Below are 56,127 nucleotides of genomic sequence, written 5' to 3' on the forward strand. Positions count from 1 at the left end.
GTTTCACCATCAGGTTCATCTCGTAGGCGACCATGCCCATGTCCGCGTCCTCGGCGGCGAGCAGCGCGAGGCACGCCCCGCGCCCGGCCGCGGTGACGAAGAGGAAGGCGTGGTCCATCTCCACCATGGTCTGGCGCACGTTACCGCCCCCGAAGTGGCGGCCGGTACCCCTGGCCAGGCTCTGGAAGGCCGAGGCCACCGCGGACAGGTGCTCGGCGTCCTCTTCGGACAGATTGCCCGAACGGCCGATCAGCAGCCCGTCCGCCGAGAGCACCACGGCACGGTCGGCGCCCGCCACCCGCTTGACCAGGTCGTCGAGCAACCAGTCGAGTTCACTGACTCCGGCGTTGACCATTAGGTTCGTTCTCCATACCTGTCGTGCCTGCCCAAGTCCTGCTCCCTGGCGCGGCGGGTGCCCTGCTGGAAGGCGGCCAGCCGGTTGCGGGCCTGTTCGGCCCCGTCGGCTGGTTCCTCCCACTCCTGCTCATCGATTTGCGCAGGTCCGTCGTTTCTCAGCTGCGGCACCAGGTTCTGCTGCCGTCGCCGCTGGGGCAGCGGCGGGCGCCCCGGCGGGGCCGCGGCCGCGGGCCCGGCGGCACCGGGACGGCGCGGCTGCTGCGGGCGCGCGTCCCCGGTCGGCCGGGACTCCGGCGCGCGGGACTCCAGGGGCCGCGACTCGGCCGGCCGGGCTTCCGCCGGACGGCGGACCTCCGGCGGCCGGTTGCCGTTCTCCGGCGGCGGCTCGGGCGGGAGCAGCTGGTGCCGCGGGCGGAACAGGTCTTCGCGCTCGCGCGGCGGGGGTTCGGGCAGTCTGCCGTTGGCCTGGGACTCGGTCGGCCACGGCGGGGTCGCCTCGGGCGCCGGGCGCTCGGGCGGCTGGGGCAGTTTGGGCATGGGCGGCAGCGAGGTCGAGGACGGCGTGCTGCCCAGCAGCGGCTGCTCCGGGCGGCGCAGCGGCCGCCGCTCCTGCTGCCGGGGCACGTCGACGTCGTCTTCATCGGGTTCCGGCTCGTCGAGCGTGCCGAGCAGCTCCGACCGGACCAGCACGATCGCCCTGGTGCCCCCGTATGCGGACTCGCGCAGGGTGACCGCGATGCCGTGGCGCACGGCCAGCCGTGCCACCACGAACAGGCCGAGCCGCGGTTCGTCGGACAGCGCCATGATGCCGAAGTCCGGCGGATCGGTGAGCATCTCGTTCAGCTCGGCCAGGTGGTCGGGCTCGATGCCGAGGCCCTGGTCCTCGACCTCGATGACCACGCCGCGGCCGACCACGTTGCCGCGGATCTCCACCCGGGACTCGGGCGGGGAGAAGGAGGTGGCGTTGTCGATCAGCTCGGCGAGCAGGTGCACCAGGTCGCCGACCACCGGCCCGTTGATCGCCACCTGGGGCAGCTTCGCCACGCCGACCCTGGTGAAGTCCTCGGTCTCGGCGGAGGCACCGCGGACCACCGCGGCCAGGCTGACCGGCTTGCGCCACTGCCTGCCCGGCTGACCGCCACCGAGGATGATCAGGTTCTCCGCGTTGCGGCGGGCGCGGGTGGACAGGTGGTCGAGCTGGAACAGCGTGTCCAGCTGGTCCGGGTCCTCCTGCTTGCGCTCGGCCTGGTCCAGCACCTTGAGCTGGCGGTGCACGATGACCTGGCTGCGGTGGGCGATGTTGAGGAAGACGGTTTTGGTGCCCTCACGGGTTTTCGCCTCGTCGATGGCGGCCGCGATGGCGGTCTGCTGGGCCCGGTTGAACGCCGCGGCGACCTGGCCGATCTCGTCCGAGCCGTGGTCGAGGAAGCGCACGTCCTGGTCGAGGTCGACGTCCTCGCCCGCCCGCACCCGGTCCACCAGTTCCGGCAGCCTGGTGTCGGCCATGTCGAGGGTTTCCTCGCGCAGCAGGGCGAGCCTGCCGATGAGCCGGTTCGACAGGCGCAGGGCGAAGAGGAACACCGCGATGGCGACCAGCAGCGCGACGGCGGCCGCGATGATCGAGGTGACCAGCGTGTCGTCGGCGTCGTCGATGGCCAGCGTGGTGGCCTGCCCGCTCTGCTGGATGAACAGGCCCATCAGCGCGCTGCCGACGTCGCGGGCGGCGGTGCGCCACTCCTCCTCCGGCACCGGCAGCACGGTCTGGTTGCCGCGCAGGAAGGCGTTCTCCACCGTGGTCACGGTGTTCCAGGCGGGGCTGGCCAGCAACTGGTCGTACTTCGCCTTGACGTCGGCGGGCATCCGGGTCACCGCGCCGGTCAGTTCGGCGCGGTAGGCGCCGATCTCGCCGATGTAGGTGCGGAAGTCGGCTTCGGTGAGACCGCCGCCGGCCACCCCGGCCGCAGCGAGCGCGTCGCCGCGCTGCATCCGGTCGGCGCTGGAGAACAGCGGCACGGCGATGACCCGGAGGAAGGCGATCTGGGCGTTCGGCGCGTCCTGGGCGAGGCCGTTGAGGCCGTCGGTGAACAGGTCGATGATCCCGTTGTAGTACCCGTAGGCCTCGCTCAGCTGCGGCTGGCCGTTGTCGATCTGCTGGCGGAACTGCGGCAGCTGGCCGAGCTGGGTGGCCGCGCCGACGATGTTCTTCTGCACGTCCGGGGCCGCGTCGCCGGACATGGCCTGCAGGCGGGAGAGGACCTCCTGCGCGGCCGCGTCGACCTTGGTGCGCTGCGGGCCGAGCGCCGCGCGCTCCGAACCGGGACTGGCCAGTTCCTTCAGGCTGAGCCTGCGCTCCTCCTGGAAGTTCGCGAAGAACAGCACCGCGGGGCGCTCGATGTCGCGGACCTGGTTCGCCTTGTCACGGACCTGGACCGCGTCGAAGACCAGGTAGCCGGAGAGCGCGACGCCGACGGCGAGCAGGGCGATGCTCGGGACGAGGGCGATGGCGAGTACGCGTGAGCGGATCGACGAGCTTCGCCGAGTGGGGTGCTTCTTCACCGCGGTCCGTTTTCCTTCCGGCTTCTTCCTTGATATGAGTCGATCCCGGGTCCCCACACCCGGGCTCAGCTAGCCGGATCAGCTCGTCCGAACTGTCCCCGGGCCGCTTGGCGGCAAAGACATTAGGCAGCGGGGCCAGCGGGAGTCAAATCCGCTACTCCGTACAGACCAACCGGTCGGTTGATCTTTGACCGCCGAAAGATCCAAGCGGAAATAGGCCAACCTGAGTCAACGGACAGCCCCTTTCGGCCGGTCCTCCCTCGCGTCGCGCAGCCTGCCGACTACCGGGCGCGACGCCCTGGTCACGGCATATTACCGTCGGGTAGCATACCGCACGCCGACGGGTCGGCGCACGGGCCGGTGACCGGTGCGCGGGAGGCGCGGAATTCGCGCACCCGCTATTTTGTGTGCATCCGGCAAGATCGTCAATGAAGTTGCGGTGAGAATCGTCACCAGAACTTTTCACGGTGATATCCGTAACGCGCGCGCGGACTAATTGGAGACCGCTCCCGAATAGTCGCCGGAGCACCGCCCGATGTTTCCGATCGGACGGTGGAACCGGCTGCGCCGTTCCGCGCAGCGCGCCACTGGGCCCGGGGAGCCGGTTCCCGACCATCGTCGTGAAAACGCCCCGGTCTTGAACGAAGTTCAACCCCGACCCGGTCCATCATCCGGGAGTCCTTGCCCGGCCTCCGGGCGCGCACCAGACTCAGCCGCAGCTTCACCAGATATCCCATCCCTGCCAACGATCCCGCGGCTGAACGGGAGATTTTGTCGTGCCTGCAAAGCATTCGGGCCTGCTGCGCTGGATCAGCCCGGTGGCCCTGCTGGTGCTGTGGCAGCTCGCCAGCAGTTCGGGCCTGCTGCCACCGGAGAAACTGAGTTCCCCGCTGACCGTGCTGGAGGCGGGGGTCGAGGTGGCCGGCACCGGTGAGCTGGGCGAAGCCTTCGCCGTCTCGGTCACCAGGGTGCTGATCGGGTTCGCCATCGGCGCCTCGATCGGCGTGGTGCTCGGCATCGTCGCCGGCCTGTCGCGGTGGGGAAACCTGCTGGTCGACCCGCCGGTGCAGATGCTGCGCACGCTCCCCTTCCTCGGGCTGATCCCGTTGTTCATCCTGTGGTTCGGCATCGGCGAGACGCCGAAGATCGTGCTGGTGGCGCTCGGCGTCGCGTTCCCGCTCTACCTGAACGTCCACTCCGGAATTCGCACGGTGGACGACCAGCTCGTCGAGGCGACCACCGCACTCGGGTACACCAGGGCGGAACGGCTGTGGCACGTGGTGCTGCCGTCCGCGGTGCCGCAGACCCTGGTCGGGCTGCGGCAGTCGCTCGGCATCGCCTGGCTCTCGCTGATCGTCGGCGAGCAGGTCAACGCGGACGCCGGGCTGGGCTACCTGATCAACAACGCGCGCGAGTTCCTGCGCACCGACGTGATCGTGGTCGGGCTGATCGTCTACGCCGCACTCGGGCTGGCCACCGACGCGCTGGTCCGGCTGCTGGAAGGAAGGGCGCTGCGATGGCGCGGGATCTGATCGTCGAGGTGCGCGGGCTGAGCCGGGAGTTCGGCCAGCGCACCGTCCTCAATGGACTGGAACTGGGGATCGAGCGGGGTGAGTTCGTCGCCCTGCTGGGCCGCAGCGGCTCCGGCAAGTCGACCCTGCTGCGCGTACTGGCCGGTTTGGACACCGCGATCGGCGGTTCGGCGACCGTGCGCGGCACGGTTTCGGTGGCGTTCCAGCAACCGCGGCTGCTGCCGTGGCGGCGGGTGTGGCGCAACGTCGTGCTCGGCCTGCCCGGTCACGGCACCGATCGCGAGCTCGCCCTGCGCGCGCTGCGCGAGGTCCGGCTGGAGGAGCACGCGGACGACTGGCCGCGCACGCTCTCGGGCGGTGAGGCGCAACGGCTTTCGCTCACCCGCGCGCTGGTCCGCGAGCCGGACCTGCTGCTGCTCGACGAACCGTTCGGCGCGCTCGACGCGCTGACCAGGCTGGCCATGCACCGGCTGGTCGAGGACCTCTGGCAGCGCCACCACCCGGCGGTGCTGCTGGTGACCCACGACGTGGACGAGGCACTGCTGCTGGCCGACCGCGTGCTGGTGCTCGACGACGGCCGCATCAGTGCCGAGCACGTGCTGACCCACCCCAGACCGCGGCAGCTCGCCGACCACCTCGAGACCCGCACACGGGTGCTGGCCGATCTAGGAGTGACCGAACATGCGCAAGCCCACTAGGACTCTCGTCGCCTTCGCCGCGGTGGCGGCGCTGGCGGGCTGCGGCGGGCAGGCGGAGTCCACCACCGCGGCGGTACCGGCGCCGGTCAGCCCGGCCGAACTGGCGAACGTCACGCTCAAGGTCGGTGACCAGAAGGGTGGCGTGAAGTCCCTGCTCACCGCGGCCGGACTGCTGGGCGACCTGCCGTACAAGATCGAGTTCTCCACCTTCACCTCCGGGCCGCCGCTGCTGGAAGCGGCTTCGGCGGGCGCCATCGACATCGGCCGGGTCGGCAACACGCCGCCGATCTTCGCCGCCGCGGCCGACGCGAAGATCTCCGTGGTCGCCGCCGCGCAGGCCCCGGTCTTCGACGACGCGCTGCTGGTGCCGCCGGACTCGCCGGTCCAGGACCTCGCCGGGCTGAAGGGCAAGACCATCGGCGTGGCCAAGGGCAGTTCCGCACACGGCCAGGTGCTCTACAACCTCCGTGCCGCCGGTTTGTCCACAAAGGACGTCAAGCTGTCGTACCTGCAGCCGGCCGACGCCTTCGCCGCGTTCAACCAGAAGGCCATCGACGCCTGGGCCGTCTGGGATCCCTACACCTCGCAGGCGCAGCAGGAGTCGAACGCGCGCGTGCTGGCCGACGGGGTGGGCAAGACCAACGGGTACGTGTTCCAGGTGGCCGGCCGGGACGCGCTCGCCGACCCCGGCAAGAACTCCGCCCTGCGCGAGTACGTCGCCAGGGTGGCCAAGGCGCAGAAGTGGGCCGACACGCACCGCCCCGAATGGGCGGCCGCGTGGGCCGCGGAAACCGGGCTCAAGCCGGAGGTCACCAACGCCGCCACCGCCCGGGGCGTGGAACTGCCGGTCGCGCTGGACGACCAGGTGCTCAAGTCCCAGCAGGACCTGGCGAACGCCTTCTCCGAGGAGAAGCTCATCCCCGGCGCGATCGACTTCGCCGCCTTCGCCGACCAGCGCTACTCGGAAGACCTGCGATCAGCAAGGGAGAAGTGACAGATGAGCGTGCGCCTGCACTGGTTCCTGCCCACCACCGGTGACGGCCGGACCATCGTGGAACGCTTCCACGCCAACCGATCCCTCGGCCCGAGCGCGCAGCGACAGCCGAGCATCGACTACCTCGCGCAGGTCGCGCGGGCCGCCGAGCACCTCGGCTTCGAAGGGGTGCTGACGCCGACCGGCACCTGGTGCGAGGACGCGTGGCTGAGCACGGCGGCGTTGATCCGGGAGACCCAGCGCCTGAAGTTCCTGGTCGCCTTCCGGCCCGGCGTCATCTCCCCCACGCTCGCCGCGCAGATGGCCTCGACCTACCAACGGCTCTCCGACGGGCGTCTGCTGCTCAACGTGGTCACCGGCGGCGACGCGATCGAACAGCGCCGGTTCGGCGACTGGCACGACCACGACGCCCGGTACGCCAGGACCGACGAGTTCCTGTCCATCGTGCGCGGGGTGTGGAGCGGGAAGCCGTTCGACTTCGACGGCGAGCACCTGAAGGTGGAGGGCGCGACCCTGCTCGCCCCACCGGATCCGGTGCCGTCGGTGTACTTCGGCGGTTCCTCGCCTGCCGCGCTGCCCGTCGCCGCCAAGCACGCCGACGTCTACCTCACCTGGGGCGAACCACCGGACCAGGTCGCCGAGAAGATCGGCAAGGTGCGTGAACTCGCCGCGCGCCTCGGCCGGACCCCGCGCTTCGGCATCCGGCTGCACACGATTTCCCGCGACACCTCGGCCGAAGCCTGGGGTGAGGCGCGGAAGCTGCTCGACGCGCTCGACCCGCAGCAGGTGGCCAAGGCGCAGGAACAGCTCGCCGCCAGCGAATCGGTCGGGCAGCGGCGGATGGTGGCGCTGCACGGCGGAAAGCTCGACGCGGGCGTGCGCGGGTTGGAAATTCACCCCAACCTGTGGGCCGGGGTCGGCCTGGTCCGCGGTGGCGCGGGCACCGCTTTGGTGGGCAGCCACAGCGAAGTCGCCGACCTGATCGAGGAGTACCACGCGCTCGGCGTGGACGAGTTCGTGCTCTCCGGTTACCCGCACCTGGAGGAGGCGTACTGGTTCGGCGAGGGCGTGCGCCCCGAACTCCGGCGCCGCGGCCTGCTCGACGGGGAGCCCGAAACCGCCCTGCCCGACCGGTTCGTGGCCGCCTTGTGACCATCGGGGCGGTGTCCGTTTTCACGCTGCGCTATTAGCCTGCACCAATCGCAGGAGACGAGCGGAGGTCAGTGATGACGGACGGGGTCGAGTGCCCGCATCCGGCGGGCGGCACGGTGCGCACCCTCGGTGAGGCCTTCCAGCGGACGGCGCGCCTGCGCCCCGGTGCGGTGGCCCTCCGCGTACCCGGTGGGAAGCAGGACATCACCTGGCGCGAGTACGAGAAGCGCGTGCGCGCGCTGGCCGCCGGACTCGCCGCGCACGGTGTCACCCGCGGTGCCACGGTCGGCATGATGCTGAGCAACCGGCCGGAAGCGCACCTGGTCGACACCGCCGCCCTGCACCTCGGCGCGACGCCGTTCTCCATCTACAACACCAGTTCCCCCGAGCAGATCGCCTACCTGTTCGGCAACGCGGGCAACCGGGTGGTGATCACCGAACAGCAGTTCCTGGACCGGATCACCGCCGCCGGCGCGAAACTGGACCACCTGGTGGTGGTCGACGGGGAAGCCGAGGGCGCGATCACCCTGGCGCAGCTGGAATCCGCGGGCGCCGAGGACTTCGACCTCGAAGCCGCGTGGCAGGCCGTGGAGCCGGGTGACGTGGCCACGCTCATCTACACCTCGGGCACCACCGGGCCGCCGAAGGGCGTGAAGATCACGCACGCCAACGTGATGGCCGAGGCCCGCGCGCTGCTGCCGCACCTCGAACCCGGCCTGGACGACCGGATCACCTCGTACCTGCCCAGCGCGCACGTGGCCGACCGGATGTCCGCGCACTACCTCAACCTGGTGCGCGGGGTGCAGATCACCTGCGTCGACGACCCGAGGGCGATCGCCGCCGCGCTGCCGGACGCGCTGCCGACCATCTGGGTCGCGGTCCCGCGCGTGTGGCAGAAGATCCGCGGTGGCATCGAGACCAAGCTCGCCGCGGAACCCAAGGCGGTCAAGCGGAACCTGGCGAACTGGGCGATCGGCGTCGGCCGCCGGGTCGCGGTCGCCAAGGCCTCGGGCCGCGAGCCCTCCCCCGCCGACAAGATCCAGCACGCGATCGCCGACAAGATCGTGCTCAGCAAGCTGCGGCACGCGCTCGGCCTGAACGAACTGCGGTGGGCGGTCTCCGGCGCGGCCGCGATCCCGGCGGAGACGCTGGAGTACTTCCTCGGCCTCGGCCTGCCGGTGTACGAGGTGTGGGGCATGTCCGAGACCACCGCCGCGGCCACCACGAACGCCCCGGACGCGTTCAAGATCGGCTCGGTCGGCAAGGCGATGGAGGGCGTGGAGCTGAAGCTCGCCGAGGACGGCGAACTGCTCTGCCGCGGCGCGCTGATCACCCCCGGGTACCACGGGCAGCCGGACAAGACCGCCGAGGCGATCGACGCCGACGGCTGGCTGCACACCGGCGACATCGCCACCATCGACGCGGACGGCTTCGTCACCATCGTCGACCGCAAGAAGGAACTGATCATCAACGAGGCGGGCAAGAACATGTCGCCGACCAACATCGAGAACGCGCTCAAGGCGGCCTCGCCGCTGGTCGCGCAGGCGGTGGCGATCGGGGACGCGAAGGCCTACGTGACCGCGCTCGTGGTGCTCGACCCGGAGATGGTGGCGGCCCGCGCGAGCGAGTTCGGGCTGTCCGACCCGTCGCTCGGGGTGGCCGCGCAGAACGAGGGCGTGCGCGCGGCGGTCGCCGAGGCGGTCCGCGCGGGCAACGAGAAGCTGAACCGGGCCGAGCAGGTCAAGCGGTTCCGGATCGTGCCGTCGGCCTGGGACCCGGGCGGCGACGAGCTGACCCCGAAGATGTCCTTGCGCCGCAAGCCGATCGCGGACAAGTACCGGACCGAGATCGACGGGCTGTACGAGGCCTCGCCCGGACCGCAGGTGGTCGATCTGGGGTGACTCGGGCGGCCGGGCGCGTAGGCTGCCCCCGATGGCAGCTCCGACCTCCTCCCCGGCCGAACGCGCCCGGCGGCCGAAGAACCGGAAGGCGCAGATCGCGCTGGCCGCCGCCGAACTGTTCTGCCGTCGCGGGTACCACAGCGTCGGGGTGGACGAGATCGCCGACGCGGTCGGCATCACCGGTCCCGCGATCTACCGGCACTTCCGCACCAAGCAGGCGATACTGGCGCACGCGGTGGCCGAGCTGTCCGACGGGCTGGCCACCGCGGCGGCCCCGGCCGAGGACGCGGGCACGCCGGCCGACCGGCTCGACTCCGCGCTGCGGAACCTGGCCGCGTTCGCGGTCGAACGCCGCTCGGTCACCAGGCTGTACCAGTGGGAGGACCGGCACCTCCCCGACGACGAGCGGCGGGCGGCGAACGCGCGCACCCGGGTGGCCGTGCGCTCGATCCGCGCGCTGCTGCTCGACGTGCGCCCGGAACTGGACCGGGATTCGGCGACGCTGCTGACCCTGGCCACCTTCAGCGTGCTCGGCAGCCTGAGCACGCATCGCCTCAGCCTGCCGAAGGGACGGACGGAGGCGCTCGTCCGCGAGCTGGCCGCGACCGTGCTGGCGCTGCCCGAACCACCCGCCCCGCAGCCACCGGCCGACCGCCCGCGCGAGGAGATGCTGCGACTGGTCTCGCGGCGCGAGCGGCTGCTGGCCGAGGCCGTGCACCTGTTCCACCTGCGGGGGTTCCAGGCGGTCAGCATGGAGGAGATCGGCACCAGGGCCGGGATCAACGCCTCCAGCCTGTACCGCCACTTCGACGGCAAGGGCGACCTGCTCGCGGCGATCTACCACCGCGCCACCGAACGGCTCTCCGACGCGGCCACCACCGCGCTGACCGGCGCGCGCGACCCCGGTGAGGCGCTGGAACGGCTGATCCCGACCTACGTGCGCATCGCCTTCGACCAGGCCGGGCTGGTCTCCGTCTACCTCTCCGAGAACGACAACCTCCCACCCGGCGACCGGGAAACGCTGCGGGCGGCGCAGCGGCGGCACGTCGACGAGTGGGTGCGGCTGGTCGGCTCGTCCCGTGGCGACGAACCGGCCCCGGAGACCCGGCTGCGGGTCTACGCGGCGCTCAACGTGGTCACCGACCTCGCCCGCGCCCGGCTGACCAGTCCCGCCTTCGGTGAGGAACTGGTCGCCGCACTGCTGACAAGTTAACCGTCATTCGCCGCGTGACCGGCGTCCCAGCCAGCGGACCGACCAAACGGTATGTCTGGCCGGTTGGTGGAATCCTGACCAGCTACAACGTCTGGCGCAGCCGGTCTTCCACATTTGTTAACAAGCATTTACAGTGGCCCGAAACCCGACCAGGGAGGCCAACGTTGACCACGTCCTCGTCCGTTGTGCACGAAGCCGAAGGCCAGACCATTCCGAAGCTGCTCGCCCGCAACGCCACCGAGCACGGCGACCGCCCGGCGCTGACTTCGCTCGACGACGCGGACCTGCCGACCCTCACCTGGGCCGCGCTGCGCGACGAGATCGCCGCGGTGGCCCGCGGCCTCGGTGAGCTCGGGCTCGGCACCGGCGACCGGATGCTGATCATGGCGGCGAACCGGCCGGAGCACCTGGTCGCCGACCTCGCCGCCACGCACCTGGCCGCGATCCCCTGCACCGCCTACTCGACGCTGAGCCCGGAGCAGATCGAGTTCGTCGCCACGCACAGCGCGGCCGGCGTGGTGGTGCTCGGCGGCGCGACCGAGATCGAGCGCTGGAGCACGGTTTTCGACGACCTGCCCGCGCTGCGGCACGTGGTGGTGATGGACGCCGACGCGGTGCCCTCGGACGACAAGCGGTTCGTCAGCCTCGCCGAGGTGCGCACGCGGGGTGCAGAGCTGCACGCCGCCGACCCGTCCGTGTTCGAGCAGACGTGGCAGCGGATCTCGCCGGACGACCCGCTCTCGATGATCTACACCTCGGGCACCACCGGTGAGCCGAAGGGCGTGGTGCTGTCGCACCGCAACGCCATCCACGAGGCCTACGCCGTGCACCACCTGCACGACACCCCGATGCACGTGGACACGGTCGGCTACCTGCCGCTGGCGCACATCGCCGAGCGCGAGCTGTCCCTCTACATGCCGATCACCTACGCCGGGCACGTGCACACGCTGGCCGATCCGAGCGGCATCGTGGCCGCGCTCGGGCGGGTCCGCCCGCAAGGCTTCTTCGGCGTGCCGCGGGTGTGGGAGAAGATGGTCGCCGGGCTGCGGAACATGCTCGCCGCCGCGCCAGAGGAGAACCGCAAGGCGCTCACCGCGGCCAACGAACTCCTGCAGGAGGGCTACAAGCTCCGCAGCGCGGGCAAGGAGGTCCCGGCCGAACTCGCCGAGCGGATCGCGCAGACCGACGAGGCGGTGCTCGCCCCGGTGCGCAAGATGCTCGGCCTGGACCGGCTCCTGCTCGCCTCCAGCGGCGCCGCCGCGCTGCCGGTGGAGGTCCTCTACTTCATCGCCGGGCTCGGGGTGGAGATCGAGGAGGTGTGGGGCCTGTCGGAGACCACCGGCGCGGCCACCTCGAACACCGCGAGCGGGTTCCGGGCGGGCAGCGTCGGCCGTCCGGTCGCCGACGTGGAGGTCAAGGTCGGTGAGGACGGCGAACTGCTGGTCCGCGGGCCGATCGTGTTCCTCGGGTACCTGCAGCCGGACGGTTCGATCAAGTCCGCCGTGGACGAGGAGGGCTGGCTGGCCACCGGGGACATCGGCACCGTCGACGAGGACGGCTACGTGTTCATCACCGACCGCAAGAAGGAACTGATCATCACCTCCGGCGGCAAGAACATCGCGCCGACCCGGATCGAGGGGCTGCTCAAGGAGCACCCGCTGATCGGGCAGGCGGCGGCCATCGGCGACTCGAAGCCGTTCATCTCCGCGCTGATCGTGCTCGACGACGAGATCGCGCCCGGCTGGGCCGCGGCGAACGGCATCGAGCTGAAGGACGCCGCCGATCCCGCCGAACTGGCCGCTCATCCCGGCATCCGCGCCGAGATCGACCGGGCGGTCGAGTCGGCGAACAACCGCCTGGCGCGCGTCGAGCAGATCAAGAAGTACCACCTGCTGCCGAAGGCGTGGACCCCGGAAACCGGCGAGCTGACCCCGACGCTCAAGCTCAAGCGCCGGGTGATCAACGAGCGCTACGGCCCGGCCATCGCCGACCTGTACGCCGGTGCGCCCGCCCCGACGGCCTGACCCGAGTGCGGTGAATGTGGCTTTCACGGCGATTTCGGCCGTGAAAGCCACATTCACGGCATGGGGGCGCTTCCTCAGGCCGTGCGCGCCGGGCTCTCGGTCCACTTCCGCAGCTTCGGCGGGACGCGCTTCTCCAGGCCGTAGGGCTCCAGGTGCGCGCTGAACACCTCGTCGAAGGCGCGTTCCACGCTCTCGGTGTCCCACACCGGGCGCTCCAGGATGGGCGCCTTCAGGTGCGGCTGGCCGACGATGTGCAGCTGCGGGCCGTTGCAGCGGATCATCTGGCCGGTGATTCCCGCCGAGTTCTCCCCGAGCAGGAACAGCACCAGCGGCGCGATGCGCGAGGGCGTGCGGTCCGGCGGGCAGTTGCGCAGGGAGCGCTCCGACTTCCAGACCATCCGCGTGTGCGCGAGCGGGCAGACCGCGTTCACCCGGATGCCGACCTCCTCCAGGTCCAGCGCCCAGGAGTAGGTCAGCGAGGCGACCGCGCCCTTGCTCGCCGCGTACACGCCGAGCTTCCGCTGGCCGAGCGAGGCGCCGGAGGAGATGTTCACGATGGAGCCGCCGCCGCCCTGGGCGACCATGGCCTCGGTCGCGGCCATGCCGGTGTACATCACGCCGAGCACGTTGACCTCGACCAGCTCGCGCACCTGCGCCGGGTCCTCCTCCCACGGCAGCGCCTCGTAGTTGAGCCCGGCGTTGCTGACCAGGCCGTCGATCCGGCCGAACTCGGTCACGCACCGGTCGATGATGGCTCTGGCCTGCGCCGGGTCGGCCACGCTGTGCCCGCTGGCCACCGCCCGGCCGCCGTGCGCGCGGATGCCCGCCGCGGTCCGCTCCGCGAGGTCGGCGTCCACGTCGTTGACCACCACCGCGGCCCCGGCCTGCGCGGCGTGCACGGCGAAGGCCTCGCCCAGCCCCCGGCCGCCCCCGGTGATCACGACCGCCTTGTTCTCGAGCAACCCGTTCATCGCCCTGGACCTCCTGTGCGTCCCCTGGCCGGGCGCGCGCGGATATGGTCACCCGCTGCGACCGGCCCTCACGTCCAGTGTTGGCCACGAAGGGTCATCAGCGCGCGGCTTCGGAGACGAACGGCTGCCTGCCTGCGCCGAACGAGTGAGCCTGATCGGCGCAACGATGTCGCCGCACGGGTCACTCGGTCACTCCGAACGGCGCCACCCTCGGTAACGGGCCGAACACGTTCGCAGGCTTACTACTGAGGTGGGGTTCTCGCTACGCAGTGGTGAACGTCATACTGAACGTTGCCGGACGTGTCGTCCGGGTGAAGGCACTGTCAGAGCCTTCGGACCCGCAGGACACAATGCACTGCCTGAGCAAGTTCACCCGATCGGGGGGAAGAAGACTGACGGTGAAGACGAACGCTCCTCCTCGGATGCGGGCGGTACTCCGGAACGGCGAGTTCCGCACGCTCTGGCTGGCCGAGGCCCAGTCCGTGGCGGGCGATCAGCTGACCACCGTCGCCTTGGCGATCACCGTCTACGCACGCACCGGCTCACCGCTGTGGGCGGCGCTCGCCTACGCGATGACCTACCTGCCCGCACTGGCCGGCGGGCTGGGCCTGGCTCAGCTGGCCGACCGCTACCCGCGCCGCACCGTGCTGTGGAGCTGCGCCGCCGCCCAGGCGGTGGTGGTCGGGGTGATGGCGATCCCGGGCACCCCGCTGATCGCGCTGGTCGCGCTGGTCGTGGTCGCGCGCCTGTTCGGCGCGCCGGCCAACGCCGCGCAGAACGCGCTGACCAGGGAGGTGTTCACCTCCGACGAGCTGTACCTGCGCAGCCAGGACATCCGCGGCATCACCACGAACCTGGCCATGTTGCTGGGGCTGATCGGGGCCGGGGCGCTGGTCACCACGATCGGGGTGAGCTGGACGCTGGCCATCGACGCGGCCACCTTCGCGATCAGCGCGGTGGCGATCCGGCTGCGGGTGATCCGCCGGGACGCCGCGGGCAACGGCGACGACCCGTGGTTCGGCGCCATCCGCTGGGTCTCCGGGCAGCGGCGGCTGCGGGTGCTGCTGGGCCTGTCCTGGCTGGTCGGCTTCGCGATGATCCCGGAGGGGCTCGCGGCACCGCTGGCCGAGGAGATCGGGGCACCGCCGGAGGCGGTGGGCTGGCTGCTCGCCGCGGACCCGCTCGGCTTCATCCTCGGGGTCTTCCTGCTGTCCAACTACGTGCGGGCGGAGGTCCGCCGCCGGATCATCGGCGTGCTGGCCATCGTGCCGAACGCCATCCTGCTGGTCTTCGCCGTCGATCCGACCCTGGTGCTGGCGCTCACCGCGCTCGCGCTGGCCGGGGTCGCCGGGGCCTACATAGTCACCGTCGGGGCCACCTTCATCACCTGGGTGCCCAACGAGCTCAGGGGCGGCGCCGGTGGGCTCTACCGCACCGGTCTGCGGGTGACCCAGGGCATCGGTGCCGCGCTCGGCGGCGCGCTCGCGCAGCTGGCCGGTTCGGCCACCGCGGCGATCGCGATCGGCGGCGCGCTGGGGGTGGTGCTGGGGATACCGCTGGCCGTGTCATGGGCTCGCGCCCGGCGTGGTGGCGACACGGCCGACCCGTCCGACCCGGACGTCCCGGGCTGACATGAACTGCGGTAACGACGACGCCGGTGGCGCCGACAAGATAAGCACCAGGCCGTCCAGTGACTCCACTGGCGGCGAGGCAACGCTCGGGAACTCAGTAGTCACGTCCAGCCACCTGAAACACCTCCTCCGCGCAAACAACCACGGCGAATCGACAACGGAATCCACGTCAGTAGTCACGACCGGTCACGTCGAACACCTCCCAGCACATGCGCCAGCGCAAAACCATTACATTCAGAGATCAGTAGTCACGACCCGCCACTGGGAACACCTCCTCGCGGAACAAAACCACACACACCCGCATCGTTCCATTGTCGGTCAAGAAGACGCTGGCAGCATCTTCGCTCATGCACGCCCCGTTGCGACAGTCACAACACCTGGGCTCGCATCCCGACCTGCCGTGCGCTTCCGGTGCCGTGAGATGGTACCGGTCGTGAAGGTCGATCCGGTGCCCACTCGCGTACCGGAAAGGTTACCCAGGTGCTCGGGCCCGGGTGGACGGGAGGTGCGCCGATGGCACTGAAGCCCGGGGACCACCCGCCGCCGGCGGCCGGTGAATCCGCTCCGGCGGCCGGGGCGGACAGCTCCCCGCCCACCGCGGAACCGGTCGGCGCGAGCCGTCCGGACACGCCCGAAACCGCAACCGGGAAGAATGCACCGAGTGCGAAAAGACACCCCTTCGACCCACGCGCATGGGGTATCTGGCAGCGCCCGAAAAGGGTAATCGCCTATCTCCTGACAATGGAGACGATCGCCGCGACCGGGCTGGTGTACGCATTTTCCGTCTCCGATTCACCGAACGGTCTCGACTGGATCAGGTTCGCCATTCTGGTGGCGGGTGCGACCATTCACATCCAATTGACCCAGCGGCAGGAAGAACGTCGCCGCAGTCGCACGAAAACGGTACTGATCGACCTCACCGCGGTGTGGATCTTTCCGGCCGTGCTGGTCATTCCGGTACCGCTGATCGTCGCATTGGTGGTGATTATCCGGGGGCAGCGCTGGTTCACCGCCCGCCGCCCGGCGCACAACTTCGTCTTCTCCACCATCTCGCACAGCCTGGCCGCGGCGATGGCCCACCTGGCCTTCGCCGACCTCGGCCCGCAGGACTGGACCTCGCTGACCATCGGCGGCTCGCTGCGGGAGTTCGCGCTGGTGGTGCTCACCGCGGCGATCTACGAGGCGATCCAGATCATCTACGTCGGCGGGGTGATCGCGGTCAGCTCCACCTCGCGGCCGAACGCCACCACGATCCTCGGCAGCAAGGCGGACAACCTGCTGGAGGCGGTGACCACCGGACTCGGCGCGATGACCGCGATCCTGCTGGTCACCATGCCGCCGACGGTGGCGATCATGGCGGTGGTCACCGTGGTCTTCAACCGCCTCGCCGAGCTGGACCAGCTCCAGGACGACGTGCGCACCGACCCGAAGACCGGCCTGCTGAACATGCGCGGCTGGTCGGAATCCGCCGAGCGCGCGCTGTCCAGGACCAGCCGCGCCGAGGACAGCCTCGCCCTGCTGATGATCGACCTGGACCACTTCAAGTGGATCAACGACACGTTCGGCCACCCGGCCGGGGACGACGTGCTCCGCGCGGTGGCCGAGGCACTCGACCAGGTGACGCGACCGTCCGATGTGGTCGGCCGGTTCGGCGGTGAGGAGTTCCTCGTGCTGCTGCCGGAAATCGACCACACCGCGGCGAAGCTGGCCGCCGAGCGGGTGCTGCACACGATCGCCGCGCTGAGCATCGACAGCACCGACAAGCGCGGCGACCCGACCACCATCTCCGGCCGCACCACCTCGATCGGGGTAGCCCTCTACCCCCGGCACGGGGACTCGCTGGAGTCGCTCCTGCAGGCCGCCGACTCGGCGGTCTACGACGCCAAGGAGGGCGGCCGGAACCAGGTCCGCTTCGCCGACGGGAGCACCTCGCGACCCCGGGAGAGCTAGGCGGGCCGCGGGCCGCGGCCCGGTGCGCCAGGTCATAGGTCCGAACCAATTACACTGTTACCGACAATCGTCGGCAGCGAATACGCGGTGGTCAGGGCATTCTCGCGGCGGCGGTTCCGCAGAGTGGTAAGAATCTCCTTTACCCGGGTTGATGCCAATGCACTATTGGGGCGTTCTCCGCAGCCGGGACAAAGCCGCCGCCAGCTCCCGCTCCCCTTCTTCGGCCATCGCGCGCTCGGTCGCGTACTCACGAAGGAGGTCGTGGAACTGGAACCGGCCCGGCACCGGTTCCGCGACCAAATTCGCGGTTACCAGCCGGACCAGCACCCGGCCCCCACCGGGGTCACCCAACAGGGTCTCGGCGACCTCCGCCGGGAAATCGGTTCCCGGCACCAGGCTCAACAGGCGAAACAAACGCCGGGCCCGCGGATCGAGCCGGGCGTAGCACAGTTCGAACGCCGCCCGCACCAGGTCCGCCGGGCCCGACCGCAGCCTGCCGTGGGCGTGGACGGCGGCGTTGTAGGCAGCCACCCCGGACCCGGGCGCGGCGCCGAGGTTCGCCGCGGCGAGGCGGAGGGCCAACGGCAGGCGACCACACAGCGTCACCAATTCGCCCACTGCCGCCGGTTCAGATGTCACCCGTTCGCCACCAAGAATTCCGGCCAGCAGGAGCCGCGCGTCGGCGTCGGCGAGCGGTTCGAGGGTGAACCGGCGGGCGCCGTCGAGCGCGACGAGCGGCTCGCGACTGGTGATCAGCGTCGGGCAGGCCGGGTTGCCGGGCAGCAGCGGGCGCACCTGGTCGGCGTCCGCCGCGTTGTCCAGCACCACGAGCACGGCACGGGTGGCCAGGCGGGCGCGGTACCGGCTCGCCGCCGCCTCGACGTCACCGGGCACACCGTCCGCCGGCACGCCGAGCGCGCGCAGGAACCGGGCGAGCACGTCCAGCGGCTGGACCCCGGGCCGGAGGTGCGCGTACAGCTGACCGTCGGGGAACCGGGCGCGGACCCGGTGGGCCCACCGCACGGCCAGCGCGGTCTTGCCGACGCCGGCGCGGCCGTCGACCACGGTGATCGGCGCGGGCTGGTCGAGCCGCGCCAGTTCGGCGGTCCGGCCGACGAACCCGGCCACGTCCGCGGGCAGCTGCGCGGGCACCGGCTCGCTCGTGCCGAGTTCGCCCCGCACCACCCGCAGGTGCGCGGCCCGCAACTCGGCACCGGGACCGACGCCGAGTTCGTCGGCCAGCCGCTGCCGGACCTCGGCGAACAACGCGAGCGCCACGGCCTGCTGCCCGGACGCGGCCAGCGCCAGCATCAACCGCGCGGAAAGCCCTTCGTGCCAGGGTTCCGCCTCCGCCAGCAACTGGAGGTGCTCGACCGCGTCGGCGGCCTCGCCCGCGGCGAGCGCGGTGTCGGCGTAGTCGAGCGCGGTCACCAGCCGCCGCCTCGCCACGGCCACCGCCAACGGGTGCGACCGCAGGTTCGCCGGCAGCCCGGCCAGCACCGGCCCCCGCCACTCCCGCAGGGCCTGCGCGAACAAATCCAGTGCGGGCAACGGTTCCGAGAACCGGATCGCCCGCGCCCGGCGGGCCAGCCCGTCGAACCGGTCCACGTCCAGATCCGCCACATCGAGCCGGTAACCGCCGTAACTGGAGTGCAGCGCCGGGGCGAACGGCCCGCCGCGCTCGGGTTCCAGCGCCTTCCGCAGGCCGGAAACGTAGGTGTGCACCAGGTTCAGGCAGCTGGCCGGCGGCCGGTCGCCCCAGAGCGCGTCGATGATCTCCGCCCGGTCGACCACCTCGCCCGCCCGCAGGGCCAGCAGGGCGAACAGGCAGCGCTGCTTGGCCGGGCCCAGGTCCAGCGAGGTGCCGTCCCTGGCCACGGTGAGCGGGCCGAGCAGTTGCACCGAGAGCTGGTCGGACGGCAGCCGGAACTCACCGCCCGCCCAGGCCGCGGCCACCGCGCCGGGCAGGTCCAGCGCGTCGGCCAGGCGGCGCAGCGAATCCCGGCGCGGCCGTTCGACGCGGTTCTGCTCGAGGTACCGGATCGCGCGCAGGCTGATCCCCGACCGCTCCGCCAGATCGCGCTGGGTCAGCCTCGCCCGGCTCCGGTGCGCGCGCAGGACCGCGCCGAACCCGCCCTCAACCCGCTCCACGGTGGCTCCCCCGCCCCGTTCGGTGACTCAGTGTTCGCGATTTTGGCCCAGCGGGCACCGCGCCCACCGGCCTCGCGGTCCAGACCACCCGAACGGACGCGCGGCTGTCCTTATCCTGCACGCTCCTGCAGTTTTGCCGTCGCCAAAGGGAAATCGGCCGCGGCACCGACCCGGGCGGCGGCCTGTGCCCTGGTCCGGCAGTCGAGCTTCCGCAGGATGCCGGAGACGTGGTACTTGACCGTGCGCAGGGTCAGCGCGGTCTCGCGGGCGATCTCCGCGTTCGACATGCCCTTCGCCAGGTACCGCACCACCTCCCGTTCGCGGCGGGTCAGGCGCGGGAACACCTCGGCGAGTTCCCGGCCGGGCGCGGTGAGCCGGTCGAGCACCCGGCGGGTCAACGGCGCGCCGAGGTAGGCGCCGGCCCCGGCCACCGCGCACACCGCGTCACCGATTTCGCTCGTCGGGCTGGACCGCGGCACCGCCCCGCGCGCTCCCGCGCGGATGGCGGCCACCACCACGTCGTCCTGCCCGTCCCCGGCGAGCAGCAGCGGGCGCGGGCGGTGGTCGGCGGCCGGATCGGTGAGCAGCCTGCTCACCTCGGCGACCTCCAGTTCGGCGATGGTGAGGTCGAGCACCACCACGTCGGCCCGCCAGCCGCGGGCGCGGTGGACCAGCTGGTGCACGTCGTCGGCGGGCGCGGCCAGCACCAGCCCGGGGCGGGCGGACAGCTCGACCACGATGTCGGCCCGCAGATCTCCGTCACGGACGCAGAGCAACACTCGCGAGACGGCGGGCGATGGCAGTTGAACAGGGCAATTCACGGATTTCCCCCTCGATTTCGGACGTCCGAGGCTAGTCGTGGCCGGGTCGAGTACGGCTGGAGCCGAAGTTCCGCCACTAACACTGTTCACAAGGCCCTGACCTGGCAAAACGGTCGCTCGAACGAGTGCAAAGGGGACAGTGGCTGCCCGAAGGGGCAACTAAGGGTTCCCTTCGAACCGCGGCGAGCCCGGCCGAACCGCCGGTAACCTGCACGGAAGACGTCCGGGGGTTATCCGGATGTGCCCGCCGAGACCGGACTGAGACCCTGGAGTCCATGACCGCAGCCGCCGACATCCGGCCGGACGCGCCTCGGCGCGTCCGGCTTTCTCTGTCGACCTCGGCCTGGCTCCTGCTCGTGACGCTGATCGTCGTCGGGTTCGGTTTTGTCGCCTCGAGGTCGGCCCCGGTGCCCGATCAGGGACCGCCCCAGGGTGGTGTCGCCGACGCGCAGCGCGCGGTGGAGGCGCTCGTCTCCCCCGGCGCGGAGCCCACCGCGCTCGCCCTGCTCCCGGCCGACCTGAACCAGGTGCTCGGGGTGACCGCCGCGGCCGAACCGGCCCGCGACGGCACGGTCCGCGCGGTCCACGTCGGCGGCGGCTGCTCGGCGCCGTGGGGTGAGGACAGCACCCGCTGGGACTTCGGCGTCGCCTGCATGTCCCACGACCTCGGTTACGACCTGCTGCGCTACGCCGAGAACCAGGGCCACCCGCTGGACCCGAAGTGGCGCGAGGCGCTCGACGCCCGGCTCTCCGCCGACATGCAGGCCACCTGCGACCTCAACCCGATGGACTCGGCGGGCACCTGCAAGGCGGTCGCCTCGCTGTACACCGCCGGCCTGGTGGTCAACTCATGGCACCAGCGCTGGGGACCGCCCACCGGCGAACCGATCGGGCCGATGCTCGCCGGGGTGGCGGTGATCGGCTGCCTGCTGGTGTTCCGGCTGCGCGGCTGGCTGCGGGCCCGGCGTGCGGTGCCGAAGGCCACCGGTGCCACCGCACTGCCCGCGGCCATCCCGCCGGTGTTGCCGTGCGGCCGGTGGATGGTGCTCGCGGTGGCCGCGATCGCCGGGCTGGTGCTCGGCGAGTCGGCGACCGCGCTGGGGCACTGGGCCGGGGTGCCGGACGGCTGGCTGTGGCCGCTGACCTGGCTGACCCAGCTGGCCCCGGTGTTCTTCTTCGCCGGCGGGCACGCCAACGCGGCGGGCTGGCGGGCCTGTGTGGACAACGGCGGCGGGTACCGCCAGTACCTCGCGCACCGGGCGAGCTGGCTGCTGCGCCCGGCGCTGATCTTCGTGCTGGTCGCGTTCGCCGTGCCGACCGCGCTGGAACTGCTGCACATCCCGGCGGGCACCACCGCGGTGGTCACCCGGATCGCCCTGCACCCGCTGTGGTTGCTCGGGTTCTACCTGCTCACCGTGGTGCTGACCCCGGCCATGTCGGCACTGCAGCGCCGCCTGCGCTCGGGCTGGCCGGTGGTGGTCGCGCTGGCCGCGGCGGTGGTCACCGCGGAGCTGATCGGCTCGCCGATCGCCCGCTACGCCGGCGGGTTCGCGCTGGCGCTGCTGGCCCAGCAGGTCGCCTTCGTGCACGCCGCGGGCGGGACGCCCAAGCGGCTGCCGCTGGTCGCCGGTGCGGCCGGTGGTCTCGGCGCGCTGGTGCTGACCACCACGACCGGCGGGGTGGCCCCGATGCTGCTCAACGTCTCGGCCGCACCGCCCGCGCTGGCCGCCCCGACGCTGCCGGTGCTCCTGCTCGGTGTCGCGCAGCTGTGCCTGCTCGGCCTGCTCGGCACGCCGCTGGCCCGGCTCGCCGCCCGGGAGGACGTGGCCAGGGCGGCCGCACAGGCGCTGCGGGCGCCGATGAGCCTCTACCTCGGTTTCCTCGCCACGATGTTGCTGCTGGTCACCGTGGTCTACCTGCCGGTGAACGTGATCGACGCGTGGGCCTGGCTGACGCACCCGCGCACGGTCGCCGCGCTCGGCCTGCTGGCCGGGCCCGCCGTACTGGTGTTCTGGTGGTTCGAGCGCCGGGCGCACAACCACTCGCCGCACCCGCCCGTGGCGCCGGTCGCCGACGGCGGGCTGGGCAGGCTGCTCGGCCGGTCCGCCGTGGTGCTCGGCCTCGGCTTCGCGGTGATGGGGTTGTTCGGCTTCGCGCTGACCCAGTTCGGCGGCCAGTTCGGGCTGGTACCCGACCCGATCCAGAACCTGGTCCACCTGTTGCTGGGCGTGTTCCTGCTGCACACGCAGCGCATCGGCACCAGCGACGCGCCGGCCACCTGGGTGCTCACCGCGCTCGCCTGCGTGCCGCCGCTGCTGTCCGCGACCGCCGGGCCGGTGATCGACCGGCTGGGGGTCGCCCTGCACGGGGTGGTCGCCGTACTCGCCGTGATCGCCGTCATCGGCACGCTCCTGACCAGGCTGTTCGCCCCGCCGGAGGTGGCAAGAGCCACGTCCTGAGGGAGCTGTGGCGCGCTTTCCGAACCGGTGTGCCAGGCTGAGATCTCCTGCGCACAACCGTGCGCGGGTTCCGTACGTCCTACTGAGTAAGGCAAGCGAACCGAGGAGCTGTCCGAGTTGGACCACCCGCCACGAGATGACCGAGGGGCGCGTCGCCCCGCCCGGCCATGGCAGGACGAGTCCCCGGCCCGCCCCAGACCCGCTTCCACCCCGCCGCGCAACCGCGACCTCCCGCCCCGGCGCCCGCCGGCCGGCGGGTCGCGCCCGCCGGTGCGCCGCCCGGAGGCCCGTCGCCCGGTTCCCCCGCCACCGCCGCCGAAGCGGTCCCGGCGCGGGGTGAAGATCGCGCTGGCCCTGGTCTCGCTGCTGGTGATGAGCCTGACCGGGTACGCCTGGGCCGCGATGCAGGGCCTGGTCAACGGCCTGACCACGACCGACGTGATCGCCGCCGACGCGGGCGGCGACAAGCCGGCCGACGGTGCGCGCGACATCCTGCTGGTCGGCATGGACAGCCGGACCGACGCCCAGGGCAACCCGCTGCCGAAGGAGGTACTGGCGCAGCTGCGTGCCGGGGCCGCCGACGGCGAGCTGAACACCGACACGCTGATCTTCGTGCACATCCCGAACGACGGCAGCAAGGCGGTGGCCATCTCGCTGCCCCGCGACTCCTACGTGGACATCCCCGGCGGCTACGGCAAGCACAAGATCAACTCGGCCTACGCCCGCGCCAAGACCGACTCCCGCCGCAAGCTGGAGGGCGAGGGCGTCACCGATCCGCAGCAGCTCGAACTCCGCAGCAACCAGGAGGGCGCGAAGACCCTGGTCGCCACGGTGGAGAAGCTGACCGGGTCGAAGATCGACAACTACGCCTCGATCAACCTGCTCGGCTTCCACGACGTGACCACCGCCATCGGCGGCGTCGACGTCTGCCTGAACGACGCGGTCAAGGACGAGTTCTCCGGCGCGAACTTCCAGAAGGGCCCGCAGTCGGTCTCCGGCGCGGACGCGCTGGCCTTCGTCCGCCAGCGGCACGGCCTGCCGCGCGGCGACCTCGACCGGGTGGTCCGCCAGCAGGTGTTCATGGCCGGGCTGGCCCGCAAGGTGCTCTCCGCGGGCACGCTGGCCGACCCGGTGAAGCTGAACGACCTGGCCGGCGCGCTGCAGAAGTCGGTGGTGCTGAACCAGGGCTGGGACATCGTCGGCTTCGCCCAGCAGATGCGCGGGCTGACCGGCGGGCAGCTGGAGTTCCGCACCATCCCGGTGGTCAACATGGACTACACGACGCCGAACGACGGTTCGGCCATCCAGGTCGACCCCGCCGAGGTGAAGAAGTTCGTGCAGGGCCTGGCCGGTCCGCCCGCGCCCGCGGCGCCGGGGCCGAACGCGGACAACGCGAAGACCACGGTCGACGTGCGCAACGCCTCCGGGGTGACCGGGCTGGCGGCCAAGGTGTCCGAGGCGCTCACCGGCAAGGGCTTCACCGCGGGCGAGACCTCGAACTCCTCCTCGCGCAAGACCAGCGTGGTCCGCTACGGCGCCGGTGGCCAGGCCGCCGGGCAGGCGGTGGCCGACGCGCTGGGCGGGCAGCTCAGCGCCGAGGAGGACCCGACGGTGACGGCCGGTCACGTGACGGTGTTCATCGGGAGCGACTACTCGGGTGCCGGGACGACCTCCCAGGCCGCGGGCTCGACCCCGGCCCGGGGGTTCACCGCTCCGCAACCGCAGCAACCGCCTGCGCAACCGGACGGTTCCGCAGAGCAGCCGATCACCGCCGATGGCGTCACTTGCGTGAACTGACGCTAGTCCATTCGGAGTAGTGCCCTCCGCCGTTCAGGCGGACCAACGTATCGGGTCGAAAACACCCACCCGAAATCACGTAAGAGATGGCTTCCTGCCGACTTACATAACCGTGAACACAGCTCGCATTCCAACGGGGGCGTCGGCGCCGGAGTGCGGACAGACGCGCGGTCGAGGCAGGGGACGCGGAGTGAGGATCGACGGAGACATCTATCAGCGAGTCCTCGGGGAGGAGCTTCGCAAGCTCCGTCGACGGCGTGGCTGGACGCGCAAGGAGCTGAACCAGCACCTGCAGAGCGACATCTCGCTGCAGACGCTGGCCACCTACGAACTCGGCACCCGGCAGTGCTCGGTGGTCCGGCTGGTCGAGCTCTGCCTGGCGATGGACGAACTACCGCAGGACCTGCTCGCGCGCGTGCACCGCCGGGTGTTCACCGACGAGCCCGGGCGGGTGCGGCTGGACCTGCGCCAGGTGGTCGCCGACTCGCAGCCGGAACTGCTGCCGCTGCGCCGGTGGGCCGAAGGCAGGCTGAACCACGGGAACTCGGCCCGGGAGATCCAGCTCGACGAGGCGGCGATCAAGCAACTGGCCGCCCTGTGCGGCCTGGGTCCGGCCGACCTGGTGGGCCGCCTGCGCACCCTGTCCGCCCCGCCCACCAGCTGACCTGCCCCTGGTGTCACGAATGTGGCTTTCGTGGCGCAGAACGTCTCGAAAGCCACATTCGTGACACTCGCGCGAGCCGCGCGTCCCCTGATCGTGCGCACCTCCGGCACCGCCCCCGTCGGAGGCAGCGCGCCGAGCGTCCCGGGCCGTCCTCCCTCGGCCCGGGGCGCCACCCCGGCCCGTGCTGTGAATGTGGCTTTCACTGCGGATTCCGCAGTGAAAGCCACATTCACAGCGCCTACCCCCGCGACCGGCCGACCAGTTGGAAGTCCGCCGGGTCCACCCGCCGCGTCCGCAGCCAGTAGCGCCAGGTGAACCCCGGCCAGATGGTCCGGTTCACCCCCTGCGCGTCCAGGTACCAGCTCTGGCACCCGCCCTGCGTCCAGATCCCGCGCTCCAGCTGCCCCTGGATCTCGGTGTTGAACCGCTCCTGCACCACCTGCCGCGGCTCGATCGCGCCCGAGCGCGTCCGTTCGACCAGCCGGATCGCGTCGCTGATGTACTCCGTCTGCGACTCGATCATGAACACCACCGAGTTGTGCCCCAGCCCGGTGTTCGGCCCGAGCAGGAAGAACAGGTTCGGGTACCCGGCCACGGTGATCCCGAGGTGCGTCCGCATGCCCTCGGCGGCCCACTCCTTGTTCAGCGCCCGGCCGCCGACCCCGGTGATCTCCAGGTCGTCGAAGGCGTCGGTGACGTGGAACCCGGTGCCGTAGATGATCGCGTCGACCTCGCGCTCGACCCCGGCCCCGTCCACCACGCTGTGCGCCCTGACCTCGGCGATGCCGTCGGTGACCACCTCGACGTCGTCGCGGGCGAGCGCCGGGTAGTAGTCGTTGGAGATGAGCACGCGCTTGCAGCCGAGCGTGTAGTCCGGGGTGACCTTCCGCCGCAGTTCCGGGTCCTTGATCACCTTGTTGATCTGCGCCTTCGCCAGCCGCTGCGCGAGCTTCATCAGCCACGGGCGGCCGTTGAACCCGACCGCGCGCACCTCGAGCATCCAGTAGAGCAGGTTCCGGTAGAGCCGCTGCGCGCCGGGAACCCGCGCGAACAGCCGCTTCGACCAGTCCGGCATCTCGTGGTCCGGCTTGGGCATGATCCACGGCGGCGTGCGCTGGAACAGGTGGACCGCCTCGGTCTCCTCGGCGATCTTCGGCACGAACTGCACCGCGCTGGCCCCGGTGCCGACCACCGCCACCCGCTTGCCGCGCAGGTCGTAGTCGTGGTCCCAGGTCGCCGAGTGGAAGGCGCGGCCCTCGAACTTCTCGATGCCGGGCAGTTCCGGGATCTGCGGGAGGTGCAGCGCGCCGACGCCGGCCACCAGGAACCGCGCGACGAACTCGTCACCGGCCTTCGTGGTGACGTGCCAGCGCTGCTCGTCCTCGTCCCAGCGCGCGCCGGTCATCTCCTGGCCGAAGCGGACGTAGGAGTAGAGGTCGTACTTGCGGGCGAACCCGCGCAGGTAGTCCCAGATCTCCGGCTGCGGCGAGAAGGCCCGCGACCACGACGGGTTCTGCTCGAACGAGAACGAGTACATGTGCGACTGGATGTCGCAGGCGCAGCCCGGGTAGGTGTTGTCGCGCCAGGTGCCGCCGACCTCGTCCGCCTTCTCCAGGATCACGAAGTCGGTGCGGCCCTGCTTGCGGAGCTTCGCGGCCATCCCGAGGCCCGAGAAGCCGGTCCCGATGATCAGCACACCGGTTTCGTCGCGCTGGTTCATGCCCTGTCCTCCACGCCGTTTTACTGTTACCCGGAGTCCATCTTACTTGGAGTAGGTTACCGGCGGTAGATGGTCGGTAGAGTGGGCGCATGACAACCGAGCAGGCCCCGCGGCGCAAGCGCATGCCCCGCGCCGAGCGCGAGCGCCAGATGGTGGAGGTGGCCGAGGCGGTCTTCGCCGAACGCGGGTACGTGGCCGCGTCGATGGACGACATCGCCGAACGGGTCGGCGTCTCGAAGCCGATGCTCTACGAGTACTTCAACTCGAAGGAAGGCCTGCTGCTGGCGTGCATCGGGCAGGCGCGGGCCGAACTGCGCGTGGCCACCGAAGAGGCGGTCTCGCTGGCCGAGGACGCCGAGGACGCGCTGCGCCGCGGCCTGCTCGCCTTCTTCGTGTTCATCCGCGAGCGGCGGCAGTCGTGGTCGCTGCTGCGGCACGAGATGACGCTGATCGGCACCCCGGCGGCGGACGGCATCGAGGCCACCCGGCGGCAGCAGACCGATCTGATCGCCGCGCTGATGGCCGGTTACTTCAGTGCCGCCTCACCCCTGCAGGTGGAGGCTTCCGCCGAATTCGTCGTGGGTGCCTGCGAACGGCTGGCGATCTGGTGCGAACGCCACGACGAAATCACCCCAGAGATGGCCACCGGGTACGCGATGGACCTGTTGTGGGGCGGATTACACGAACGCACTATCACCTGAGCCATCAACCAACTACCCAAAGTAGCTTTTTCCCGGTTAGCTGTGACACAGCGTCGCTCGTGCGGTATCGATAGAACCGCCGACGGATCTACAATGCCTCGGCACCAGCTTTCCCCGACCAGGGTGTCAGCTGCACGAGAGGGGTGGGGCGGATGGCGGCGACCATCACGGCGACGTACACGCCGGAAGACGACGACTGGACGGTGACCGTCACCGGTCCGGAGGAGACGCTGACCGGCAAGGCGCCCGGCATCATCGCCGCGCGCGACCGGGCGGACCAACTGGTGGAGAAGCTCGCCGGTGGCGCGAAGGCCACCGTGGTGCACCTGCTCAACGGCAGTGCGCTGGAGTTCACGCACGCGTACATGAGCGCCCGCCTGACCCGGCCGGAGGAGGCCGAGGCGCCGGCCGAAGAAGAGCAGCCGGAAGACTCGTCGAAGACGGAGCTGCAGGAAGCGATCGACGACGCCGACGGGGGTGGCGTGTTCACCGAACTCGGTGAGGCCATCGCCCCGCAGCGGCAGGAGACCAGCGACCCCGTCGAAGCGAAGCCGCCGGTCGCCAGCGCGTGAGCTAGCGGATCAGCTTCCGCAGCAGCAGGGCGTGAGCTAGCGGATCAGCTTCCGCAGCAGCAGCGCGTGAGCTAGCGGATCAGCTTCCGCAGCAGCAGGGCGCCGATCAGCACCCCGGCGCCGATCAGCGGGTACTTGATCTTGGGCTCGCTCAGCTTGGCGAGCACGCTCGTCTTCGCGGTGTCCGCGAGCCGCTTGGGGTTGGCCTTGACGCTGAGCTCGTCCAGCGTGGACGCGAGCGCGTCGCGGGCCTTCTCGATCTCACGCTCAATGGTGTCCGGGTCGCGCGCCACGGGTCCTCCTCGCCAGGCAGCCTGTCGCAGGCCCCAACGTTAGATCACCGGGCATCCGCCCGCCGATCCGACCCACCGGGCGCGGCGCTAGGCTGCACCCGCGAGCGGGGCCCGTAGCCCAATTGGCAGAGGCACACGGTTTAGGTCCGTGCCAGTGTGAGTTCGAGTCTCACCGGGCCCACTCGATCCCCCGCACCCGCCCGGCCCCTCAGGCCGCCGCGCCTCGCAGCGACGCGAGGGCCCGGGACCAAGCGACCACCTCGTCGAGCAGTTCACGGTTTTCTTCAGCACCGCGGGCACCGAGTGGTTGTACTCCGGCGTGACAAAGACGAACTTCTACGGCGACGGCCACAGCGAGCGCGTGGTCGGCGAACTGCTCACCGGGCGCCGCGACCGGTTCGTGCCCGCCACCGAGTTCAGCGTCGGCTTCCCCAGCGACTTCATCGCCGGGGTGGAGGCCGACGTGTTCGGAGCGGGCCGCGTCGCCTGACCGCCCCGGAACTCGGTTCCGGGGCGGTCAGGCGGGGATCAGCGAGCGGAGCGGTGGAACTCGGCCAGCTTCTCCAGCTCCGGGATGATGCCCGCCGGGGTCGGCCGGGCCAGCCACGCGTCGTGCATGGACTTGGCCGCGGCGGCGTAGGACGGGTCCTCCAGCACCGCGACCAGCGCGGCGCGGATCTCCTCGGCGGACTGGGTGATGCGGTTGATCTGCACGCCCGCACCGGTTTCCTTGACCAGCCGCGCGGTGAGCCACGCGTCGACGCTGCGCTCGGTGACGGTGACCGAGATCGAATCGCCCTCGCCGCTGAAGACCATCCGCTGCGGTTCCTCGGTGTCGGCGATGACGTGCGGGATGCCGGCCGCGAGGGTGGCCACGAACGAGCCGCTGCCGCCGTGGTGGATGGCCGCGACGCAGGTCGGCAGCAGGCTGGTCAACGGCACGTAGTCGACCACGCGCAGGTTCTCCGGCACCGGCGGCGCGCCGACCAGCTGGTTGTCGTTGAACGTGCCGATGACCTCGATGTCCAGGCCCTTGATCGCCTCGAAGATCTTGGGGATGAGGTCGACGCCCTCGTGGTACGCCCGGGTCGAGACCCCGACGGTCAGCGCCACGCGCGGCCGCTCGGTGGGCTCGTGCAGCCACTCCGGCAGCACCGCGCCGCCGTTGTAGGGGACCCAGCGGACGGGCACGGTGGAGATGTTCTTCGACAGGCGCATCGACGTGGACGGGATCGCGTCGACGGTGAAGTGCCCGAGCAGCACGGAATCGTCGACCTCGACGCCGTGCCGGTCACCCAGCGCGCGCAGCGAGATCGCCAGCGGGTTCTCCGGCGTGTCGTGCCCTTCGGCCCGCCGCTCGGCGAACTTCTCGATCGCCCAGCCGCCGTAGTCCGGGCCGTTGAGCACGCGGCCCGACGCCGCGCCCGCGGCCTTGGCGACGATCCCGCCGCACGGGAACCAGGACTCCCACAGCACCAGGTCCGGCTTCCACTGCTTCGCGAAGGCGATCAGGTTGTCGACGTCCTCACGGGGCTCCGGCGGCAGGTAGTACCGGGCCGAGAACAGGAAGAACTGGTAGTAGGCGTCCCAGTTGTCCCGCTCGTCGCCGGTCAGGTCGAGCTTGGCCGCCAGCTCCTCCATCTCCTCCGGGCTGGGCAGCAGGCCGTACTTCGCCCAGTTCTGCAGCGAATGCGGCTCCGGCTCGCCGGTCTTGATGGTGGGCAGGCCCGAGGCGACGATCTGCTCCTCGGCGCCGGGCGGGCAGGCCACGACGACCTCGTGCCCCTCGGCCTGCAGCGCCTGCGCGTGCGGGGTGAGGTGGTTCAGGTGGGTGACGTGCGGGAAGCCGGTCACGAGGACTCGCATCGAAATATCTCCTCAACGTTGGTGGGCGTCGTTTTTCTGGACGTCGTTTCGGCCGACGCTGCCGGGCGTCCTCGGCCTACTTGCGGACGCCGACGAAGATGCCGGGGCTGGTCGCCCGGCCGTCGCCCAACCGCAGGGCGGGCACGAACTCGACGGTGCAGCCGGCCCGTTCGAAGGCCGACTCGTACTCCTCGCGGGTGAACAGGCCGACCGACAGGACGGAGGAGAACTTCCGGATGCCGTCGGAGTCGGCCACGATCGCCTCGAAGGCGATGCGGCTGCGCCCGTCCTGCACGGTGGAGTGGCTGACGCGAGCCACCACGCGACCGTCCTCTTCGGCCAGGTGGCTGCCGATGTAGCCGTCGATGAACAGCTCGGGGAACCACCACGGCTCGACGATCACCACCCCGCCCGGCACGGTGTGCGCGGCCATCCTGGCGACCGTGGCCGCCACCTCCTCGGCGGAGCCGACCTCGCCGATCGCGTTGCCGAGGCAGGTGACCGCGTCGAAGGTGCGGCCGAGGTCGAAGTTCACCATGTTGCCGAGGTGGACGGCGGACTGCGAGAGCCGGGTGGTCGCGACGTCGCGCATGGCCGGCGTGAGCTCGACGCCCTCCACGTGGTCGAACCTCTTCGCGAACGCGGCCAGGTGGGCACCGGTGCCGCAGGCGACGTCCAGCACGCTCTTGGCCTCGGGGAAGCGGGACAGGATCAGCTGGGCGTGCTTCTCGGTCTCGGCGTCGAAGTCCTTGCCGCGGCTGTTGAAGACGAGTTCGTACAGTTCGGCGTGCTCTGGGTCGTAGTCCATCCCTGCTCCTCCTCCAGACCGGAGCCGCACCCCGGCTTGCCGTCAGGTCGGCTGTGCCAGCGTCACGCCGCTGGGCGGGCCGCCGCATCTCCTGGCTTGCGCCCGTCGCGACGGCGCGTGGTCAGCCCGCGCAGGTGCGCAGGACAAAGGAAGGCCGCCGCCGCCCGTTGTGCCAGCATCGATCGGTGGACAGGGGTGACCCGCGCGTGAAGGGGTGCACGAATGATCAACATGTTTCAGCCACAGGTCGGCGCCGAGGAACTGGCCGCCGTCGCGGAGGTGTTCGACAGCCAGTGGCTGGGGTACGGCCCGCAGACCAAGGCGTTCGAGCAGGAGTTCGCCGACCACCTCGGCGTGCCGGCGGAGACGGTGCTGTTCATCAACTCCGCCACCGCCGGCCTGCACCTGGCGATGGAGCTGCTGAACATCGGTCCCGGTGACGAGGTCGTCTTCCCGTCGGTGAGCTTCCCCGCCAACGGCCACTGCGTCGCCGCCGCCGGCGCCACCCCGGTCTTCTGCGACGTCCGCCCGCGCACCCTCAACCCGACCGTCGACGACGTGCGGGCGGTGCTGACCCCGCGCACGAAGGCGGTCATGCTGCTGCACTACGGCGGACAGCCCGGCGACATCGTCGAAATCGCGCAGCTGTGCCAGGAACGCGGCATCCCGTTCATCGAGGACGCCGCCTGCGCCGTCGGGTCGAGCATCGACGGCCGGGCCTGCGGGACCTTCGCCGACATCGCCATCTGGAGCTTCGACTCGCGCAAGATCATGACCACCGGCGACGGCGGCATGATCTACGTCCGCGACCCGCAGCTGGCGCGCCGCGCGCACCGCCTGGCCTACCAGGGTCTCGACGACCGGGGCGCGTTCGCCGCGATGAAGAACAACGGCACGCGCCGCTGGTGGGACCAGACCATCCACGAGGTCGGCAGGCGGCTGATCGGCAACGACCTGACCGCCGCCATCGGCCGCGTCCAGCTCGGCAAGCTGCCCGGCTTCATCCAGCGGCGCGGCGAGATCATGGCCCAGTACGACCGGCTGCTCGAAGGCGTTCCCGGCGTGCGGCGCCCGCCCGCCCTGCCCGAGGGCCACGTCTCGACGAACTACTTCTACTGGCTGCAGTTCGACGACGTGACCGTGCGCAACACCGTCGCCGAGGACCTGCTGGAACTGGGCATCTACACCACCTACCGCTATCCGCCGCTGCACAAGGTCCCGCTGTTCGCCACCGGGGTGGAACTGCCGGGGACCGACGAGGCCGAGGCGATCACCCTGCTGCTGCCGCTGCACCAGTCGCTGACCGACGCCGAGGTCGAGCGCGTGGCGAGCAGCCTGATCTCGGTCCTCGACCGCCGCAGGCTCCGCGAGGCCGGGTAGGCGGACATGAAGGTCCGCGAACTCGCCGTGGCGGGCGCTCTTGAGCTGACGCCGAGCGTGCTCAACGACGACCGCGGGCTGTTCGTCTCGCCGTTCCAGGAAACGCACTTCCAGCGGGCGACCGGCCAGCGGCTGTTCACCGTGGCGCAGACCAACCACAGCCTGTCCCGCCGGGACGTGGTCCGGGGCATCCACTTCACCGTGACCCCGCCCGGCTGCGCCAAGTACGTCTACTGCGCGGCGGGGTCGGCGCTCGACATCGTCGTGGACATCCGCGTCGACTCGCCGACGTTCGGCCGCTGGGACGTGGTGGAGGTCAACCCGACGTACTTCCGCTCGGTCTACTTCCCGGTCGGCGTCGGGCACATGTTCGTCGCGCTCGAGGACAACACGGTGATGTGCTACATGATCTCCGGCGAGTACGTCCCGGAGCACGAGCTGGGGTTGTCACCGCTCGACCCCGAGCTCGACCTGCCACTGCCGAAGGAACCGATCCTGTCCGCGCGCGACCAGGTCGCGCCGACCCTCGCCGAGGCCGAGCAGGAGGGCTGGCTGCCGCGCTACTACGAGTGCGTGGACGTGGAGGAAGAGCTCCACGAGCGCAGTTGAAGAGACGTTGCCGAGCACGTCACGGGCACACACTGTTCACCAAGAGAGTCGCGCCGGGAGCTCCGGGAGCCGCGTGCGATCCATCCCGCCGGTCGGGTGCCGAACTCGATCGGCCGTCACCTGGAAGGCGCCATGAACATCGCCGAGAACATGGCCATCGTCGAGTGCACCGCGTGCCGCATCTGCGGCAACACCGAGCTGCTGACCGTGCTGGACCTGGGGAACCAGGCGCTGACCGGCATCTTCCCCCGGCCGGGTCAGGTGGTGCCATCGGCGCCGCTGGAGCTGGTCCGGTGCGCCCCCGGCGGCTGCGGGCTGCTGCAGCTGCGGCACACCTCCGACCTGACGCTGATGTACGGCGAGCACTACGGCTACCGCTCGAGCGTCCGCCCGTTCATGGTCAACCACCTGCACCGCAAGGTCGACGTGCTGACCGGCATGGTCGACCTGGACCGCGGCGACCTGGTGCTCGACATCGGCAGCAACGACTCGACGCTGCTGCAGGGCTACCGCACCCCGGGGCTGACCAGGGTGGGCGTGGACCCGACCGGCGAGAAGTGGCGCGAGTACTACCCCGCCGACATCGACCTGATCCCGGACTTCTTCACCAAGGCCGTCTACGCCGAGCAGTTCGGCACCCGCCAGGCCAAGATCGTCACCTCCATCGCGATGTTCTACGACCTGCCCGACCCGCTCGGGATCATGGCCGCCGTGCACGACATCCTCACCGACGACGGCGTGTGGATGATCGAGATGAGCTACGCGGTCCCGCTGCTGGAGACGCCGGTCTACGACGCGATCTGCCACGAGCACCTGGAGTACTACTTCCTGCGCCAGATCGAGTGGATGGCCGAGCGGGTCGGGCTGACCGTGTCCACCGCCGAGGTCACCGACGTCAACGGCGGCAGCCTGTGCGTGACGCTGGTGAAGAACCCGGCCAAGCACAAGATCGACACCGCGCAGATCGACCGGATCCGGCAGTACGAGGCGTCCTTGGGGCTGGACACCGACGCGCCCTACGACGCCTTCACCCGCCGCGTCGAGCAGCACCGCGTCGACGTCCGGTCCTTTTTGGACGAATCGAAGGCGGCGGGCAAGCTGACCCTGGGCTACGGCGCGTCCACCAAGGGGAACGTGATCCTGCAGCACTGCGGGGTCACCACCGACGACCTGCCGTGCATCGGCGAGGTCAGCACCGAGAAGCACGGCCGGGTCACCCCCGGCACCGGCATCCCGATCGTCTCCGAGGAGGAGGCCAAGGCGCAGCGGCCGGACCAGTTGCTGGTGCTGCCGTGGGGCTTCCGCGACGGGTTCGTCGAGCGGGAGCGGGACTACGTGGCGGGCGGCGGCAAGCTGGTGTTCCCGCTGCCGTCGGTCTCGGCGGACTCGTCGCCGTGGAGGAAGGGAGAGGACCGCGATGTCGACTCCGGCCGGCCGAGCTGATGACTTCCTGGTTTCGGCGCTGACCACGATCAGCTCGCAGACGGAGGACCCGGACCTGTTCCTCAAGCAGCGGTTCGCCGTCTCCAGCTACCAGGTCGACGAGATCCCGCTGGAAACGCTGGACTCGTGGCGGCTCGACGACCGGCTCGAGCACGCCACCGGCCGGTTCTTCACCGTCGAGGGGCTGTCGGTGCGGACCAACTTCGGGCCGAACCCGCGGTGGTGCCAGCCGATCATCGTGCAGCCCGACATCGGCATCCTCGGCATCCTGGTGAAGAAGATCGACGGCGTATACCACTTCCTGATGCAGGTGAAGATGGAGCCGGGCAACACCACGCTGGTGCAGTACGCGGCCACCGTGCAGGCGACCCAGAGCAACTACCAGCGGGTGCACGGCGGCCGGTCGACGCCGTACCTGGAGTACTTCCTCAAGGGCAGCCGGGGGCACATCCTGGTGGACCGGCTGCTGTCCGAGCACGCGTCCTGGTACCTGCACAAGCGCAACCGCAACATGATCGTGGAGCTGCCGCCGGACGAGGAGGTCGCCGAGCGCGACGACTTCACCTGGCTCACGCTCGGCCAGCTGCGCAGGCAGCTCGCGCTCGGCAACGTCAACATGAACGCCCGCACCGTGCTGGCCTGCATCTCCTACGACGGCGCCCGCGTCCGGCCCGCGGCCGAGGGCTTCCACGCGCGGACCGTCGCCTCGCACAACGCGCAGCGGTCCGACGCGGACCTGGCCGAGGTGATGACCTGGCTGATCGACCAGAAGGAGACCTACACCCTCGACGTCAAGCGGATCGGACTGTCCGAAATGGACGGCTGGGCGGCGGACGGCGGCAGCATCCGGCACCGCGACGGGCTGTACTTCCGGATCATCGGGCTGTCGGTGGCGGCGACCAGCCGGGAGGTCGGCACCTGGACGCAGCCGATGCTCGAACCGGTGCCGGGCAACCTGGTCGCCTTCCTCTGCCAGCGGCAGAACGGCGTGCTGCGGTTCCTGACCCAGGCGATGATCCAGCCGGGGTCGACCGACCGGCTCGAACTCGGCGCGTCCATCCAGCTGGCTCCCGGCTACTGCCGCGACGCACGCGATCTGCCGCCGCTGGTGGAGTACCTGGATTCGGCGGTCGGGCAGGTGCGGCTGAAGTCGGTGCAGTCCGAGGACGGCGGCCGGTTCCACCGGGCCGACACCGAGCACCTGGTGATCGAGCTCCCGGAGGACCACCACGTCGAGGCGCCGGAGAACTACCGGTGGATGACGCTCGGCCTGCTCGGGCGGCTGATGCAGTCGGGCTACTACCTCAACGTCGAAGCCCGCAGCCTGATGGCGTGCCTGCTGTGAGGTTCCTGCTCGTCGGCCTCTCGCGGTTCGCCCGGCGGCGGGTGCTGCCCGCGGCGTCCGCGCTGGACGGCATCGAGGTGGTGGACGTGGCCAGCGCGCACGGTGGTGAGGTGCCCGGGCCGGGGCGTCGGCACACGGACTGGCACGCGGCGCTGGACAGCACGGAACCCGCGCTGGTCTACGTCTCGACGGTCAACAGCACGCACGCCGAGGTGGTCCGGCACGCGTTGCGGCGGGGCCACCACGTCGTGGTGGACAAGCCCGCGTTCCTGACGCTGGACACGGCCGAGGAACTGGTCGAGCTGGCCCGGAGCCGGTCGCTGGTGCTGGCCGAGGCGACGAACTACTCGTTCCACCCGATGTTCTCGCCGGACCTGACCAAGGACATCACCAAGGCCGTCGCGGTGTTCACCCCGCCCGTGCCGCCGGAGGACTTCCGGCACAAGCGGTCCTCGGGCGGCGGGGCCTTCCTCGACACCGGGCCGTACTTCGCGTCGCTGGGCCGGGTCCTGTGGGGTGTCGAACCGGACGACGTGCACGTCATCGTCGGCGACCGCACCGCGGACGGCCTGGAACTGGCCTACAGCGTGCTGGCCGGCTACCCCGGCGGCCGTACCGTCGTCGGGCAGTTCGGTTTCACCACGCACTACCGCAACAACCTGCAGCTGCTCGGGCCCGGCGTCGCGGTGGACGTGCCCAGGCCGTTCTCCGCGCCGCCGGACCTGACCGCCGACCTGCACTTCGAGATCGGTGGCGTGCACGAGACGCGGAGCGTGCCGCCCGCGGACAGCATGGAGCTGTTCCTCGGCGCCGTGCTTTCCGCGGTGCGCTCGGGTTCGCGTGAGTTCGACGCCGCCCTGCTGAGCGACGCCAGGACGCGCGACCGCGTCGTCCGTGCCGCCCGGTAGGACGCTCGCGAAAATGGGGCGCGCCGGGGTGCGGTGGTTGCCTATGCTGTGGTGACCGGCGATCGGTGTCCACTTTGGAGTGCCATGTCCGCTCGCGTCCTGTCCAGTGACCTTTCCCGGCACACCGGGCGTTCCGTGCGGATCGCCGGCTGGGTCCACCGCACGCGGCGGCTGAAGTCCGTCACGTTCCTCGTGCTGCGGGACCGGTCCGGGTTGGCGCAGGTCGTGCTGCCGCCGGGGGAAGCGCGGTTCCCGGACGAGACCGTGCTCGAAGTCCGCGGCCTGGCGACGGCCAGCCCGCAGGCTCCGGGTGGGTCGGCTCAGTCCTTGAGGTGTGCCCGCTAGGTCAGCGGCAGCTCCCCCGGCGGCACCGAACGAGGACGATCGCTCACCTGCCCGTCACCGAGTTCGATCAGCCGCCACACGCCGTCCTCACGCAACGCGAAATCAGCGGTGACAAAAGGCAAACCGAGCCCACCCACCAACGACGCGACCCCGAGATCAGCGTCGGGCAAGTCGTCCGGTGTGTCCGGGTGCGGTCCGACGAGACGGCAAACGCCGTCGACCCACCAAGTGCGCACTTCCCGCGAAACGAAGTTCTCGAACCGCCGCAGGACGAAGCCGCCGGTGAAGTCGCGATCGCGTAGTTCCAGGAATCGGCTCGCCACCGCCCAAGCCGCCGTCACGTCGGCGACGTCGGGGACGAACGCCGCTTCGTGCCAGTAGTGCTTCATCGACTTGGTGTAGTCACGCAACACCGCGGGCCCGGGGCCGAGTTCACCGCACGCGCTCTCGAAAGCCGCGCGCTCAGCCCCTTCCGTCCACACCGTCCGCGGAGTGATGTCGGCCAGATCCGCGTACCAGCCCGGGAGTTCGTGCGCCCGCCGGTACTGCGCGGCCGTCGTGCGCAGGACGACATCGCGTCGCCGCAGTGCTTTGTCGAAGTCCGCGTACCGCGAGCTGCTCAACATCCAGCCCCGGTAGACAGCCTTGCCCGGCGGAACCCGCCGCACAGCCTCGTCGGCGCCGCCCGCGGTGGCCAGCGCGTCGTGATCGACCAGCGCCACGTCCATCCCGGCGTCCCGGGCGGCATCGGCCTCGGCCGCGAAATGGGCGTCAGGACGGCGAGGGCGCAGCACGTCCGAGGGAACCAGCAACATCACGCAGTGCATACTGCCCGATTTCCCTGGGAGTTTCCTGGGAATTGCGCCCCGTGAACCGACGACCACCGCCGCGTTCCCAGGGAGTCGTCACCTGTCGTCGCCAGCCTCACTCCCATGAGCGACACCATCGAGGCCAGGGGCCTCACCAAGCGCTACGGCGACAAGCTCGCCGTCGACCGGCTCGACTTCACCATCGAACCCGGCCGCGTCACCGGGTTCCTCGGCCCCAACGGCGCCGGCAAGTCCACCACCATGCGGCTCGTGCTCGGACTGGATTCGCCGACCGCGGGCACCGTCACCGTCCACGGCCGCCGCTACGCCGAACTCCCGCGCCCGCTCCACACGGTCGGCGCCCTGCTCGACGCGCGGGCCGTGCACCCGGGACGCACCGCCGTCCAGCACCTCCGGGCGCTCGCCCAGACCGCGGGCATCGGCCGCGCCCGCGTCGACGAGGTGCTCGCGCTCGTCGGCCTGTCGAACGTGGCCGGCAAACGGGCGGGCACCTTCTCCCTCGGCATGAGCCAGCGCCTCGGCATCGCGGGCGCCCTGCTCGGCGACCCGCCGGTGCTGATGTTCGACGAACCGGTCAACGGCCTCGACCCCGAAGGCATCCGCTGGATCCGCGGCCTCATGCGCGACCTTGCCGCCGAAGGGCGCACGGTGCTCGTTTCCAGTCACCTGATGAGCGAGATGGCGCTGACCGCGCACCACCTGCTCGTGCTCGGCCGCGGCCGCCTCATCGCCGACACCGGCATGGACGACTTCCTCCGCCTGCACAGCGAGGAAACCGTGCTCGTCCGCACCGACGAGACCGACCGGCTGGCGCGGCTACTCCGGCGCACCGGCGCCACCTTCGAACTCGACGACGACACCCTGCGCGTGGTCGATCGAACCGCGCGCGAGATCGGGAAACTCGCTGCCGCCGAAGGCATCGCGCTGGCCGAACTGACCCCGAGCCGCGGCTCGCTGGAGGACGTGTTCATGGCCCTCACCCACGATTCCGTCGAATACGGGGTGCGCGCGTGAACCTCCTCCGTTCCGAATGGACCAAGTTGCGCAGCCTCCGCTCGACGTGGCTGACCATGGTGGTGACCGCGGTGCTCGGCGTGGGCGTCGCCGCGCTGTCGTCGTCCGCGCAGGCCCGCGCCTACGACCCCGCCGAGTGGGATCCGGCCGCGACCAGCCTGACCAGCATCATCGTGGCGCAGCTGGCCACCGGTGTGCTCGGCGTGCTGGTGGTCACCGCCGAGTACTCCACCGGCACCATCCAGCCGAGCGTGGTCGCGGTGCCCGCGCGCGGCCGCCTCCTCGCCGCGAAAGCCGTGGTGTTCGGCGGGATCGCGTTCCTGCTGAGCCAGTTGATCGGGTTCACCTCGTTCTTCGTGGGGCAGGCGGTGATCGACGCCGCCGGTGCGCCGTACGCGACGCTCGACCAGCCCGGTGTGCTGCGCGCGGTCATCGGCAGCGGGCTCTACCTCACCGCGGTCGGCCTGCTCGGCCTCGGGCTGGGCGCGGTCCTCCGGTCGACGGCGGGCGCGATCGGTGTACTCGTCTCGGCCACGCTGCTGATCCGGCTGATCGCGCAGACCTTCCCCGACAGCTGGCGAGACTGGATGGACCGGTACTGGCCGACGTCCGCCGGGGAGAAGATCGTGAACGTGTTGCCGGCGGCCGGAGCGCTGCCGCCGTGGACCGGTTTCGCCATCCTGTGCGGCTTCGTGGCGGTGATCGGCGCGGCGGGCTACGGCGTGCTGCGGACGAGGGACGTGTGAAGCGCGGGGCCGCGGCCGGGTTCTCGGCCGGGCTTGCGGCGTGGACGGGCATGGCCGGGTGGGCGCTGCTCGGCCTCACCCTGCTCGCCGGCGACGCTGACACCCCGGCCCTCGGCGGCGCTTCCGGCGACGGCGGCGGCATCTCCGGCGCCCCCGGCCTCGACGGCATCTCCGCTACTCTCGGCATCGGCGGCGCCCCCGGCCTCGGCATCGGTTCAGGCCTCGACGCGAGCGCCGCCCCGGCCGCGCTCGCGCTCGCTGTCGGTGGGGCCGTCCAACTCGGGCCCGGCTCGGTTTCCGGGTTGCCACTGGGGATCTCGCTGATCGGCGCGCTTCTGCTGACCGCCTGGCTCACCACCTGGGAACAGGTCGCCAGCGCAGCGGCGGTGTTCATCGCGGGCCTCCTCGTCGTGTGCATCCTCCCCCAGGTCCAGCTCCTGCCAACCCTCGTCGGCGGGCTCCTCTGGCTGGCCACCACCCTCGCCATCCGGGTCGCCAGCTGGCGATGGCCGTGGGTCCGCAACGTCGCGCTGGTGCTCCTCGGTACGGCAGCCGTCGCGACGCTCGTCGGTGCGGTGTTGTCCTTCACGAGCGCGCGAATGCTCGGCACGATGCTGCTCACCGCACCCAACCTGCTCTGCGTGGCCCTGACCCGAGGCCTCGGCGTGCCGTGGCACGGCCTCGAGCTGCCAGACCTGCCAGACCTGCCACTGTGGCCCCTCGCCCTCGTGGTCGCCGTGCTCGTGGCGGTGTTCGCGCGCTGGCACGCCCCCTGGGTGATGGCGTTGTGCTGCGCGGCGATGGCGTGGCTCGGCGGCGCGCGGGTGGAAGTGTTCCGCTTCGAAGTGGGACTCACCGGCGACGTGCTCATCGCCGCCGCCACCGGGCTCGCCGCGGGAGGAGTGGCGTGCCTGCTCGTCGAAGGCGCCCGGCACTGGCATCGTCGACGGACATGACGGCCAACCTGCTCGTGGTGGAGGACGACCCGACGCTGCGCGAACTGCTCGCGGCCAGCCTCCGGTTCGCCGGGTTCGCGGTGTCCACCACCGCGAGCGGGGTCGAGGCGCTGCGGATCGCCGCGCAGCGGCCGCCCGATCTGGTGGTGCTGGACGTGCTGCTGCCCGACGTCGACGGCTTCGAGGTGCTGCGCCGCCTGCGCGACGGCGCGGCACCCGCCCGCGACGTGCCGGTGTTGTTCCTGACCGCCCGCGACGCCGGGGAGGACAAGGTCGCCGGGCTGACCGCGGGCGGCGACGACTACGTCACCAAACCGTTCCGCCTCGAAGAACTGATCGCCCGCATCCGCGCGATCCTGCGCCGCACCAGCGGTTCCTCGCGTGCCGTGCTGACCGCCGGTGACCTCGAACTGGACCCGGTGGCCCGGCTGGTCACCCGCGGCGGTGCGCCGGTTTCCCTGTCCCCCACCGAATTCACCCTGCTGCGGTTCCTGCTGGAGAACACCGACCGGGTACTGGCGCGCGAGCAGATCCTGCACCACGTGTGGCGCTACGACTTCGGCGGCGACGCCAGCATCGTCGAGTCCTACATCAGCTACCTGCGGCGCAAGGTGGACAACCGGGAGCCGAAGCTCATCCACACCGTGCGAGGGATCGGTTACGTGCTGCGAGCACCGCGGTGAAGCGGCTGTCGCTGCGGGCGCGGGTGCTGTTGATCGCGATGGCGCTGCTGGTGGCGGGTATGGTGGCCAGCAGCGCGGTGGTGCTCGTCGCGCTGCGGAAACCACTGGTGGAGCAGGTGGACCTCCAGGTGTCGGTGGCCGCCGGGGTGCTGGCCGCGGTGCCGGAACCGGTGGTCGCGAACCTGGCGGGCAACGCCCCGATCCCGCGCGAAGGACCCGACGACCTCTACCTGGCCTACCTGACCCCGGACGGGCAACCGTCGTTGGCGCTCCGGGGAACTGCCGTACCGGATCTGCCGAAACTGGACCGCGCGGCGGTGCTCGCGCGCGGCGGTCAGCCGTTCGAAGTGGCGGACTGGCGGGTGCTGGCGCTGCCGGTCCGCACCGGTGGCAGCGTGGTGGTGGCCGGTGCACTGTCCTCAGTGGACGAAACGGTGGCGCGGGTGCGCCTGGTCTGCGTGCTGGTGGGCGGCGGGTTGCTGGTGGTGCTGGCCACCGCGGGGTGGTTCTGGGTGCGGGCCGGGCTGCGGCCGCTGCGCCGGATCGAGGAGACCGCGGCGGCGATCGCGGGCGGTGACCTGTCGCGGCGGGTTCCGTTCACCGCCGCCGAATCCACCGAGGTCGGCAGGCTGACCACCGCGCTGAACGGCATGCTGGCGCAGATCGAGGCCGCTGTCGCCGCGCGCACGCGCTCCGAGGAACGCCTGCGCACGTTCGTCGCGGACGCCAGCCACGAACTGCGCACCCCGCTGGCCGGCATCAGCGGATTCGCGCAGCTCTACCGCATGGGCGGCAGCGAGATCGACGCGACGATGGACCGCATCGAACGCGAGTCGACCCGGCTGACCGCGCTGGTGGACGACCTGCTGCTGCTCGCGCAACTGGATGAAGGCGGCCTCGACCTGCGCCGGGCGCCGATGGACCTGCGTTCGCTGGCCGCGGACGCGCTGCACGACCTCCGCGCGCTGGACCCGGCCCGCGAGGTCGCGCTCACCGGGCTCGGCGACGCACCGGATCCCGCGCCCGCCCCGGTGCTCGGCGACGAGGCCAGGTTGCGGCAGGTGGTGAGCAACCTGGTGGGCAACGCGATCGCGCACACTCCGGCGGGTTCCGCCGTGCGCATCGGGGTCGGCACGCACGCCGATGAGTCCATTTTGGAGCTCGCCGACTCCGGTCCCGGTCTTTCCCCGGACCAGGTGGCGCTGGTCTTCGATCGGTTCTACCGCGCGGATCCCTCGCGCGCCCGTGACCACGGCGGTGGCGCCGGGCTCGGCCTGGCGATCGTCCATTCGCTGGTGACCGCCCACGGCGGCACGGTGTCGGTGTCCACCCAACCGGGCGCCGGCGCCACTTTCCGGCTCGTGCTCCCGAAATCCGGTTAAGCTGGACGGTGATGATCATTCGTCCCGCCACCGCCGCCGACATCGACGCCGCGGTCACCACGCTGTCCCTCGCCTTCGCCGACTACCCGTTCACCCGGCACACCATCGCCGCCGACGACCACGCCGGGCGGCTGGCCCGCTCGCAACGGCTGTTCCTCACCCGGATCAGCCTGCCCCACGGCCGGGTGTGGGTGAGCGAGCACGCCGAGGCCGTCGCCGCGTGGACCACCCCGGATGCGACCGACCTCGGGCAGGTCTTCGCCGAGGTGGGGCCGGAACTCGCCGAGATCGCCGGTGACCGCGCGGAGATCGCCGCCGAGTCGGAGGCCGCACTGGCCCCGCACCGGCCGCGGGAACCGGCGTGGTTCCTCGGCACGGTCGGTGTCCGGCCGGGCAACCAGGGCCGTGGTCTGGGCAAGTCGGTGATCCGGCCGGGTCTGGAGGCCGCGGAGGCCGCCGGGGTGCCCGCGTACCTGGAGACCTCGACCGAGCGCAACGTCGAGCTGTACCGGACACTCGGCTTCGAGGTGGTCGCCGAGGTCGAGCTGCCCCGCGGCGGGCCGAGGACCTGGGCCATGCGCCGCTGAACCAGGACAATGAGCCGGGTGAAAGCCCTGGGTGCCGTCCTGCTGACCGGATTGCTCGTGCTCACCGCCTGCTCCACCCCCGATCCGGACGAGGGCAAGACCCCGCCCGCGGTCGGCGCGGCGGAGATCGCCCAGCGTCTCGACGAGTACCTGACCGGCATGGCCGAGCAGACGCTGGAGTCCGACGCACAGGCCGGGCCGATCACCCGCGGCCAGACCACCGGCTGCACCGAGAACGACGTCGCCTGGGGTGTGGTCCCGCACGCCGAGCGCACGGTGACCGCGGACGCCGGGGCCAGGAAGTACTCGGAGGACCTGGCCTCCTGGGTGAGCGGCGCCGGGGTGTCCGGCTACGAGAGCCGCCGGATCGACGGCGACCAGGTGACCACCGGCGTGGCCGCCGACGGCGTCCGGTTGACCGTGCGCTGGACCTGGGACACCCCGCGGCTGACCATCAGCGCGACCGGTCCGTGCTCGTGGCCCGCCGACCGCGCCGGTGGGCCCGCTCCCGTGCCGCTGCCACCACCGGCCGGCCCGGAATGGCCGGTGTCCGCCGGCTATCCCGACGACCGCACGGTCTGCACCTCGCCGAAGCGGATGGTGTTCAACGCCGGCGCTCCCCCGTTCGCGGGCCCCGGGCCGCACCCGGTCGTGCGAGCACGCAGCTGGTGGTGTGCGTGCGGGTGGAACCCACCACGGACTCCGGCCGCGACCTGACTTGCGAGTACTCGGCGTCACCGGTCGCGAGCGGCGGCGCCCCGTACGAGTTCAACCTGTTCGAGACGAACTACCACGTCACCGTCCGGCAAGCCGGCGACGGCGCGGTGGTCGACCAGCTCACCCTGCCCGGCACCCTGGGCGACGACCGGAACTGCCCGAGCGAGCTCTACAACCACCACCCGACGCTCGCGCTCGGCCTCGACCACGAGGTGCTGGGCGACAAACTGCGCCCGCTGGTCGAATCGGCTCGCTGACCGAGAGGATCCGCCCGCCTGGTCTCTCACTTCCGCTCCGCCGCCGGCCGGGCTGGTTAGCGTGGCCGAAAAAGGAGGAACCATGCGACGAGGCGGACCACTGGTGGAACGAGCGGTGCGGGGGTACAACTCCGCCATGGTGGCGCTGCGCTCATCCCGGCGCTGGGGACCGGCGGTGCGACGGCACCTGACCATGGTCACCTACACCGGTCGCCGGTCGGGCCGGACATTCACCATTCCGGTGGGCTACCGGCGCACCGGCAACACAGTGGTGATCGGCGTGCGCGGCCCCGGCGCGAAGAACTGGTGGCGCAACTTCACCGGCGAAGGCGGCCCGATCTCCGTCGAACTCGACGGCGCGGACCGTCCCGGCCACGCGATCGCCCGGCGCGACGAGAAGGGCCGCGTGGCGGTCACCGTCCAGCTGACCGCTTGACCACGGCCGACAGCGAATCCAGGAAATCCGTGGCGTCGAACATCTTCCCGGCCGAGGCGACGCCGACCGCCCTCGTCTGTCCATTGAGGATCCGGTGCACGGCTTCCACCGCCAGCGGCGCGCTGACCGCGTAGATGTCCTGCCCGCTCACCGAAGCACGCCGTTCCTCGCCGCCCGCGCGCACGAGCACGTCGACCACGAAGGTCTGGTCGGAGCGGCCGTGTTCGTCGACCGCCTCCGGGGCCGTTCCACCCGCCAGGTCCCGGGCGGCGGTGGTGGTCATGTAGTTGCGCACCTCGCGGACCGGCAGGTGGCTGGGCACGGTGACGATGTCGGCCATGCTGAACTCACCGAGCACGGGCCGGGTGCCCAGCGGTTCCGGGAAGGTCCAGTCGAGGGTCGGCAAGGCGTCGTCGCGGTACTCCAGCTGGCCGTTGGCGTAGCGGATCCGCTTGCCGCCACGGCGTTCCCGGGAGACCGCGCCCGCTTCACGGGTGCCCGCGGTGGGGTGCCAGCTGCTCAGCCCGTACGCGACGTGGACCTCGTCGGCCGCCGTCCAGTCGTCCAGCGCGGTGGTGACCAGGAGGTCGCCGAGGCCGCCGTAGAAGGCCATCGCCGGGACGACCGCGACGCCCGCCTCGCGGGCCCGGTCCGCGAAGTGCGCGAACGTGTCGAGGTTGGCCTCGATCTCGGCCGCCACGTCGACGTACGGGATCCCGGCGCGCAACGCCGCTTCGAGCACCGGCGCGGCGGTCACCGCGAACGGCCCGGCCGTGTTGATCACCGCCGCCGCCCCGGCCAGCGCCCGGTCGAGTGAACCGGGGTCCCCCACCGAGGCGACGCGGGTGTCCAACTCCGGGAACGCCGCCGCGAGCTTCTCCGCGTCACGCCCGGCGGGCAGCGGGACGTACCCGCGAGCCTGGAGTTCCGCCACCACGAACCGTCCGGTGTGCCCGTAGGCCCCGAACACCGCCACTGCCTTCATTTCATCCACAGTGGAATCTTGTCCCGGGCGGGCGCCGGGTGACAGTGTCCGGAACGACACGACCCGTACAATTCCGGACATGAGCACAGTCGCGCTGGCCGCCACCGACGGCATGCTGCACTTCGAACTGGGCGTGGCCTGCGAGATCTTCGGTTCCGGGACCCCGCACTACGACCTGCTCGTGTGCGGTTCGGGGCCGCTGCGGGCCGGGCGTTTCCGGTTGGACCCGGACCACGGGCTCGACCGGCTGGTGGGGGCCGACACCGTGCTCGTCCCCGCACTGGCCGACGTCGACGAGCCGCCGCCGGCCGAACTGCTGGACGCGGTGCGCGCGGCCCACGAAGCGGGCGCGCGCGTGGCGTCGTTGTGCACGGGCGCGTTCGCGCTGGCCGCGGCCGGGCTGCTCGACGGGCTGCGCGCCACCACGCACTGGGCCCACACGGACGTGCTGGCGGCCCGGTTCCCGCTGGTGGAGGTCGATCCGGACGTGCTCTACGTGGACAACGGCAGCGTGCTCACCTCCGCGGGCAAGGCCGCCGCGGTGGACCTGTGCCTGCACCTGGTGCGCCTCGACCACGGCTCGGCGGTGGCGAACGCGGCCGCCCGGCGGCTGGTGGTGCCCCCGCACCGGGCCGGCGGGCAGGCGCAGTTCGTCGCCACGCCGGTCCCGGAGACCGACGACCACCCGCTGACCGCGTTGCTGCCCTGGGTGACCGAACGGCTGGACCAGCCGCTGACCGTGGAGGACCTGGCTCGCCAGGCGAACCTGAGCTCGCGGCACCTCGGCCGCCAGTTCCGCTCGGCCACCGGCACGACGCCGTTGCAGTGGCTGCACACGCAACGGATCCGGCGAGCGCAGGAACTACTCGAAACCACCGGCGACAGCATCGAGGTGATCGCTTCGGCCGTCGGCATGGGCACCGCCACCACGTTGAGGCGCCACTTCAACCGAACCGTCGGCGTACCGCCGGACGCCTACCGCCGCACGTTCCGGACCGGCCCGCCGGAACGCCCCGATACGCCGTGAATGTGGCTTTCACTGCCGATTTCGCTGTGAAAGCCACATTCACCGCACCCACCCGGCACCAGCAGGGGCGGACGGCCGATCCGGCCGCCCGCCCCTACCCCCAGTGGGTCGCGGTCACCCGCGCTTGAACTCCTCCCAGGTCACCTTCTTGACCTGCGGGCCGTCGTCCTTGTTGTGGTTGGCCAGGCCGTTCAGCCCCTGGTAGTAGTCCCCGGCCTGCGCCTGGGCCTGCGGCGACATGTCGGTGTCGCTGATCGCGATGCCGTGGATGTGCTCGACCCAGTCGCCCTGGCTGGGGGTCCGGTGCCAGGCGGCGAACCCGACCTCCCGCAGCGCCTTCACCGCGGCGTCCTTGTCGGAGATGTTCCTGACCGAGATGTCCACCGCACCACCGCCGTCGTGGGTGCCGCCCGAGGCGCCGACGCCGCCCGCGTTGTACGAGCCCTGGGTGATGGTGAAGTTCACCCCGGCGCGCTTCTCCGCGGCGGCGATCATGTCGGCGGTTCGCTTGTTCAGCGTCTGGCCGTCCACCGTGGTCTTCCCGCCCACGTCGATGGTGGCGGTCAGCGTGTACCGCCCCTTGCCGAGTTCGGCGAGCGAGCCCTTCCCCGGCAGCCCGCTGGCCGCCAGGCCGCTGTGCCCCAGCGACTTCTGGTACTTCTGGTACGCGGTCACCGTCGTCGTGCCGAAGTGCCCGTCGACCTGCTTCTTGTCCAGCAGGTTCTTCGCCGCGAGCGCCTCCTCGACCACCTTGACGCTGTCACCGGAACCCGGCGTGATCGACTGGTCGGGCTTGTACGGGTCCCACATGGCCGCCTTGACCACGGCCTCCATGTTCACCGCCGGGGCGGCTACCGCGGTCTGCCCGATCGTGCCCGTGAGCGCGGCCGCGGAAAGGGCGGTGAACACCGCGGCGGTTGCCACCTTGCGCATGACTGCTCCTTCACTCGATGCTGCTCCCTGCGAACAACGTGTGGTCGACACTGGCCCGGACGAGTGCGTGTCCGGAACCACCTGGACGCAACATCTGACGTCAGAAGCCGCAGGTTGACAGCGTCTGACAGCCGGGCGAACAGACGATTCGCCTGGTCAGCACGGCATCGGCGCGGGTGTTCGCGGTATAGTTGCCCAGTCGCGGAGAGTGACAAGAAGTCGTGTCCATCTGACACGACCGCGAGGGGAGCGTGCCGAGACTGCAAGCGGGAGAGCGGGCACCCGAGCTGGAATCGTTCATGGCCGGGCTGCGGGAGCTGCGGGCACGGGCGGGCGAGCCGTCCTTCCGGAAGATGGCGGCCAAGTCCGGCGCGGTGTCGCACGCCACCCTGCACCTGACCGTCACCGGCAGGCGGCTGCAGCCCTGGGAGACCGTGCGCGAGTTCATCCGCGCCTGCGACGGTGACGAGGAGGAGTGGCACGCCCGCTGGCTGGGGGTGCAGCTCGCGCTCTCGGAGTCGACTCCCTCGGCTCCACCGCAGCTGCCGGCAGTCACCGCGGTGGGTGCCGACGAGCCCGAAGCCGTGTCGTGGTGGCGGTCGAAGCGGGTCGTCGTGCCGTTGGCGGCGTTCCTGGTCGCGGCCGTGGCGGTGGTCGTGGTGGTGCTGCTGCCCCGGCAGGAGGAGGCCGCAGCGCCGGAGCCGGCCGGGCCGCCCTACCCCGGCGACTCCAGCAGCTTCGTCGGCGACGTGACCATCCCGGACGACACCGTGGTCAAGCCCGGTGAGCAGTTCGTCAAGGTGTGGGAGATCCAGAACACCGGCACCGTCGAGTGGCGCAACCGCTTCCTCCGGCGCACCGACCTGCCGGTGGCCCCGAACGCCTGCCGCACGCCGGAACGCATCCCGATCAACGACACCCTCCCGCAGCAGCACGTCCAGGTCACCGTCACGGTCAGCGCCCCGCCCACCGCCCCGGTCGACTGCCGCGTCTACTGGAAGATGGTCGACGAGCAGGACCGCGAACTCCTCCCCGGCCGCCGCCCGATCTACTTCTCCGTGTTCGTCCGCCCCTGAGCCAGCGCACCGGTGACGGCCGCGTAGGTCGCCTCCGGGCCGAGGCCGTCGGTGGGCACGACCACGCACGACGGCCGTTCCGCCAGGTAGGCGCGAAGTGGTCGTGGATCCGCGCCAGCAGGACCGGACCGCCGTCACGCGCGACGATGGCGTGCATGTGCCGAGCCCACTCGCTGCTGTCGGCCCGGCCTTCGAACCGCGCGGCCTGCTCCCGCTTCCCCACCGTCAGCGCGACCTCGACGTACTCGGCACCGGCGCGGGCCGCCGCCTCTTCGAAGCGAAGGGCTTCGGCCACCTTCGTCACCAGCTGCGGCATCACCACGTCGTGCCCCGCGCGCAGGTGGGTTTCCGCCATGCCGATGGCCAGCGCGCGCCCGGCGGGTAGCGCGGTCCAGAAGTCGTCCTGCCACCCGCCGAGCAGGCTCACCACCCGGTCGATGTCCAGGTTCAGCGCCATCGGGTGCGCGTCGGCGTACCGCTGGGCCGTCGTCGACTTGCCGACGCCGGACGGTCCGTTGAGGTGGAGGAACCGGGCCATGTCAGTCCACAGTGGACGGGACGATGCCCGGCCAGCGGCCGTCGGCGGCGAGTTCCCTGGTCACCTCGACGATGCCCTGGCGAACCGCGGCCACCGAATCACGGGGTTCGTACAGCTCCGCCGACGCGCGCAGCGCGACGTGCCGTCGCAGGGACGGGTCGACGATCCGCCGCACGCCCAGGTCCTGGCCGTGCCCGGCGACCACCGACCGCGGCAGGATCGTGCACGCCTCCCCGATCTCCGCGATCCGCACCATCGTGCCGAGCGACTCCACGTCGGCGACCACGGTCGGCACCAGTCCCTGACCGGCGAAGGCGCGATCGATCAGCGTGCGCAGGTTGCTGCGGCCGCCGGGCGTCACCAGCGGCACCGACCGCAACTCGTCCAGCGACACCTCCTCGTCCGAGCGCGGCCGCGGCGACGGCTGGCCGATCAGGTACAGCTCCTCCGAGTACAGCGGCGTCTCCCCCGGCCGCGGCGCGTCGTTCTCCGGGTACACCGCGGCCAGGTCCAGCCTGCCGACCAGCAGCAGTTCGTGGATGTACCCGCTCATCGACTCGAACAACTGCAGGTGGATGCCGGGGTGGCGGGCCTTCGTCCAGGAGAACAACGCGGCCGCCAGCGGTGTCGCGACCGTCGTCGGCAGGCCGACCGCGACCGGGCCGTGGATGTGGTGGCGCCCCTGGACGGCGGTCTCGGACAGCCGGTCGAACTGCCGGACGAGTTGCTGGGCGTCGCGGTACAGCGCCCGCCCCGCCGAAGTGGGCACCACACCGCGCGGCCCGCGGTCCAGCAACCGCACGCCCAGGTGCGCTTCGAGCTGCGCCATCCGCTGGCTGATCGCGGGCTGCGACACGTGCAACCGCCCGGCCGCGCGGGACAGGCTGCCCGATTCGACGACGGCGATGAGGTCGCGCAGATGGGCGATGTCCACGCTGCCGCCCTCCCTCACGCGCGTTCGGCCTCCCGGACGATCCGCCGGGCCCGTTCGACGACCGGACGATCGATCATCTCACCGTCCAGGCTCGCCGCGCCGTCAAGGTCGACCGCCAGCACCCGCCGAGCCCAGTCCACTTCGGCCGCCGAGGGCGCGAAAGCCGCGTGGACCAGCGGAACCTGCACCGGGTGGATGCACAGCTTGCCGCCGAACCCCCAGCCCTTCGCCCGCGTGGCGTCCCTGGTCACGACCTCGGTGTCGCGGATGGCCGTGCTCACCCCGTCCACCGGGGCGGGCAGCGAACTCACCACCGACCAGCGGACGAGGTCGCTGCGCGACGGGTCGAGCGCCGCATCGTCGGTGACGCCCAGGTCGAGGGCCAGGTCGATGCTGCCGAAGAGCAGCCGGACCACCGGCTCGGCGGCGGCGATCTCGGCCAGGTTCACCAGGCCACGCGCGGTCTCGATCAACGGGAGCACCGGGCCCCCGACGGCGAGCACGTCGCGGGCCGACTCCGCCTTGGGCAGCACCACGGCGGCGGGGGACAGCTCGCGGCACAACGCCAGGTCCGCCGCGGCTTCCGGGGTGCCGGCGGCGTTGACCCGCACCACCACCGGCACCGGCGAATCCGCGGGCCAGTGCGCCCGCAGCGCCTCGCGCGCGGTCGCCTTGTCGGCCTCGGCCACGGCGTCTTCCAGATCGATGATCACGGCGTCGGCCCCGCTGGCGGTGGCCTTGGCGAACCGTTCCGGCCTGGTCGCGGGCACGAACAACCAGCTGACCGCGGTGGTGAGGGTCATGCGGCACCGTCCTCGATCAGGCCGTCGATCTCCGCTTCGCTCAGGCCCAGTTCGGCGAGGATCGGGCGGGTGTGGCTGCCGAGTTCCGGCACCGGGTCCATCCTGGGCTCGCCGGTGACCAGGCCCGGCAGGGAAAGTGACGGGACCGGACCGGCCGGTGTGCCGACCTCGTGCCAGCGCCCGCGCGCGGTGAGCTGCGGGTGGTTCCAGACCTCGGCCATCGAGTTGACCCTGGCGTGCGCGATCGGGATCGCGGCGAGCAGGTCCATCGCCTCGGCGGCGGTCAGCTCGGCGAACCGCGCGGAGACGAGCGCGCCCAGCGCCTCGCGGTTGGTGTTGCGGTCGGCGTTGGTCGCGTAGTCGGGGTCGGTGGCGATTTCGGGGCGGGCCAAGAACTCCTCGCAGAAGGTACGCCATTCGCGCTCGTTCTGGATGCTCATCATCACCACCCCGCCGTCCCCCGCTTCGAAGGGGCCGTAGGGGTAGATGGTCGCGTGGGCCGCGCCCGCGCGCACCGGCGGCGGCGCGCCGTCGTAGGCGTAGTAGAGCGGGAAGCCCATCCATTCCACTGTGGACTCCAGCATGGAGACGTCGATGTGCGCGCCCTTCCCGGTCCGGCCGCGGTCCAGGAGCGCGGCGAGGATCGAGCTGTAGGCGTACATGCCCGCGGCGATGTCGGACACCGAGATGCCCGCCTTGGCCATGTCGTCACCGTTCCCGGTGACCGACAGGAGTCCGGCCTCGCTCTGCACCAGCAGGTCGTAGGCCTTCATCGTCTCGTACGGCCCCGGCGTGCCGTAACCGGAGATGTCGCAGACGATCAGCTTCGGGTGCGCTGCCCGCAATTCCCCGGCACCGAGCCCGGCGCGGGCGGCGGCGCCGGGCGCCAGGTTCTGGATGAACACGTCGGCGTCGGCCAGCAACCGCCGGAGGATTTCCTTGCCACGCGGCTGCTTGATGTCCAGGGTGAGCGATTCCTTGTTCCGGTTCACCCAGACGAAATGGGAACTCAGGCCGTTGACGCGCGTGTCGTAGGCGCGGGCGAAATCGCCGACGCCCGGCCGTTCCACCTTGATCACCCTGGCGCCGAGATCGGCCAGGTGACGGCTGGCGTAGGGAGCGGCGATCGCCTGCTCCAGCGAAACCACGGTCACTCCACGGAGGGGCTGCATATCCTTCTTCCTGCCGGTGGTCACACCACAAAACTGAGGGCCGAGACGAACACGAGGGAAACCACGGACGCCAGTGCGGTGACGAAGGTCAGCGCTTTCAGCGCGCCCCGCGTGGTCACCCCGAGCATGGTCTGGAACATCCAGAAGAAATTGCTGTTCACGTGCAGGGCGAACAGGGCGCCGGAACCGATCGCCAGCCCGAGCACGGCGGGCGGCACGTCGAGGCCGCCCATGATCGGGGCGAGAATGCCGGCGGCGGTGATGGCGGCCACCGAGATCGAGCCGATCGCCAGGTGCAGCACGGCCGCGACCAGCCAGGCCAGCAGGATGGTCACCACCACCGGCACCCCGGCCTCGGCGGAGAAGAGGCCGCCGAGCACGTCCTCCAGCCCGGTCTTGCCGATGACCGCGCCGAGCGAACCGCCGACGCCGGTGATCAGCAGGATCTGCCCGGTGGAGTTGAACCCCTTGGTCATCGACTCGGCGACCTGCGCGCGGCCGAGCGTCCGGCGCGCCAGGAGGTAGGCGCCGAGCAGGCCGACGAACAACGCGAACACGGGGTCACCGAGGAAAGCGAGCACAGTGGACTCGACCCCGGCCGCCTCGGTGATCGCGCCGGTCGCGATGAGCAGCAACGGCACCACGATCGGCAGCAGCGACACGGCCAGCGGCGGCATCCGCCGGACCGGTGCCTCCACCTCGGCGGGTTCCTCGACCTCCACATCGGACTCGTCCTTCGCCGCGTTCCAGAAGCCCCGGTTGAGCAACCAGCCGTAGACCAGCATGGTGAGGACGACGGTGAGCGGGGCGAGCACGAAGCCGTAGACCAGCATCGAGCCCAGCGGCACGTGGAGCAGACCGGCGATGGCGATGGTGCCCAGTCCCGGCACCACGAAGACGTACCCGACGAGGATGCCCGCGGTGAGCGACCCACCCATCATGGCGAGCCCGTTGCGGCCCATGCGCGGCGCGGCGGCACGGGCCAGCGGGGCGGCGAGCACGAGCTGCACATCCACGTAGATGGACGGGAAAACGGTGCTCAGCACCACGGCGAGCACGTGCGGGATCTTGCGCGGGCCGAGCCCGCGCACGAGCAGTTCGACCAGTTTCCGCAAGGCGCCCAGTGAATGCAGCAAGGATCCCAGCAATACGCCGAATCCGATCAGCAGTCCGACTTCGGCCATGATCTCGCCGAACCCCTCGGCGATGGCTTTCATGGTGCCGTCGAACCCCAGTCCGCCGGTGAGCCCGAGGTAGATCGAGCCGACGACCAGTGCGATGACCGGGTCCACCCTGGTCACCAGGATGAGCAGCACCACAACGACAATCGCGATTGTCGTGTGCAACACAATCAACGTGTCTGTCCTCTCCCGCGAGGCCGGGCCGCTTCGTCGCGACCACGCCCGTGCTGCGAGATCAGAACACAGGACGACCACCCCCGGTAGGCGGCAATCCCCAAGACCACCATAAGGAGCGCTGATAGCTCGCTCCGAGCTCAACCTCCCTGGGGGAGCACGGTTCTGAGCACGGCTTCGAATTCGGGGGCGGTGGGTGGGTGGTCGGTCAGGAGTGCCTGCAGCATGACGCCGTCCACCAGGCCGACGAACGTCTGGACCCGCACCGCGTCGTCGGTGAAGCGGCCGGCGAAGTCCGCCAGCGCCGCCATCCAGCGTTCGGTGGGCGGACGCAGCGACGCGTCCTTCGCCGCCAGCAGGTACAGCTCGTATTCGGCGAGCAGCCTGCTCGGGCCCCGGACCACCTCCGCCATCAGCGCGGCCAGGTCCCGCAGGCCGTCCGCGCCCCCGTCCGCGGCGGCGGCCAGGCGGTGCATGCGCTCGGCGTCCTCGTCCATCACCCGCGTCAGCGCGGCGGTGAGCAGGTCCTGGATGCTGCTGAAGTAGTACGCGGCCGAGGTGGCGGGCTGCCCGGCTTCCTTCGAAACCGTCCGGTGGCTCACCCCGGCCACCCCGTCGCGCGCGACGACGCGCAGCGTGGCTTCGATGAGTTCCTGCTTGCGCCGCTCACCCTTGACGCGGCGACCGTCCGGCACTGGCACCTCCCGATGATCCGGCTCAGCGTAACCGGACCGCCAGCACCCGGTGCCCGGCCAGCACCACCAGCAGCGCGACCCCGCCCGCGACCACCGCCACGGTGAACCCGCCCGCCGCGCCGAAGCCGTCCACCACCTGACCCGACACCGCGGCCCCCAGCGCGACCCCGGTGTTCAGCCCGGTGAGGGCCCACGTCATGCCCTCGGTCAGCGCCGCCGCCGGCACGATGCGCTCCACCAGCGTCATGATCACGATCATGCTGGGCGCGAAGAACACCCCGGCGAAGAACACCGCCGCGGCCAGCCCGGTGACACTGGTGACCAGCAGCATCGGCACCGTGGTGAGCGCCGTGCCCAGGGTGCCGAACAACAGCAGGCGCGGCAGCGGCACGGTCGGCTTGAGCCCGCCGAAGACCAGGCCCGCCACTGCGGATCCGATGGCGTACACCGAAACCACCACTCCCGCGGCCATCGTGTTCCCCCGCGCTTCGGCGAAGGCGATGCTCACCACGTCCACCGTGCCGACGATCGTGCCGCCCGCGGTCAGCGCCAGCACCAGTACCGCCACCGCCGGATCGCGGACGACCGACTTCACCGGACCGGGGACCGGGGCGTGCACGGGCGGTTCCGTGGCGCGCTGGGCGGTGAACAGCAGCGTGCCCATGGCCAGCAGCACAGCCGCCACGAGCGGTCCCGCCTGCGGGAACAGCGTGGTGCACAACGCCACCGACAACGCCGGGCCGAAGACGTAGGTGATCTCGTCGACCACCGACTCGAACGAGAACGCGGTGTGCAGCCGCGCGGACTCCCGGTAGAGCTGCGTCCAGCGCGCCCGGACCATCGCGGCCATGTTGGGCAGGCAGCCCGCGGGCACCGCGAACACGAACAACGACCAGGCTGGCGCGCCGTAGCTGGTGCACAGCAGCAGCGCGCCGAGCGAAGCCACGCTGATCCCGCACGCGGGCAGCAGCACCCGGCTCTGGCCGCGGCGATCGACCAGCCGGGAGATCCGCGGGCCGAGCAGGGCCATCGACAGCGTGAAGCAGGCGGACACCGCGCCCGCCAGCGCGTAGTCGCCCCGGAGCTGCGAAAGCATGGTGATGATCCCGATGCCGGTCATCGGTGCCGCGGTCCTGGCGACCAGCGCGGCGGCGGTGAACGCCAGCGAGCCGCGGGCGGCGAACAGCTCGCGGTAGGGGTTGGCCATGGCGGGCCCTTCGAGAGAGAAACTTGAACGGTCGTTAGAATTGTTACCAGAACTCTCCTCGGCAGGAAAGCGGGATGAAACCGGGGCGGGACAGCATGGCCGCGACCGAACGAACGAAGGGGAGATCGTGGTGACGATCAGGAAGTTCATCACCGGCTCGGCCGCCGTGCTGGCGCTCGGCCTCGCGGGCGGCCTGGGGGCGCCCGCGGTGGCCGCGGCGGCGCCCGCCGGGACGATGTCGGACGTGACCGTGTGCGACAAGTACCTGAAGGCCGCGAAGTCGCACGAAGCGCAGGCGCAGCAGTACCTCACACTGGCGAAGAAGGCCGCCGCCGCGGGGGACGCGGCGGCGGCCGCCAACTTCAAGAAGCGGGCCGCGGAGGCCCAGCATGCCGCGAAGGTCGCCTACGACAAGTACAAGAAGTGCCGCACCTGACCGAGACCGGCCGCTAGCGTGGCGATCATGACCGACGAGACGCGGATCGCCTACGACACCGTCGCGGAGGCGTACGCCGAGCTGCTCCACGACCACCTCGACGGCAGCCCGTGGGACCGGTCGATGCTCACCACCTTAGCCGAGCTCGTCGGCACCGCGGGCCCGGTCGGCGACCTCGGCTGCGGCCCCGGCCGGTTGACCGGCCACCTGGCCGGGCTCGGGCTGGACGTGTTCGGCGTCGACCTGTCCCCCGGCATGATCGCCGTGGCCCGGCGGACCCACCCCGGACTGCGGTTCGAGGTGGGTTCGCTGGAGGTGCTGGACCTCGAGGACGGATCGCTGGCGGGCGCGCTGGCGTGGTACTCGCTCATCCACACCCCGCCGGCGCGGCTCCCGCGGGTGGCCGCGGAACTGGCGCGCGTGCTGGCACCGGGCGGGTGCCTGCTGACCGCCTTCCAGGTCGGCGACGAGCGGCGGCACATCACCCACGCCTACGG

Annotated in this window: 52 protein-coding genes, 1 tRNA gene and 2 pseudogenes (2 of these 55 cut by a window edge); 35 read left to right on the forward strand and 20 right to left on the reverse strand. The window is 71.1% G+C overall.

Annotated features, from left to right (window positions below; all coding sequences use genetic code 11):
- Together JYK18_RS03370 and JYK18_RS03375 are read right to left on the reverse strand one after the other, a co-directional pair.
- Positions 1–355 carry the 5' portion of a roadblock/LC7 domain-containing protein gene (locus tag JYK18_RS03370; protein ID WP_113693929.1) on the reverse strand. 62 nt of this gene lie to the left of the window's left edge, so the window shows 355 of its 417 coding nt (coding positions 1–355); the start codon lies at positions 353–355; its stop codon lies beyond the left edge, outside the window.
- Positions 355–2,913, reverse strand: coding sequence for a nitrate- and nitrite sensing domain-containing protein (locus tag JYK18_RS03375; RefSeq protein ID WP_206800658.1), 2,559 nt, complete (start codon positions 2,911–2,913; stop codon positions 355–357). The genes JYK18_RS03370 and JYK18_RS03375 overlap by 1 nt, the downstream gene beginning before the upstream one ends.
- A gap of 776 nt (positions 2,914–3,689) precedes the next feature.
- Between JYK18_RS03375 and JYK18_RS03380 the strand changes: the two genes are divergently transcribed.
- The 7 genes from JYK18_RS03380 (at position 3,690) to JYK18_RS03410 (ending at position 12,427) form a co-directional block, all read left to right on the forward strand.
- Complete coding sequence (locus tag JYK18_RS03380) at positions 3,690–4,445, forward strand: ABC transporter permease (RefSeq protein ID WP_307795766.1); 756 nt, start codon at positions 3,690–3,692, stop codon at positions 4,443–4,445.
- Complete coding sequence (locus JYK18_RS03385; RefSeq protein ID WP_206800660.1) at positions 4,430–5,143, forward strand: ABC transporter ATP-binding protein; 714 nt, start codon at positions 4,430–4,432, stop codon at positions 5,141–5,143. Before JYK18_RS03380 ends, JYK18_RS03385 begins: the two co-directional genes overlap by 16 nt.
- Positions 5,127–6,137 (forward strand): ABC transporter substrate-binding protein, encoded by a 1,011-nt coding sequence (locus JYK18_RS03390; RefSeq protein WP_206800662.1) that lies wholly within the window; start codon positions 5,127–5,129, stop codon positions 6,135–6,137. Before JYK18_RS03385 ends, JYK18_RS03390 begins: the two co-directional genes overlap by 17 nt.
- Before the next feature lie 3 nt (positions 6,138–6,140).
- Positions 6,141–7,289 carry an LLM class flavin-dependent oxidoreductase gene (locus JYK18_RS03395; RefSeq protein ID WP_206800664.1) on the forward strand — a complete coding sequence of 383 codons (1,149 nt, stop codon included), beginning with the start codon at positions 6,141–6,143 and terminating at the stop codon, positions 7,287–7,289.
- A 74-nt stretch (positions 7,290–7,363) separates the two neighbouring features.
- Positions 7,364–9,190, forward strand: a complete 1,827-nt coding sequence (locus JYK18_RS03400; protein WP_206800666.1) for an AMP-binding protein — start codon at positions 7,364–7,366, stop codon at positions 9,188–9,190.
- A gap of 31 nt (positions 9,191–9,221) precedes the next feature.
- Positions 9,222–10,403 carry a TetR/AcrR family transcriptional regulator gene (locus tag JYK18_RS03405; protein WP_206800667.1) on the forward strand — a complete coding sequence of 394 codons (1,182 nt, stop codon included), beginning with the start codon at positions 9,222–9,224 and terminating at the stop codon, positions 10,401–10,403.
- Positions 10,404–10,567: 164 nt separating this feature from the next.
- Complete coding sequence (locus JYK18_RS03410) at positions 10,568–12,427, forward strand: long-chain fatty acid--CoA ligase (protein WP_206800668.1); 1,860 nt, start codon at positions 10,568–10,570, stop codon at positions 12,425–12,427.
- A 74-nt stretch (positions 12,428–12,501) separates the two neighbouring features.
- On the opposite strand, the gene JYK18_RS03415 is transcribed toward JYK18_RS03410, so the two are convergent.
- Complete coding sequence (locus JYK18_RS03415) at positions 12,502–13,398, reverse strand: SDR family NAD(P)-dependent oxidoreductase (protein WP_206800669.1); 897 nt, start codon at positions 13,396–13,398, stop codon at positions 12,502–12,504.
- A 422-nt stretch (positions 13,399–13,820) separates the two neighbouring features.
- On the opposite strand from JYK18_RS03415, the gene JYK18_RS03420 reads away from it, so the two are divergent.
- On the forward strand, positions 13,821–15,029 hold the full coding sequence (locus tag JYK18_RS03420; protein ID WP_206800670.1) for an MFS transporter: 1,209 nt from the start codon (positions 13,821–13,823) through the stop codon (positions 15,027–15,029).
- Positions 15,030–15,770: 741 nt separating this feature from the next.
- Complete coding sequence (locus JYK18_RS03425; RefSeq protein WP_242578929.1) at positions 15,771–16,979, forward strand: GGDEF domain-containing protein; 1,209 nt, start codon at positions 15,771–15,773, stop codon at positions 16,977–16,979.
- 162 nt (positions 16,980–17,141) lie between these two features.
- Here the strand turns inward: JYK18_RS03425 and JYK18_RS46405 are convergent, their stop codons facing one another.
- Together JYK18_RS46405 and JYK18_RS03450 are read right to left on the reverse strand one after the other, a co-directional pair.
- Positions 17,142–19,130: a BTAD domain-containing putative transcriptional regulator gene (locus tag JYK18_RS46405; protein WP_307795767.1), complete on the reverse strand. Its 1,989-nt coding sequence runs from the start codon at positions 19,128–19,130 to the stop codon at positions 17,142–17,144.
- Positions 19,131–19,240: 110 nt separating this feature from the next.
- Positions 19,241–19,909 carry a response regulator transcription factor gene (locus tag JYK18_RS03450; protein ID WP_206800673.1) on the reverse strand — a complete coding sequence of 223 codons (669 nt, stop codon included), beginning with the start codon at positions 19,907–19,909 and terminating at the stop codon, positions 19,241–19,243.
- A 317-nt stretch (positions 19,910–20,226) separates the two neighbouring features.
- Between JYK18_RS03450 and JYK18_RS03455 the strand changes: the two genes are divergently transcribed.
- The 3 genes from JYK18_RS03455 (at position 20,227) to JYK18_RS03465 (ending at position 24,871) form a co-directional block, all read left to right on the forward strand.
- A complete protein-coding gene (locus JYK18_RS03455; protein WP_206800674.1) occupies positions 20,227–22,410 on the forward strand; it encodes a phospholipase in 2,184 nt (727 codons plus the stop codon).
- Between the two features lie 372 nt (positions 22,411–22,782).
- Complete coding sequence (locus tag JYK18_RS03460; protein ID WP_206804003.1) at positions 22,783–24,207, forward strand: LCP family protein; 1,425 nt, start codon at positions 22,783–22,785, stop codon at positions 24,205–24,207.
- A 190-nt stretch (positions 24,208–24,397) separates the two neighbouring features.
- On the forward strand, positions 24,398–24,871 hold the full coding sequence (locus JYK18_RS03465) for a helix-turn-helix domain-containing protein (RefSeq protein WP_206800676.1): 474 nt from the start codon (positions 24,398–24,400) through the stop codon (positions 24,869–24,871).
- Between the two features lie 238 nt (positions 24,872–25,109).
- Here the strand turns inward: JYK18_RS03465 and JYK18_RS03470 are convergent, their stop codons facing one another.
- Positions 25,110–26,591, reverse strand: a complete 1,482-nt coding sequence (locus JYK18_RS03470; RefSeq protein WP_206800678.1) for an NAD(P)/FAD-dependent oxidoreductase — start codon at positions 26,589–26,591, stop codon at positions 25,110–25,112.
- An 89-nt stretch (positions 26,592–26,680) separates the two neighbouring features.
- On the opposite strand from JYK18_RS03470, the gene JYK18_RS03475 reads away from it, so the two are divergent.
- Positions 26,681–27,292: a TetR/AcrR family transcriptional regulator gene (locus JYK18_RS03475; protein ID WP_206800680.1), complete on the forward strand. Its 612-nt coding sequence runs from the start codon at positions 26,681–26,683 to the stop codon at positions 27,290–27,292.
- A 152-nt stretch (positions 27,293–27,444) separates the two neighbouring features.
- Positions 27,445–27,864: a hypothetical protein gene (locus JYK18_RS03480; RefSeq protein WP_206800682.1), complete on the forward strand. Its 420-nt coding sequence runs from the start codon at positions 27,445–27,447 to the stop codon at positions 27,862–27,864.
- A 71-nt stretch (positions 27,865–27,935) separates the two neighbouring features.
- On the opposite strand, the gene JYK18_RS03485 is transcribed toward JYK18_RS03480, so the two are convergent.
- The gene (locus tag JYK18_RS03485) at positions 27,936–28,157 is read right to left on the reverse strand and encodes a DUF3618 domain-containing protein (RefSeq protein ID WP_206800684.1); all 222 of its coding nucleotides are present in this window, start codon (positions 28,155–28,157) and stop codon (positions 27,936–27,938) included.
- 107 nt (positions 28,158–28,264) lie between these two features.
- Here JYK18_RS03485 and JYK18_RS03490 point away from each other — a divergent pair.
- A tRNA-Leu gene (locus JYK18_RS03490) sits at positions 28,265–28,338 on the forward strand.
- A 35-nt stretch (positions 28,339–28,373) separates the two neighbouring features.
- Here JYK18_RS03490 and JYK18_RS48255 read toward each other — a convergent pair.
- A pseudogene (locus tag JYK18_RS48255) lies at positions 28,374–28,457 on the reverse strand (hypothetical protein); the annotation flags it as partial.
- A gap of 19 nt (positions 28,458–28,476) precedes the next feature.
- Between JYK18_RS48255 and JYK18_RS03500 the strand changes: the two are divergent.
- Entirely contained in the window at positions 28,477–28,647 is a 171-nt protein-coding gene (locus JYK18_RS03500; RefSeq protein WP_206800686.1) for a hypothetical protein, read from the forward strand.
- A gap of 38 nt (positions 28,648–28,685) precedes the next feature.
- Here the strand turns inward: JYK18_RS03500 and JYK18_RS03505 are convergent, their stop codons facing one another.
- Together JYK18_RS03505 and JYK18_RS03510 are read right to left on the reverse strand one after the other, a co-directional pair.
- On the reverse strand, positions 28,686–30,023 hold the full coding sequence (locus tag JYK18_RS03505) for a nucleotide disphospho-sugar-binding domain-containing protein (RefSeq protein WP_206800689.1): 1,338 nt from the start codon (positions 30,021–30,023) through the stop codon (positions 28,686–28,688).
- 76 nt (positions 30,024–30,099) lie between these two features.
- Positions 30,100–30,831, reverse strand: a complete 732-nt coding sequence (locus JYK18_RS03510; protein ID WP_206800690.1) for a bifunctional 2-polyprenyl-6-hydroxyphenol methylase/3-demethylubiquinol 3-O-methyltransferase UbiG — start codon at positions 30,829–30,831, stop codon at positions 30,100–30,102.
- A 222-nt stretch (positions 30,832–31,053) separates the two neighbouring features.
- Between JYK18_RS03510 and JYK18_RS03515 the strand changes: the two genes are divergently transcribed.
- The 6 genes from JYK18_RS03515 (at position 31,054) to JYK18_RS03540 (ending at position 36,861) form a co-directional block, all read left to right on the forward strand.
- Positions 31,054–32,211, forward strand: a complete 1,158-nt coding sequence (locus JYK18_RS03515; RefSeq protein ID WP_206800693.1) for a DegT/DnrJ/EryC1/StrS aminotransferase family protein — start codon at positions 31,054–31,056, stop codon at positions 32,209–32,211.
- Positions 32,212–32,217: 6 nt separating this feature from the next.
- Positions 32,218–32,820, forward strand: a complete 603-nt coding sequence (locus JYK18_RS03520) for a dTDP-4-dehydrorhamnose 3,5-epimerase family protein (RefSeq protein ID WP_206800694.1) — start codon at positions 32,218–32,220, stop codon at positions 32,818–32,820.
- 132 nt (positions 32,821–32,952) lie between these two features.
- Entirely contained in the window at positions 32,953–34,263 is a 1,311-nt protein-coding gene (locus tag JYK18_RS03525; RefSeq protein WP_242578930.1) for a class I SAM-dependent methyltransferase, read from the forward strand.
- Positions 34,238–35,608 (forward strand): NDP-hexose 2,3-dehydratase family protein, encoded by a 1,371-nt coding sequence (locus JYK18_RS03530; RefSeq protein ID WP_206800697.1) that lies wholly within the window; start codon positions 34,238–34,240, stop codon positions 35,606–35,608. The genes JYK18_RS03525 and JYK18_RS03530 overlap by 26 nt, the downstream gene beginning before the upstream one ends.
- Positions 35,596–36,516, forward strand: a complete 921-nt coding sequence (locus tag JYK18_RS03535) for a Gfo/Idh/MocA family protein (RefSeq protein WP_206800699.1) — start codon at positions 35,596–35,598, stop codon at positions 36,514–36,516. Before JYK18_RS03530 ends, JYK18_RS03535 begins: the two co-directional genes overlap by 13 nt.
- Positions 36,517–36,600: 84 nt before the next feature.
- A complete protein-coding gene (locus JYK18_RS03540; protein WP_206800701.1) occupies positions 36,601–36,861 on the forward strand; it encodes an OB-fold nucleic acid binding domain-containing protein in 261 nt (86 codons plus the stop codon).
- Here the strand turns inward: JYK18_RS03540 and JYK18_RS03545 are convergent.
- A complete protein-coding gene (locus JYK18_RS03545) occupies positions 36,858–37,676 on the reverse strand; it encodes an ATP-grasp domain-containing protein (RefSeq protein ID WP_242578931.1) in 819 nt (272 codons plus the stop codon). The two genes, JYK18_RS03540 and JYK18_RS03545, sit on opposite strands and share 4 nt — an antisense overlap.
- Positions 37,677–37,793: 117 nt before the next feature.
- Between JYK18_RS03545 and JYK18_RS03550 the strand changes: the two genes are divergently transcribed.
- From JYK18_RS03550 to JYK18_RS03590, 9 genes are all read left to right on the forward strand, one after another.
- Positions 37,794–38,705 carry an ABC transporter ATP-binding protein gene (locus JYK18_RS03550; RefSeq protein ID WP_206800718.1) on the forward strand — a complete coding sequence of 304 codons (912 nt, stop codon included), beginning with the start codon at positions 37,794–37,796 and terminating at the stop codon, positions 38,703–38,705.
- The gene (locus tag JYK18_RS03555) at positions 38,702–39,451 is read left to right on the forward strand and encodes an ABC transporter permease subunit (RefSeq protein WP_206800728.1); all 750 of its coding nucleotides are present in this window, start codon (positions 38,702–38,704) and stop codon (positions 39,449–39,451) included. Before JYK18_RS03550 ends, JYK18_RS03555 begins: the two co-directional genes overlap by 4 nt.
- Entirely contained in the window at positions 39,448–40,407 is a 960-nt protein-coding gene (locus tag JYK18_RS03560) for a hypothetical protein (protein ID WP_206800730.1), read from the forward strand. The genes JYK18_RS03555 and JYK18_RS03560 overlap by 4 nt, the downstream gene beginning before the upstream one ends.
- Complete coding sequence (locus tag JYK18_RS03565) at positions 40,404–41,090, forward strand: response regulator transcription factor (protein ID WP_206800731.1); 687 nt, start codon at positions 40,404–40,406, stop codon at positions 41,088–41,090. The genes JYK18_RS03560 and JYK18_RS03565 overlap by 4 nt, the downstream gene beginning before the upstream one ends.
- A complete protein-coding gene (locus JYK18_RS03570) occupies positions 41,087–42,472 on the forward strand; it encodes a cell wall metabolism sensor histidine kinase WalK (protein ID WP_206800732.1) in 1,386 nt (461 codons plus the stop codon). The genes JYK18_RS03565 and JYK18_RS03570 overlap by 4 nt, the downstream gene beginning before the upstream one ends.
- An 11-nt stretch (positions 42,473–42,483) precedes the next feature.
- Positions 42,484–43,059, forward strand: coding sequence for a GNAT family N-acetyltransferase (locus JYK18_RS03575; RefSeq protein WP_206800733.1), 576 nt, complete (start codon positions 42,484–42,486; stop codon positions 43,057–43,059).
- An 18-nt stretch (positions 43,060–43,077) separates the two neighbouring features.
- Positions 43,078–43,776, forward strand: coding sequence for a hypothetical protein (locus JYK18_RS03580; RefSeq protein ID WP_206800734.1), 699 nt, complete (start codon positions 43,078–43,080; stop codon positions 43,774–43,776).
- Positions 43,743–44,033 carry a hypothetical protein gene (locus JYK18_RS03585; RefSeq protein WP_206800735.1) on the forward strand — a complete coding sequence of 97 codons (291 nt, stop codon included), beginning with the start codon at positions 43,743–43,745 and terminating at the stop codon, positions 44,031–44,033. Before JYK18_RS03580 ends, JYK18_RS03585 begins: the two co-directional genes overlap by 34 nt.
- Before the next feature lie 82 nt (positions 44,034–44,115).
- On the forward strand, positions 44,116–44,469 hold the full coding sequence (locus JYK18_RS03590; RefSeq protein WP_206800736.1) for a hypothetical protein: 354 nt from the start codon (positions 44,116–44,118) through the stop codon (positions 44,467–44,469).
- On the opposite strand, the gene JYK18_RS03595 is transcribed toward JYK18_RS03590, so the two are convergent.
- Complete coding sequence (locus tag JYK18_RS03595; RefSeq protein ID WP_206800738.1) at positions 44,447–45,454, reverse strand: trans-acting enoyl reductase family protein; 1,008 nt, start codon at positions 45,452–45,454, stop codon at positions 44,447–44,449. The two genes, JYK18_RS03590 and JYK18_RS03595, sit on opposite strands and share 23 nt — an antisense overlap.
- Before the next feature lie 79 nt (positions 45,455–45,533).
- Between JYK18_RS03595 and JYK18_RS03600 the strand changes: the two genes are divergently transcribed.
- Positions 45,534–46,481 carry a helix-turn-helix domain-containing protein gene (locus JYK18_RS03600; protein ID WP_206800739.1) on the forward strand — a complete coding sequence of 316 codons (948 nt, stop codon included), beginning with the start codon at positions 45,534–45,536 and terminating at the stop codon, positions 46,479–46,481.
- A gap of 114 nt (positions 46,482–46,595) precedes the next feature.
- On the opposite strand, the gene JYK18_RS03605 is transcribed toward JYK18_RS03600, so the two are convergent.
- Complete coding sequence (locus tag JYK18_RS03605) at positions 46,596–47,414, reverse strand: peptidoglycan-binding protein (RefSeq protein ID WP_206800740.1); 819 nt, start codon at positions 47,412–47,414, stop codon at positions 46,596–46,598.
- 251 nt (positions 47,415–47,665) lie between these two features.
- Here JYK18_RS03605 and JYK18_RS03610 point away from each other — a divergent pair, with 251 nt between their 5' ends.
- Complete coding sequence (locus JYK18_RS03610; protein WP_206800741.1) at positions 47,666–48,490, forward strand: NBR1-Ig-like domain-containing protein; 825 nt, start codon at positions 47,666–47,668, stop codon at positions 48,488–48,490.
- A gap of 172 nt (positions 48,491–48,662) precedes the next feature.
- Here the strand turns inward: JYK18_RS03610 and JYK18_RS46410 are convergent.
- The 7 genes and pseudogenes from JYK18_RS46410 to JYK18_RS47440 form a co-directional block, all read right to left on the reverse strand.
- Positions 48,663–49,028: pseudogene (locus JYK18_RS46410) on the reverse strand (AAA family ATPase); the annotation flags it as partial.
- A gap of 1 nt (position 49,029) precedes the next feature.
- On the reverse strand, positions 49,030–49,962 hold the full coding sequence (locus tag JYK18_RS03615) for a LysR substrate-binding domain-containing protein (RefSeq protein WP_206800742.1): 933 nt from the start codon (positions 49,960–49,962) through the stop codon (positions 49,030–49,032).
- 14 nt (positions 49,963–49,976) lie between these two features.
- Positions 49,977–50,765, reverse strand: coding sequence for a CoA ester lyase (locus tag JYK18_RS03620; RefSeq protein WP_206800743.1), 789 nt, complete (start codon positions 50,763–50,765; stop codon positions 49,977–49,979).
- The gene (locus JYK18_RS03625) at positions 50,762–51,937 is read right to left on the reverse strand and encodes a CaiB/BaiF CoA-transferase family protein (RefSeq protein WP_206800744.1); all 1,176 of its coding nucleotides are present in this window, start codon (positions 51,935–51,937) and stop codon (positions 50,762–50,764) included. The genes JYK18_RS03620 and JYK18_RS03625 overlap by 4 nt, the downstream gene beginning before the upstream one ends.
- A gap of 20 nt (positions 51,938–51,957) precedes the next feature.
- A complete protein-coding gene (locus JYK18_RS03630) occupies positions 51,958–53,286 on the reverse strand; it encodes a GntP family permease (protein WP_374194984.1) in 1,329 nt (442 codons plus the stop codon).
- Between the two features lie 146 nt (positions 53,287–53,432).
- Positions 53,433–53,993 carry a TetR family transcriptional regulator gene (locus tag JYK18_RS47935; protein WP_307795769.1) on the reverse strand — a complete coding sequence of 187 codons (561 nt, stop codon included), beginning with the start codon at positions 53,991–53,993 and terminating at the stop codon, positions 53,433–53,435.
- 16 nt (positions 53,994–54,009) lie between these two features.
- The gene (locus JYK18_RS47440) at positions 54,010–55,194 is read right to left on the reverse strand and encodes an MFS transporter (RefSeq protein WP_206800746.1); all 1,185 of its coding nucleotides are present in this window, start codon (positions 55,192–55,194) and stop codon (positions 54,010–54,012) included.
- 130 nt (positions 55,195–55,324) lie between these two features.
- On the opposite strand from JYK18_RS47440, the gene JYK18_RS03645 reads away from it, so the two are divergent.
- Together JYK18_RS03645 and JYK18_RS03650 are read left to right on the forward strand one after the other, a co-directional pair.
- Complete coding sequence (locus tag JYK18_RS03645) at positions 55,325–55,630, forward strand: hypothetical protein (RefSeq protein ID WP_206800747.1); 306 nt, start codon at positions 55,325–55,327, stop codon at positions 55,628–55,630.
- Positions 55,631–55,657: 27 nt separating this feature from the next.
- Positions 55,658–56,127, forward strand: the 5' portion of a protein-coding gene (locus JYK18_RS03650) for a class I SAM-dependent methyltransferase (protein WP_206800748.1). 160 nt of this gene lie beyond the right edge of the window; 470 of the gene's 630 nt are visible here — the first part of the coding sequence; it begins with the start codon at positions 55,658–55,660; its stop codon lies off the right edge, out of view.

This window comes from Amycolatopsis sp. 195334CR, from assembly GCF_017309385.1.
Classification (GTDB): Bacteria; Actinomycetota; Actinomycetes; order Mycobacteriales; family Pseudonocardiaceae; genus Amycolatopsis.

Bases quoted from the DNA above. Each gene is read 5' to 3' on its own strand.
- JYK18_RS03520 (WP_206800694.1), top strand. From the start codon at position 32,218: ATGAAGGTCCGCGAACTCGCCGTGGCGGGCGCTCTTGAGCTGACGCCG.
- JYK18_RS03385 (WP_206800660.1), top strand. From the start codon at position 4,430: ATGGCGCGGGATCTGATCGTCGAGGTGCGCGGGCTGAGCCGGGAGTTC.
- JYK18_RS03460 (WP_206804003.1), top strand. From the start codon at position 22,783: ATGAGCCTGACCGGGTACGCCTGGGCCGCGATGCAGGGCCTGGTCAAC.
- JYK18_RS03395 (WP_206800664.1), top strand. From the start codon at position 6,141: ATGAGCGTGCGCCTGCACTGGTTCCTGCCCACCACCGGTGACGGCCGG.
- JYK18_RS03420 (WP_206800670.1), top strand. From the start codon at position 13,821: ATGCGGGCGGTACTCCGGAACGGCGAGTTCCGCACGCTCTGGCTGGCC.
- JYK18_RS03400 (WP_206800666.1), top strand. From the start codon at position 7,364: ATGACGGACGGGGTCGAGTGCCCGCATCCGGCGGGCGGCACGGTGCGC.
- JYK18_RS03530 (WP_206800697.1), top strand. From the start codon at position 34,238: ATGTCGACTCCGGCCGGCCGAGCTGATGACTTCCTGGTTTCGGCGCTG.
- JYK18_RS03565 (WP_206800731.1), top strand. From the start codon at position 40,404: ATGACGGCCAACCTGCTCGTGGTGGAGGACGACCCGACGCTGCGCGAA.
- JYK18_RS03405 (WP_206800667.1), top strand. From the start codon at position 9,222: ATGGCAGCTCCGACCTCCTCCCCGGCCGAACGCGCCCGGCGGCCGAAG.
- JYK18_RS03525 (WP_242578930.1), top strand. From the start codon at position 32,953: ATGAACATCGCCGAGAACATGGCCATCGTCGAGTGCACCGCGTGCCGC.
- JYK18_RS03620 (WP_206800743.1), bottom strand. From the start codon at position 50,765: ATGACCCTCACCACCGCGGTCAGCTGGTTGTTCGTGCCCGCGACCAGG.
- JYK18_RS03390 (WP_206800662.1), top strand. From the start codon at position 5,127: ATGCGCAAGCCCACTAGGACTCTCGTCGCCTTCGCCGCGGTGGCGGCG.
- JYK18_RS03575 (WP_206800733.1), top strand. From the start codon at position 42,484: ATGATCATTCGTCCCGCCACCGCCGCCGACATCGACGCCGCGGTCACC.
- JYK18_RS03540 (WP_206800701.1), top strand. From the start codon at position 36,601: ATGTCCGCTCGCGTCCTGTCCAGTGACCTTTCCCGGCACACCGGGCGT.
- JYK18_RS03425 (WP_242578929.1), top strand. From the start codon at position 15,771: ATGGAGACGATCGCCGCGACCGGGCTGGTGTACGCATTTTCCGTCTCC.
- JYK18_RS03510 (WP_206800690.1), bottom strand. From the start codon at position 30,831: ATGGACTACGACCCAGAGCACGCCGAACTGTACGAACTCGTCTTCAAC.
- JYK18_RS03590 (WP_206800736.1), top strand. From the start codon at position 44,116: ATGCGACGAGGCGGACCACTGGTGGAACGAGCGGTGCGGGGGTACAAC.
- JYK18_RS03605 (WP_206800740.1), bottom strand. From the start codon at position 47,414: ATGCGCAAGGTGGCAACCGCCGCGGTGTTCACCGCCCTTTCCGCGGCC.
- JYK18_RS03480 (WP_206800682.1), top strand. From the start codon at position 27,445: ATGGCGGCGACCATCACGGCGACGTACACGCCGGAAGACGACGACTGG.
- JYK18_RS03415 (WP_206800669.1), bottom strand. From the start codon at position 13,398: ATGAACGGGTTGCTCGAGAACAAGGCGGTCGTGATCACCGGGGGCGGC.
- JYK18_RS03455 (WP_206800674.1), top strand. From the start codon at position 20,227: ATGACCGCAGCCGCCGACATCCGGCCGGACGCGCCTCGGCGCGTCCGG.
- JYK18_RS03545 (WP_242578931.1), bottom strand. From the start codon at position 37,676: ATGTTGCTGGTTCCCTCGGACGTGCTGCGCCCTCGCCGTCCTGACGCC.
- JYK18_RS03550 (WP_206800718.1), top strand. From the start codon at position 37,794: ATGAGCGACACCATCGAGGCCAGGGGCCTCACCAAGCGCTACGGCGAC.
- JYK18_RS03475 (WP_206800680.1), top strand. From the start codon at position 26,681: ATGACAACCGAGCAGGCCCCGCGGCGCAAGCGCATGCCCCGCGCCGAG.
- JYK18_RS03600 (WP_206800739.1), top strand. From the start codon at position 45,534: ATGAGCACAGTCGCGCTGGCCGCCACCGACGGCATGCTGCACTTCGAA.
- JYK18_RS03505 (WP_206800689.1), bottom strand. From the start codon at position 30,023: ATGCGAGTCCTCGTGACCGGCTTCCCGCACGTCACCCACCTGAACCAC.
- JYK18_RS03470 (WP_206800678.1), bottom strand. From the start codon at position 26,591: ATGAACCAGCGCGACGAAACCGGTGTGCTGATCATCGGGACCGGCTTC.
- JYK18_RS03515 (WP_206800693.1), top strand. From the start codon at position 31,054: ATGATCAACATGTTTCAGCCACAGGTCGGCGCCGAGGAACTGGCCGCC.
- JYK18_RS03595 (WP_206800738.1), bottom strand. From the start codon at position 45,454: ATGAAGGCAGTGGCGGTGTTCGGGGCCTACGGGCACACCGGACGGTTC.
- JYK18_RS47440 (WP_206800746.1), bottom strand. From the start codon at position 55,194: ATGGCCAACCCCTACCGCGAGCTGTTCGCCGCCCGCGGCTCGCTGGCG.
- JYK18_RS03625 (WP_206800744.1), bottom strand. From the start codon at position 51,937: ATGCAGCCCCTCCGTGGAGTGACCGTGGTTTCGCTGGAGCAGGCGATC.